General features: G+C 66.8%; 42 protein-coding genes, 4 pseudogenes and 1 riboswitch (1 of these 47 cut by a window edge). Of the genes and pseudogenes, 28 read left to right on the plus strand and 18 right to left on the minus strand.

From position 1 onward, the window contains the following. Positions 1–136: pseudogene (locus CDN38_RS30570) on the plus strand (hypothetical protein); the annotation flags it as partial. 198 nt (positions 137–334) lie between these two features. Here the strand turns inward: CDN38_RS30570 and CDN38_RS08030 are convergent. Next, a complete protein-coding gene (locus CDN38_RS08030; protein WP_099318890.1) occupies positions 335–517 on the minus strand; it encodes a hypothetical protein in 183 nt (60 codons plus the stop codon). 1 nt (position 518) lies between these two features. Between CDN38_RS08030 and CDN38_RS29360 the strand changes: the two genes are divergently transcribed. Then, positions 519–683, plus strand: a complete 165-nt coding sequence (locus tag CDN38_RS29360; RefSeq protein WP_180276303.1) for a hypothetical protein — start codon at positions 519–521, stop codon at positions 681–683. A 21-nt stretch (positions 684–704) separates the two neighbouring features. Here the strand turns inward: CDN38_RS29360 and CDN38_RS28895 are convergent, their stop codons facing one another. From CDN38_RS28895 to CDN38_RS08040, 4 genes and pseudogenes are all read right to left on the minus strand, one after another. After that, positions 705–1,535 (minus strand): GH12 family glycosyl hydrolase domain-containing protein, encoded by an 831-nt coding sequence (locus CDN38_RS28895; RefSeq protein WP_233027167.1) that lies wholly within the window; start codon positions 1,533–1,535, stop codon positions 705–707. Further along, a pseudogene (locus CDN38_RS29965) lies at positions 1,515–2,195 on the minus strand (cellulose-binding domain-containing protein); the annotation flags it as partial. The gene CDN38_RS28895 and the pseudogene CDN38_RS29965, both read right to left, overlap by 21 nt. Further along, positions 2,196–3,227: pseudogene (locus tag CDN38_RS31735) on the minus strand (PE domain-containing protein); the annotation flags it as partial. It lies immediately after the preceding pseudogene. Between the two features lie 146 nt (positions 3,228–3,373). Further along, positions 3,374–3,808: a cytidine deaminase gene (locus CDN38_RS08040; protein ID WP_075511009.1), complete on the minus strand. Its 435-nt coding sequence runs from the start codon at positions 3,806–3,808 to the stop codon at positions 3,374–3,376. Between the two features lie 313 nt (positions 3,809–4,121). On the opposite strand from CDN38_RS08040, the gene sdhC reads away from it, so the two are divergent. The 11 genes from sdhC (at position 4,122) to CDN38_RS08090 (ending at position 15,572) form a co-directional block, all read left to right on the plus strand. Continuing rightward, a complete protein-coding gene (gene sdhC / locus CDN38_RS08045) occupies positions 4,122–4,460 on the plus strand; it encodes a succinate dehydrogenase, cytochrome b556 subunit (RefSeq protein WP_036410073.1) in 339 nt (112 codons plus the stop codon). Continuing rightward, positions 4,457–4,936, plus strand: coding sequence for a succinate dehydrogenase hydrophobic membrane anchor subunit (locus CDN38_RS08050; protein ID WP_075511008.1), 480 nt, complete (start codon positions 4,457–4,459; stop codon positions 4,934–4,936). The genes sdhC and CDN38_RS08050 overlap by 4 nt, the downstream gene beginning before the upstream one ends. 10 nt (positions 4,937–4,946) lie before the next feature. Further along, entirely contained in the window at positions 4,947–6,701 is a 1,755-nt protein-coding gene (sdhA, locus tag CDN38_RS08055; protein WP_075511007.1) for a succinate dehydrogenase flavoprotein subunit, read from the plus strand. A 17-nt stretch (positions 6,702–6,718) separates the two neighbouring features. After that, entirely contained in the window at positions 6,719–7,528 is an 810-nt protein-coding gene (locus CDN38_RS08060) for a succinate dehydrogenase iron-sulfur subunit (protein ID WP_075511040.1), read from the plus strand. A gap of 22 nt (positions 7,529–7,550) precedes the next feature. Beyond that, a complete protein-coding gene (locus CDN38_RS08065) occupies positions 7,551–9,143 on the plus strand; it encodes an AAA family ATPase (RefSeq protein WP_201258284.1) in 1,593 nt (530 codons plus the stop codon). Beyond that, positions 9,130–10,062, plus strand: a complete 933-nt coding sequence (locus tag CDN38_RS08070; RefSeq protein WP_075511006.1) for a hypothetical protein — start codon at positions 9,130–9,132, stop codon at positions 10,060–10,062. The genes CDN38_RS08065 and CDN38_RS08070 overlap by 14 nt, the downstream gene beginning before the upstream one ends. After that, complete coding sequence (locus CDN38_RS08075) at positions 10,059–11,792, plus strand: hypothetical protein (RefSeq protein WP_075511005.1); 1,734 nt, start codon at positions 10,059–10,061, stop codon at positions 11,790–11,792. The genes CDN38_RS08070 and CDN38_RS08075 overlap by 4 nt, the downstream gene beginning before the upstream one ends. 41 nt (positions 11,793–11,833) lie before the next feature. Further along, a complete protein-coding gene (locus tag CDN38_RS08080) occupies positions 11,834–12,388 on the plus strand; it encodes a hypothetical protein (RefSeq protein WP_204903240.1) in 555 nt (184 codons plus the stop codon). A gap of 3 nt (positions 12,389–12,391) precedes the next feature. Then, on the plus strand, positions 12,392–13,747 hold the full coding sequence (locus CDN38_RS28910) for a phenylacetate--CoA ligase family protein (protein WP_142361252.1): 1,356 nt from the start codon (positions 12,392–12,394) through the stop codon (positions 13,745–13,747). Then, positions 13,744–14,631 (plus strand): radical SAM protein, encoded by an 888-nt coding sequence (locus CDN38_RS28915; RefSeq protein WP_075511002.1) that lies wholly within the window; start codon positions 13,744–13,746, stop codon positions 14,629–14,631. Before CDN38_RS28910 ends, CDN38_RS28915 begins: the two co-directional genes overlap by 4 nt. A 68-nt stretch (positions 14,632–14,699) precedes the next feature. Beyond that, on the plus strand, positions 14,700–15,572 hold the full coding sequence (locus CDN38_RS08090; protein WP_075511001.1) for a hypothetical protein: 873 nt from the start codon (positions 14,700–14,702) through the stop codon (positions 15,570–15,572). 81 nt (positions 15,573–15,653) lie between these two features. Here CDN38_RS08090 and CDN38_RS08095 read toward each other — a convergent pair whose 3' ends face one another. Then, positions 15,654–16,094: a condensation domain-containing protein gene (locus CDN38_RS08095; RefSeq protein WP_075511000.1), complete on the minus strand. Its 441-nt coding sequence runs from the start codon at positions 16,092–16,094 to the stop codon at positions 15,654–15,656. Between the two features lie 33 nt (positions 16,095–16,127). Between CDN38_RS08095 and CDN38_RS08100 the strand changes: the two are divergent. Continuing rightward, positions 16,128–16,769 (plus strand): annotated as a pseudogene (locus CDN38_RS08100) (carboxymuconolactone decarboxylase family protein); the annotation flags it as partial. Here CDN38_RS08100 and CDN38_RS08105 read toward each other — a convergent pair. Beyond that, positions 16,732–17,652, minus strand: coding sequence for a sigma-70 family RNA polymerase sigma factor (locus CDN38_RS08105; RefSeq protein WP_075510998.1), 921 nt, complete (start codon positions 17,650–17,652; stop codon positions 16,732–16,734). The pseudogene CDN38_RS08100 and the gene CDN38_RS08105 overlap by 38 nt on opposite strands. Positions 17,653–17,683: 31 nt before the next feature. Between CDN38_RS08105 and CDN38_RS08110 the strand changes: the two genes are divergently transcribed. Continuing rightward, entirely contained in the window at positions 17,684–19,009 is a 1,326-nt protein-coding gene (locus CDN38_RS08110; RefSeq protein ID WP_075510997.1) for an aspartate aminotransferase family protein, read from the plus strand. On the opposite strand, the gene CDN38_RS08115 is transcribed toward CDN38_RS08110, so the two are convergent. Both CDN38_RS08115 and CDN38_RS08120 read right to left on the minus strand, forming a co-directional pair. After that, positions 19,006–21,240 carry a VIT domain-containing protein gene (locus CDN38_RS08115; RefSeq protein ID WP_099318891.1) on the minus strand — a complete coding sequence of 745 codons (2,235 nt, stop codon included), beginning with the start codon at positions 21,238–21,240 and terminating at the stop codon, positions 19,006–19,008. The genes CDN38_RS08110 and CDN38_RS08115 overlap by 4 nt on opposite strands. Beyond that, positions 21,237–21,818, minus strand: a complete 582-nt coding sequence (locus CDN38_RS08120) for a helix-turn-helix domain-containing protein (RefSeq protein ID WP_082277156.1) — start codon at positions 21,816–21,818, stop codon at positions 21,237–21,239. Before CDN38_RS08120 ends, CDN38_RS08115 begins: the two co-directional genes overlap by 4 nt. A 120-nt stretch (positions 21,819–21,938) precedes the next feature. On the opposite strand from CDN38_RS08120, the gene dacB1 reads away from it, so the two are divergent. The 5 genes from dacB1 (at position 21,939) to CDN38_RS08145 (ending at position 27,496) form a co-directional block, all read left to right on the plus strand. Continuing rightward, positions 21,939–23,165: a D-alanyl-D-alanine carboxypeptidase DacB1 gene (gene dacB1, locus CDN38_RS08125; protein ID WP_075510995.1), complete on the plus strand. Its 1,227-nt coding sequence runs from the start codon at positions 21,939–21,941 to the stop codon at positions 23,163–23,165. Positions 23,166–23,175: 10 nt separating this feature from the next. Further along, positions 23,176–23,502 (plus strand): PH domain-containing protein, encoded by a 327-nt coding sequence (locus CDN38_RS08130; protein WP_075510994.1) that lies wholly within the window; start codon positions 23,176–23,178, stop codon positions 23,500–23,502. A gap of 7 nt (positions 23,503–23,509) precedes the next feature. Next, positions 23,510–24,871: a sugar porter family MFS transporter gene (locus CDN38_RS08135; RefSeq protein ID WP_075510993.1), complete on the plus strand. Its 1,362-nt coding sequence runs from the start codon at positions 23,510–23,512 to the stop codon at positions 24,869–24,871. Further along, positions 24,868–26,007: an N-acetylglucosamine-6-phosphate deacetylase gene (gene nagA, locus CDN38_RS08140; RefSeq protein WP_099318892.1), complete on the plus strand. Its 1,140-nt coding sequence runs from the start codon at positions 24,868–24,870 to the stop codon at positions 26,005–26,007. Before CDN38_RS08135 ends, nagA begins: the two co-directional genes overlap by 4 nt. A gap of 286 nt (positions 26,008–26,293) precedes the next feature. Continuing rightward, positions 26,294–27,496, plus strand: a complete 1,203-nt coding sequence (locus tag CDN38_RS08145) for a PPE family protein (RefSeq protein ID WP_075510991.1) — start codon at positions 26,294–26,296, stop codon at positions 27,494–27,496. An 8-nt stretch (positions 27,497–27,504) separates the two neighbouring features. On the opposite strand, the gene yhjD is transcribed toward CDN38_RS08145, so the two are convergent. After that, positions 27,505–28,539, minus strand: coding sequence for an inner membrane protein YhjD (gene yhjD / locus CDN38_RS08150; RefSeq protein ID WP_075510990.1), 1,035 nt, complete (start codon positions 28,537–28,539; stop codon positions 27,505–27,507). 3 nt (positions 28,540–28,542) lie between these two features. Beyond that, entirely contained in the window at positions 28,543–29,574 is a 1,032-nt protein-coding gene (gene trpS / locus CDN38_RS08155; RefSeq protein ID WP_075510989.1) for a tryptophan--tRNA ligase, read from the minus strand. 85 nt (positions 29,575–29,659) lie between these two features. Here trpS and ephH point away from each other — a divergent pair, with 85 nt between their 5' ends. Next, entirely contained in the window at positions 29,660–30,502 is an 843-nt protein-coding gene (ephH, locus tag CDN38_RS08160) for an epoxide hydrolase EphH (protein ID WP_180276304.1), read from the plus strand. A 44-nt stretch (positions 30,503–30,546) separates the two neighbouring features. Here the strand turns inward: ephH and CDN38_RS08165 are convergent, their stop codons facing one another. Then, entirely contained in the window at positions 30,547–31,776 is a 1,230-nt protein-coding gene (locus CDN38_RS08165) for an NADP-dependent isocitrate dehydrogenase (protein WP_075510988.1), read from the minus strand. Between the two features lie 144 nt (positions 31,777–31,920). Then, a riboswitch (SAM riboswitch) is annotated at positions 31,921–32,040 on the plus strand. 41 nt (positions 32,041–32,081) lie between these two features. Here CDN38_RS08165 and CDN38_RS08170 point away from each other — a divergent pair. From CDN38_RS08170 to CDN38_RS08180, 3 genes are read left to right on the plus strand one after another with little or no spacing between them, the layout of a single operon-like run. Further along, entirely contained in the window at positions 32,082–33,440 is a 1,359-nt protein-coding gene (locus CDN38_RS08170; protein ID WP_075510987.1) for a bifunctional o-acetylhomoserine/o-acetylserine sulfhydrylase, read from the plus strand. An 11-nt stretch (positions 33,441–33,451) separates the two neighbouring features. Continuing rightward, entirely contained in the window at positions 33,452–34,591 is a 1,140-nt protein-coding gene (gene metX, locus CDN38_RS08175) for a homoserine O-acetyltransferase MetX (RefSeq protein WP_075510986.1), read from the plus strand. Next, the gene (locus tag CDN38_RS08180) at positions 34,588–35,319 is read left to right on the plus strand and encodes a class I SAM-dependent methyltransferase (RefSeq protein ID WP_075511036.1); all 732 of its coding nucleotides are present in this window, start codon (positions 34,588–34,590) and stop codon (positions 35,317–35,319) included. The genes metX and CDN38_RS08180 overlap by 4 nt, the downstream gene beginning before the upstream one ends. On the opposite strand, the gene CDN38_RS32925 is transcribed toward CDN38_RS08180, so the two are convergent. Next, the gene (locus tag CDN38_RS32925) at positions 35,244–35,690 is read right to left on the minus strand and encodes a hypothetical protein (RefSeq protein ID WP_099318893.1); all 447 of its coding nucleotides are present in this window, start codon (positions 35,688–35,690) and stop codon (positions 35,244–35,246) included. The two genes, CDN38_RS08180 and CDN38_RS32925, sit on opposite strands and share 76 nt — an antisense overlap. Between CDN38_RS32925 and CDN38_RS32930 the strand changes: the two genes are divergently transcribed. Then, a complete protein-coding gene (locus tag CDN38_RS32930; protein WP_408633004.1) occupies positions 35,677–35,817 on the plus strand; it encodes a hypothetical protein in 141 nt (46 codons plus the stop codon). The genes CDN38_RS32925 and CDN38_RS32930 overlap by 14 nt on opposite strands. A gap of 165 nt (positions 35,818–35,982) precedes the next feature. On the opposite strand, the gene CDN38_RS08195 is transcribed toward CDN38_RS32930, so the two are convergent. The 3 genes from CDN38_RS08195 to CDN38_RS08205 form a co-directional block, all read right to left on the minus strand. Next, positions 35,983–43,692: a type I polyketide synthase gene (locus CDN38_RS08195; protein ID WP_180276305.1), complete on the minus strand. Its 7,710-nt coding sequence runs from the start codon at positions 43,690–43,692 to the stop codon at positions 35,983–35,985. Positions 43,693–43,701: 9 nt separating this feature from the next. Next, a complete protein-coding gene (locus tag CDN38_RS08200) occupies positions 43,702–52,251 on the minus strand; it encodes a type I polyketide synthase (RefSeq protein WP_099318894.1) in 8,550 nt (2,849 codons plus the stop codon). A 306-nt stretch (positions 52,252–52,557) separates the two neighbouring features. After that, positions 52,558–53,997 (minus strand): FAD-dependent oxidoreductase, encoded by a 1,440-nt coding sequence (locus CDN38_RS08205; RefSeq protein ID WP_075510983.1) that lies wholly within the window; start codon positions 53,995–53,997, stop codon positions 52,558–52,560. A 209-nt stretch (positions 53,998–54,206) separates the two neighbouring features. Between CDN38_RS08205 and CDN38_RS08210 the strand changes: the two genes are divergently transcribed. Then, a complete protein-coding gene (locus tag CDN38_RS08210; protein ID WP_075510982.1) occupies positions 54,207–54,599 on the plus strand; it encodes a DUF732 domain-containing protein in 393 nt (130 codons plus the stop codon). Positions 54,600–54,606: 7 nt separating this feature from the next. Here CDN38_RS08210 and CDN38_RS08215 read toward each other — a convergent pair whose 3' ends face one another. Further along, the gene (locus tag CDN38_RS08215; protein WP_075510981.1) at positions 54,607–54,900 is read right to left on the minus strand and encodes a DUF3017 domain-containing protein; all 294 of its coding nucleotides are present in this window, start codon (positions 54,898–54,900) and stop codon (positions 54,607–54,609) included. Continuing rightward, positions 54,897–55,748, minus strand: a complete 852-nt coding sequence (locus tag CDN38_RS08220) for a bifunctional methylenetetrahydrofolate dehydrogenase/methenyltetrahydrofolate cyclohydrolase (RefSeq protein ID WP_075510980.1) — start codon at positions 55,746–55,748, stop codon at positions 54,897–54,899. The genes CDN38_RS08215 and CDN38_RS08220 overlap by 4 nt, the downstream gene beginning before the upstream one ends. 39 nt (positions 55,749–55,787) lie before the next feature. Between CDN38_RS08220 and CDN38_RS08225 the strand changes: the two genes are divergently transcribed. Both CDN38_RS08225 and CDN38_RS08230 read left to right on the plus strand, forming a co-directional pair. Next, a complete protein-coding gene (locus tag CDN38_RS08225) occupies positions 55,788–56,972 on the plus strand; it encodes an NADH:flavin oxidoreductase (protein WP_075510979.1) in 1,185 nt (394 codons plus the stop codon). A gap of 93 nt (positions 56,973–57,065) precedes the next feature. Then, positions 57,066–57,671: the beginning of an ATP-binding cassette domain-containing protein gene (locus tag CDN38_RS08230; protein WP_075510978.1), read on the plus strand. It continues 2,013 nt past the right edge of the window; only the first 606 of its 2,619 coding nucleotides appear in the window; its start codon is at positions 57,066–57,068; its stop codon lies off the right edge, out of view.

Below are 57,671 nucleotides of genomic sequence, written 5' to 3' on the forward strand. Positions count from 1 at the left end.
GCTGAGCGCAGGATCGCTGGCACGTCCGCCGACCCTTCCCCCGCCCGCTGTCGCAGCCTATCCCGGGCCCACCGGCGAGCGCGCCGACTGGTGGTGGTACGACCCCTTCCAACCCCAACCACCACCAACCAACTGAGTTGGCTGCCGGCCCGGTCATTGCAAGTACCGGATCGGAGCTTAAACGGGTTGGCGCATCAAGAAACTCGTTCACACCGCCCGGCGATCAGCACCCGCGGTCACAGCGCGTGCTAATTCGAGCCAAGTCTGCCGAAACGCTGGCCGGCTGACACGAAAATTGGGTGACCACAACGGGTGACCCGGCTGGGTGAGGTCTTTAGGCGGATTCGGTGAGTGGTTCCAGCGTGACTCGGTAGCCCAGGGATTCGAGTTGGTGGATCGCCCGGGTTTTGGTGCGGGCGGGCTGGTGGGCGGTGTAGTAGTTGGCGCCGGGGTCACGGTAGAAGTCACCGTTGTGAGGTTCCCCCCAAACCGTAGAGGCATCGACAATGAGGAGCACGATGCCAGAGAAGCGGATGAAGTACGACCGGGAGTTCCGTGAGGGGGCTGTCCGGCTGCTAACCACCCGCCGTACCATCAAAAGCCTGCTGGCCTGGTCGCACTGGCGACGACGACACCAATACCGAGCCCAGCTATCCCACTACCAGCGACAGGAAAACCAATGATCACGAACTACGGCTGGAGTATTAAACGCCGTTGACGAGGGCGGAGAACGAATCCACTCCCGCGCCGACGCTGCCGCTCCAGGGCTCGAAGCCGGCTTGGATACTGGTGAGGTACCACGAGTCGGTGACTGGCTCCAGGGTTTGGGTGTTGTCGATGAACTCCATCACATCGAAGTTGTTCCAGGAGGTGATCGGTGTGGTCGCGACGTAGGACACCACATTGTTCTGGCCGTTACTGCCCTTCCACACCTGGAAGTTCTGCCCGTCAATGGTGGCGTTGCCCACCACTGAGCCGACCGGCTGGATGGGGCCCTGATGATTGAACCAGATCATCACTTCCTGCTGGTTGACGCCGGTCGTGATGGGCGTGGGATTCAGCCAGATGTCATAGGAAGCGTTATAGATACCGGTGCTGGGATAGGTGTAGTTGATGCTGCTGGTCGCAGTCTGGATCTGGCCCAACTGAATCGGCAGGTTGGTGCCGGGAGAACCGGTGCCGTAGTGCCAGCCGTCGTATATCGAGGGGTATCCGAGCGGTGCGCCGTTGGTGGGAGCCGAGCCGTTTTCGGTGGCGATGGAAAACCCGGTGGGGGTGACGTTGATCGACTGTCCGCCCGGGTTGTTCCATGCATTGTTTTGCACCACATAGGCATTCTGGATCGTCGTCGTACCGTATTGGGACGTGATCAGCGTGCCGCCGGTGCTGCCCCCGGTGCCGGTGCCGCCGGTCCCCGTGCCACCTGTGCCGGTGCCGCCAGTCCCAGTACCGCCAGTCCCAGTGCCGCCGGTGCCGCCGGTCCCGGTGCCGCCGGTGCCCGTGCCGCCGGTGCCGGTGACTGGCTGTCCGTTCACCAGCAAATTCGTGGGCGGCGAGTAGGAACCGGTCTGCGCCGCCTGGAACCCGACAGTGACCGAGTTGCCGGGCGCGATCGTGGCGTCATAGCTCAGCGGGGTCACGGTGTAGTGGGTGCCGGACTGAGCAACCTGTCCGTTCCACAGATTCGTGATGGATTCGTTTGCGGGCAAGTCGAATTGGAGTTGCCAGTCGGTCACCGGGGCGGTGCCCGTATTGGTGATCGTGTAGTCGGCGACGAAGCCGTTATTCCACTGCGACGTCGGCGCGTATGTCGCCGTGATCCCGCCGCCGGCGCCGGTTCCGCCGGAACCGGTTCCGCCGGTGCCGGTGCCGCCAGTGCTGCCGGTGCCGGTGCCGCCAGTGCTGCCGGTACCGGTGCCGCCAGTGCTTCCGGTGCCAGTGCCACCGGTCGTGGTACCACCGGTACCCGTGCCGCCCGTGCTTCCGGTGCCAGTGCCACCGGTCGTGGTACCACCGGTACCCGTGCCGCCCGTGCTTCCGGTGCCAGTGCCACCGGTCGTGGTACCACCGGTACCCGTGCCGCCCGTGCTTCCGGTGCCAGTGCCACCGGTCGTGGTACCACCGGTACCCGTGCCGCCGGTACTCGTACCGGTGCCGGTGCCACCGGTGTCACCGCCGACGGGTTGTCCGTTCACCAGCAAATGTGTCGGCGGCGAGTAGGCGCCGTCTTGCGCGGCTTGGAATCCGACAGTGACCGAACTGCCGGGTTCGATCGTCCCGTTGTAGCTGGCGGGGGTGACGGTGTAGTGCGTACCGGACTGGGACACCTGCCCATTCCACAGGTTCGTGACGGATTCGTTTGTCGGCAAGTCGAATTGAAGCTGCCAGTTGGTCAGCGGCGTCGTACCCGTATTGGTGATCGTGTAATTCGCGGTGAAGCCGCTATTCCACTGCGCCGTCGGAGTGTACGTCGCTGTCACCCCGGTGCCTGCGGTACTGGCGGCGGTCGTCGCAGTGGACGTCGTCGTCGCGGCCGCAGTCGCCAGGGCGGTGGTTGCACTGACCGTGCTCGTCGGGGCGGCGGTAGTCGGGTTGACCGCCGCGGTGCCGCTGGTAGGGGTGTCGGTCAGGGCTGGGGCGGCGGCTGCAGCCGTCGTGGTGGTGGTGCCACTACCCGAGGTCGTCGTGTTGGCGGAACTCGGGCTGGTCGCCGCGGAGCCGGTGCCACCGGTGCCGATCGGCGTGGCGCTCCCGTCGCGACCGTAGCCAGCCGCCGTCCCGCCACCAGTCCCCGATGGGGGACTGCCGCTGGTGGTGCTTGCCACGGCCGAGCCGCCGTGCCCGCCGGCGCCGGTTGCCACCGACTGACCACCGTTGCCGGCGGTCGGTGCGCCGAGCATTCCGAGCAGCCCTTGCAGGACATTGCGTAGCGGCGCGATGTTGGCCGCCTCGGCGCTCAAATACGACCTCGCACTTGCGGTCAAGGCATTGACGAACTGGTCATGAAACGCTGACGCGTGGGCGCTCAGTGTTTGATATTCCCGGGCATGCGAGCTGAACAGCCCCGCGATGGCCGCCGACACTTCGTCGGCGCCCGCCGCCAGCAGCCCTGTTGTCGGCCCCGCTGCCGCGGAATTCGCGGCGCTCAGGGTCGAGCCAATGCCGGTGATATCCCTCGCCGCCGCCGTCAGCGCCTCAGGTACGGCAGTCACATATGACATATTCATTCGATCACAACCTTATTACGAACCAATCACTGCCCTATCACGGGCGACCCTAATAAGGTTGATCACGGTTTGATCACGGTCTTATCACTGCTTCATTAATTTGCCATGAGATCTTTAAACTTCCAGCCCGTCAAATTCGAGCGGGGTCACGACAATTCGTGATGGGGCTCATCCGCTGGACCGGCCGCCGGACCGGCCGCCAGATCCGCATGGAAAGGCTCCGGCAGTAGTTCGCCGACCCGACGCGGTCCGTCCGGATGGTCGACCAACAGCTCAGGGCCGCCATGTTCGAGTAACAACTGACGACACCGCCCGCACGGCATCAATGCCGACCCGGCGCCGTCCACACATGCCAATGCGACCAGCCGACCGCCGCCAGTCGCATGCAAAGCGCACACCACTCCGCATTCGGCGCACAGGCCCAGGCCGTAGGAGACATTCTCCACGTTGCAGCCGGTGACGACGCGGCCGTCGTCAACCAGCGCGGCCGCACCGACCGGGAACCGTGAATACGGCGCATACGCACCGGCAGAAACCTGAATTGCCTTGTCGCGCAGCATATCCCAATCGATATCAGGCATTCGCAACCCCGCTCGACGATGGGCCGACCTCGGTAAGCCACCTTAACCCCGACGAGACGAGCCGGGTCGGCGACAAAGGGCCACGCGACACATGATTGCGATCGGACTGTCGGTACCGCCCGCGGACCTGGTCAAGTTAAGCTCGATTGCCCGGCTAGAGCTGTTTGATGACGGTTTTGAAGGCGGTGAGGACGGTCTGAGTACAAAGGCGACAACCGCGGACCCGGCAGTGCCCAAGAAGGAACCCAACCCTGCGTCGGGATCATCACGCAAACGGCGGCCACCGCGCACCCTGTACCGCGGCGACCCCGGCATGTGGTCGTGGGTGCTGCATCGCATCACCGGCGCGACGATCTTCTTCTTCCTATTCGTCCACGTCTTGGACACCGCGCTGGTGCGGGTCAGCCCCCAGGCGTACAACTCGGTGATCGACACCTATAAGACGCCGGTCGTCGGCCTGATGGAATTCGGGCTGGTGGTTGCGGTCTCCTACCACGCACTCAACGGAATCCGGATCATCTTGATCGACTTCTGGTCGCAGGGGCCGCGTTATCAGCGGCTGATGTTGGGCGTCGTCGGGATCGTATGGTTGCTGATCCTGGTGCCCGCGGCGGTGGTGCTGGGCATCCACATGTGGGAGCACTTCCGATGAGCACCCCCGGCGTTCAACTCAACCCTCAAACCGGCAACAGCCGGCGCGCGCCCGTGCTGCAACGCTCCCATGACCGGCCCGCCAGCCTGGACAATCCGCGGTCGCCGCGCCGCCGCGCCGGTATGCCCAACTTCGAGAAATTCGCCTGGCTGTTCATGCGGTTCTCCGGGGTGGTGCTGGTGTTCCTGGCCCTGGGTCACCTGTTCATCGGTCTGATGTGGGACAACGGGGTCTATCGCATCGACTTCAACTACGTGGCGCAGCGCTGGAACTCACCGTTCTGGCAAACCTGGGACCTGCTGCTGTTGTGGCTGGCGCAGTTGCACGGCGGCAACGGCCTGCGCGTCATCATCGACGACTACAGCCGCAAGGATTCCACCCGGTTCTGGCTCAATTCGCTACTGGCGGTGTCGATGACATTCACGCTGGTGCTGGGCAGCTACGTGTTGCTGACCTTCGACGCGAACATCTCCTGAAAGGCGAGCGGTGATTCACCAACACCGATACGACGTGGTGATCGTCGGCGCCGGCGGTGCCGGCATGCGCGCTGCGGTAGAGGCCGGCCCGCGGGTGCGCACCGCCGTGTTGACCAAGCTCTACCCCACCCGCAGCCACACCGGCGCCGCCCAGGGCGGCATGTGCGCCGCGCTGGCCAACGTCGAAGACGACAACTGGGAATGGCACACCTTCGACACCGTCAAGGGCGGCGACTACCTGGCCGACCAGGACGCCGTGGAGATCATGTGCAAGGAAGCCATCGACGCGGTACTGGACCTGGAGAAAATGGGGATGCCATTCAACCGCACCCCCGAAGGCCGCATCGACCAGCGCCGCTTCGGCGGGCACACCCGCGACCACGGCAAGGCTCCGGTACGCCGGGCGTGCTACGCCGCCGACCGCACCGGCCACATGATCCTGCAGACCCTCTACCAGAACTGTGTCAAGCACGACGTGGAGTTCTTCAACGAGTTCTACGTACTCGACCTGGCGCTCACCCACACACCCAGCGGTCCGGTGGCCACCGGCGTGGTGGCCTACGAGCTGGCGACGGGCGACATCCACGTCTTCCACGCCAAGGCCGTCGTGATCGCGACCGGCGGCTCCGGCCGAATGTACAAGACCACCTCCAACGCGCTCACCCTCACCGGCGACGGCATCGGCATCGTCTTCCGTAAGGGACTTCCGTTGGAGGACATGGAGTTTCACCAGTTTCACCCGACCGGACTGGCCGGCCTGGGCATCCTGATCTCCGAGGCGGTGCGCGGCGAGGGCGGCCGGCTGCTCAACGCCGACGGCGAGCGCTTCATGGAGCGCTACGCCCCCACCATCGTGGACCTGGCTCCCCGCGACATCGTCGCCCGTTCGATGGTGCTGGAAGTCCTGGAAGGCCGCGGTGCGGGGCCCAACAAAGACTACGTCTACATCGACGTGCGCCACCTGGGTGCGGACGTGCTGGAAGCCAAGCTGCCCGACATCACCGAGTTCGCCCGCACCTACCTGGGCGTGGACCCGGTGCACGAGCTGGTCCCGGTCTACCCCACCTGCCACTACGTGATGGGCGGCATCCCCACCACGGTCACCGGGCAGGTGCTGCGGGACAACACCCACACCGTCGCGGGCCTGTACGCGGCCGGCGAGTGCGCATGCGTGTCGGTGCACGGCGCCAACCGGCTGGGCACCAACTCACTGCTCGACATCAACGTGTTCGGTCGCCGGGCCGGCATCGCCGCGGCCAACTACGCGCGCGGTCACGACTTCGTCGAGATGCCACCGAACCCGGATGCCATGGTCGTGGGCTGGGTGAACGACATCCTGTCCGAACACGGCAACGAACGGGTCGCCGACATCCGCGGCGCGCTGCAGCGCACGATGGACAACAACGCCGCGGTGTTCCGCACCGAGGAAACCCTGAAGCAGGCGCTCACCGACATCCACGCACTCAAGGAGCGCTACTCCCGAATCAGCGTGCACGACAAGGGAAAACGCTTCAATAGCGACCTGCTGGAAGCCATCGAGCTGGGCTTCTTGCTGGAGCTGGCCGAAGTTACCGTGGTCGGCGCATTGAATCGCAAGGAGTCCCGCGGCGGGCATGCCCGCGAGGACTACCCCAACCGCGACGACGTCAACTACATGCGCCACACCATGGCCTACAAGGACGGCACCGACCTGCTCAGCGACATCCGGCTGGACTTCAAACCCGTCGTGCAGACCCGCTACGAACCCAAGGAACGGAAGTACTGATGGCCGAAGGCGACGCTATGGGATCAGCAAAGGTAGCCGAGACCGAACCGGTGCCGGACCTGCCGGAGAGACCGCTGCCGCCCGTTCCCGAGGGCGCGGTGATGGTGACCGTCAAGATCGCCCGGTTCAACCCGGATGACCCGGAGCGGTACACCGAAACCGGTGGCTGGCAAAGCTTTCGGGTGCCCTGCCTGCCCAGCGACCGGCTGATCAACCTGCTCATCTACATCAAGGGTTACCTCGACGGAACGCTGACCTTCCGGCGATCATGCGGGCACGGGGTCTGCGGCTCGGACGCCATGCGGATCAACGGCGTCAACCGGCTGGCCTGCAAGGTGCTGATGCGTGACCTACTGCCCAAGAAACCCGGTAAGCAACTGACCATCACGGTCGAACCGATACGCGGGCTGCCGGTGGAAAAGGACCTGGTGGTCGACATGGAGCCGTTCTTCGACGCCTACCGCGCGGTCAAACCGTATCTGATCACCAGCGGCAATCCGCCCACCCGCGAACGCATTCAGAGCCAGACCGACCGCGCCCGCTACGACGACACCACCAAGTGCATCCTGTGCGCGGCCTGCACCACCAGCTGCCCGGTGTTCTGGAACGAGGGCAGCTACTTCGGCCCGGCGGCAATCGTGAACGCACACCGCTTCATCTTCGACAGCCGCGACGAGGCCGCCGCCGAACGCCTCGACATCCTCAACGAGGTCGACGGGGTGTGGCGCTGCCGCACCACGTTCAACTGCACCGACGCCTGCCCGCGCGGTATCGAGGTGACCAAGGCGATCCAGGAGGTCAAGCGGGCGCTGATGTTCTCGCGCTGAGCAACCCGAGAAGACAACCAACGTGGCCCTGATCGATCGGCGAAAACTTCGCCATGTACCCGAGGCGCCCACCAACCCCGCGGCCGACCATCGCGGTGCGCCCGTCTTCGATGTCGCCGACCTCTACCGGGGTCCGATCAGTACGGGCGACGAGCATGCCGGCGAGGTCGCGCTCGATGAAAAGCTGCGTCAGGCCTACTTCTGGATTGTCAACCAGGCGATCATCAGCCCGCATTACGACATCGACTACTTCCACGGCGCTCACCAGAGTTTCCGATTCGGCGACTCCCAGACCCAGGTCGATCTGCCCAGCGGCCAGTCCTACAGCAGCTTCGTCCTGATCCCTCTGCTCAACTTCGCGGTCCGGCGGCGGTGCCTGCTCGTCGGCGGGCCGGGCCGCGGCAAGACGGCCAGTGCGGTATTGATGGGTGTCTTGGCGGGCTACTCGGTTACCGAAATCCGCCGCGGAATGCAGCATGGTCATCCGGAGATGACGGTGGCGGACCTGCTGGGCAGCCCGCTGCCCGCCGACCTGATCAAAGCCGCCAGCCCGCAGGACATTCGGATCGCCTGGCGGGCTTGGCTGCAGATGCGCGTCCGAATTGTCGACGAGTACAACCGGATTCCAACTCGCACCCAGTCGGCACTGCTGACGCTGATGGGCGACAACTACGCCGAGATGTTCGACCAGGTGCTGGAGTGTCCCGAGGCCGCCTGGTATCTGACCGCCAATGACGACGCGGGCGGCGGCACCTATCACGTGATCGAAGCGCTGCGCGATCGCATCGACGTGGTGGTGGCGGCGCTGAACTTCAACCCGCGCTTCCTCACCCATCTGCTGGACCGGATCGAGGCCGGCTTTCGTCCGGACGAAGTCGTACCCGAACAGCTGGTGTTCAGCGCCGCGGAGCTGGATCGGCTCTATGCGGAGGTCCTCGCCGTCGAGATTCCTTTCGAAGTGCGACGGCGGATCGAGTTCTTTGTCAGCCAGTTCGAGTTCCTCGATGCCGCGGCGTGCACCCTGGAGTACAAGACAAAGGACACCGCACGGCTGGCCGGGCTCGATCCGCACCTGCTGGCCCTGGACGACACCGGCCGCGATCGCCTCGCCGACCTGGGCGCGCAAACCCATAACGGGCTGTCGGTGAGGTCGCTGCAGACCATTTTGGTATTTGCAAAAGCGTTGGCGTACTTCCGCGGAACTCGCATCGTCGTGATCGAGGACGTTCGGCACATCCTGCCGTTCGTCCTGGTGAACCGGCTGGTCCAGGATCGCGACGCGCCGTTTTTCGAGGTGGCGGGCAACGCCGCCTACCGAGCCGACCGCGTCGGCTGGATCCGGCGCCTGTTCGAGCTGTCCTGCGCGCAATACGACCAGCAGGGACTCGACGCCGACGATCCGGTGGTCGATCTGTTCGCCGAGTTCGAGCTGGGCCTCGACGGCATCACCGAGCGCCAGGTGCGTGACCGACTGGTCCGCATCGAGCGCACCTTGAGCGGCTGGTCGACCGGACGAAAGCTGTACGGCACCGTCTACGACGACATCATCGCGCTGAAGTACCTGCACCAGCGCTACACCAACTATCTCGCATGGCTGACCCATGACCCTGGTTGACGGCCCGATGGCCGCCGCGCTGGCCCAGCATCGGGACCGCTGCAACGCGATCGTCGCCAACGCGCGCCGAACCTACGTCGACTTCGACACCACCATCCTGGAGAACCACATTAGGGGCCCGCTGCGCGACCTCGTCGACTCATGCGACCGGATCTCGCCCGGCTCCGGTGCGCGCGTGCTGGCGGCGGTATTCGACTCCGTTGTCGAGCTCGTCGGCCAGCACCGCCTTGGCGGCGGCTCCCACGACCCGCTGCTGGCCGCGCTGCCGGGGTTGGCGCGGATCCTGCTCGACGAACCGCGCAAGGTCTTCGGTTCACTCGCCAATGCCGTTGTCCACCTGCACCACTGCGGGCTGTCCGTCGGCGAGTGGCTCACCCGCGTGACCACCGCAGCGGCCGGCGGTAACCCGACGATGACCATGCGTGCCGGGCAGGTGGCGGCCTGGCTGCTTGGCCTCAGCCAGTACCGCGACAGCGCCCTGGGCGTCGCGGTGACGCTCAGTGATGCCGCATTCAGCGCCGCAGTCGGCGTCGACGGAGTGACGGCAACCGACACCCTGCAACGGATGCGGGACAACCGGTGGTGGCGACCCGGCCGAAGCCCCACCGGCGCTCCGTCCGTCGCCCACCGGGTGGGGGCTTTCCGAGGGTTCGGAGGTCAGTTCTTGAGTCCGCCGCGGGTCGGGGTCCGGGCCGGCCACATCGTGGTCTGCTCCGGAGCGGACGCCTGGTTGCTGCACGCCGATGCCTGGGGTGCCACGCTGACCCGCACCGAACCGCAGGGCATCGATTTTTCCTCGGCCACAAAGGCTTTCGTTCCCTCGGGGGTGCGCCCGGTCAGTGTCGCCGCTACCGCGGACATCACCGCGCTCACGGTGCCCACCAGCTATCAGGTGCTGGTCGTGGAGCCCGGCCGATGACGACCGTCGCCACCGCGGCCGACGCCCGCCTCGAATGGCACCGACGCTGGTCCGAGGCCCTGGCGTTGTGGAGCCGGTTCACCCGGCTGCGTGAGCCGCAGTTGTGCACGACGACCGAGCAGGCGAACGCGTCGGGCCTCGACGGCAGCTTCGCCATGATCCGGCTGACCGACCAGCTGGTGGTGATCGACCTACAGCAGGTGATCGAGCGGAACCTGGTTGACCTGCCGCTGGAGATCATGGGTCACGAGATCGGCCACCACATCCTGTGTCCGTCCAACCTCACCGACCAAGCGCGGATGCTGGCCCGCATGCGCTGGGCGCTGCCGGGGGTGGAAGGCGCCGCACCGGCCGTGGCCAACCTCTACGCCGACCTGCACATCAACGACCGGCTGCAACGCGGCTCCGGCCTGCGCATGGACGAGGTGTATCGCCGGCTGAAAGCGCATGCCCCCGAGGGACCGATCAGCGACTTGTGGCGCCTCTACCAGCGCATCTACGAGATCTTGTGGGCATTGCGCCGCGGCGACCTGACCCCCGGTCCGCTGCCCGACCGGATCGAAGGCGACGCCCAGCTGGGAAGTCGGCTGGTGCGTGCCTACCGTTCGGACTGGCTCGACGGGGCAGCCGGGTTCGCCGCTCTATGCCTGCCGTATCTGGCCCAAGACCCTGACGCCCGCCGCGTTCTGGCCGGCTGGGACGACTCGCTGAACACGGCCGGGGGTGTGGTACCGCCCGGGCTCACCGACATGGACGCCGGCGAACGGACCGAGCCACTGCATCCCGCCAACGACCCGCGGGTCACCGAGGGCGCCGAACCTGTTGCAGCGCAGCCGCTCTCAGAAGTTCCGTCGGCCGCGCCGCCGGTCCAGGCTCGCGAGCCCTTCCAGTACGGCGAACTGCTGCGCGCGCTGGGTCTGAGGCTGAGCGACCATGACGTCGCGGTCCGCTACTACCGGGAGGCGGCCCAGCGCCACCTCATCCCGTTCCCGTCGAGGCCGGCACCTAGCACCGGAGACCTGGTGCCGGAAGGCCTTTCGCCGTGGACGGTGGGGGAACCGATGGCCGACATCGATTGGCTGCACTCGGTCATTCGCAGCCCGCTCGTCGTACCGGGAGTCACCACCGTCAAGCGAGTAATGGCCCCCGAGGAAGCCCTGCCGCCGCGCCCGCAACCACTGGACCTCGACCTCTACATCGACTCGTCGGGCTCCATCGTCAACCCGCAACGACAGCTGTCCTTCCTGGCGCTGGCCGCAGCGATCATTGCGCTGTCGTGTCTGCGCTGCGGTGGCCGTGTCCAGGCCACCCTGTGGAGCGCGGCGCGGCGGTTCGAAACCACAGCCGGTTTCATCACCGACACCGAACGCGTCTTGCGGATCGTCACCGGCTACCTCGGCGGCGGCACCGCCTTTCCGATCCATGTGCTGCGTGACACCTACGCTGCTCGCACCGAACGGGACCGGCCGGTGCATGTGCTGGTGATCTCCGATGACGGCGTGACGACGATGTTCAACCGGGACGAACACGGCAACGACGGCGCGGTGATCGCCCGGGAATCGTTGGCTCGGGCGCGCGGCGGCGGCACCATGGTGCTCAACCTGTACCGGTGGCCCGACGATTTGAGTCCGGCCGTCGACATGGGCTGGGACGTGGTTTCGATCCGCGGCTGGGCAGAGTTGCTGGGTTTCGCCCGCCGTTTCGCGCACCAGGCGTACCGGGGCGGGTGAGCCATTTGTCCACGCCTTCAGTTGCCACGCTGGTTCATCGGTTGGCCGACTGTCCGGACGACTTCTTGGCGCCGCCATTGATCGGTGACCGCGGAGTAGTCGCCGTCGCCGCGGTGGTCGGCGACACCCTGGCCTCATTGGGCGCCGCCCTACCCGACGACTGGGTGGCCGGCCTCACCCCCGGCCACACCCCCGGCCACACCGACGCGGCGACGGAAAACTGGCTGCGAGCCTGTCTGGTGTCCTGCTGGCTGGCCACCGACGAATCGGCACGATCTGTGTTGTCCGGGGCCGCTTTTCTGGGGTTCTTGGGTGAGGAGCTGTGGGCAATGGCCGTCTTGGTGCGCGCCGAACTGCTGGTGCGCGATCCCGACCGGCGTGAAGAACTCGCCCGTTTGGTGTTCCGCCGAGCGGGGGTGGTGCCCGCCGGCGAAACCGTTGAACAAGCAGCTGACCGGCTGTCCACCCTGGACTCGGCGACGCGGGCGCGCGTCGAGGCCGAGGCCCGAGCCGCCGAAGCGCGGGCCAAGGAAGTACGCGCCGCCCTGGCCCGCAAGCGTGCCGCGGAAGCCGCGGCCCGAGCATCAAGGGAATAGCCCATGCCACGATTCACGCCCATGGGCTCCGGCGTCGTTCCCTTCGAGGAACGCCATCCGCTCATTTCCGCCACCGGGCGGCAAACCCTTGATGCGCTGCTCGAAGCACCCGACGCGCCGTTGTGGAACCATCACTGCGGCGACCGCCTGAACCGCGAGGCGCTCGACCGAGTCAACGCCTACGCGACGTCCGTGGTCCTCGATCCCCCGCGCTGGCGTCCCGATCACCGACCGCCGTGGCTGGCCGGCTACCTTGCCCGCGCCCGGCAGGTCGTGCCGCGCTACCGCCAAACCGACGCCGCGTCACCGGCTTTCACCACCGGACGGGCGAACCTGGCCCGCGGCTGGTGGGAACTGGTTCCCGACGACGCCGATCTCGACGACCTCATCTGGTTCCCGACGTCGGGATCGGGACATCCGGCAGTCGTGGTGCCCACGCACCCGGTCTCGGTTTCCTGCTACTACCCCTTGCTGCTGCAGGCCGCCCGCTGGCATGGCGTCACCGTGCAGTTCCGGGCCGACCGCGCCGACTGGATGACCCTGGTGAGCCAGCGACACGGCGGCTTCATCGTGCCGTCCTGGTCGTCATTTCTCGGCTGTGCGACCGCCAAGGTGAACCTCGAGGATGCGGGCTGGCCGGATCCCCTAGCCCGGCGCCGTTTCTTGGAGCACCACGATCCCCAGGTGATCACCGGCGACCCGGTCTCACTGAGCCAGCTCGCCGGGCTGGACGTGGACCTGCATCCCACGGTGCTGATCTCCACCGCGTTACACCTCAGCGCCGCGACCAGGCAACGAGTTGCCCAGCGCTTCGGATGCCCGGTCATCGACGTGTACTCCACCACCGAATCGGGCCCGGTCGCCGCCAGCCGTCCCGGACGCGGCATGGCCTTGCTGCAACCACGGCTGTTCGTGGAGGTGCTCGACGATGCCGGCATGCCTTGTGCGCCAGGAGCTTTGGGGCAAATCGCGCTCACCGGCGGGATGAATCCATTCCTGCCGCTGCTGCGCTACCGCACCGGGGACAGCGCCCGGCTGGTGTGGTCGGGCGACCAGCCGGTCATCGAAGACCTGATTGGCCGCACCCCGGTGATGTTGAGCCGCGCGGACGGCACCCAAGCGAACTCGTTCGACGTCACCCAGCTTTTCCAGGAGCTGCCGCTGCGTCGCTGGGCGGTCCGTCAACACGCCGACACGTCGATCACCGTGCAACGGGAGCTGGAGGTCGGCGCCACAGACACTGCCGACGACCTCATCGTCGCAGCGCTGCGCCGCGCACTCGGCCCCGTCCCGGTAGCCGTCGAGCCGCTGACGGCACCCGACAAGGTCACTCCGTTCAGCACCGCGGGGCCACGATGAGCTGGGCCGACTGTTCCTTCCTGACCTGCTCGGTGCTGCCGGTACGGATGGCCTGCCAGTGCAGCTGCCCGTTCTGCTTTTCGCGCTCGTCGATTTCCGCGCTGGAAGCTGCGCCGGCCCGCTGGTCGGATGAGGAGCTGCGGAGCTACTTCCGGTGGTCGGCGAGCAGGGGTGCCAGCCGGATGGTGGTCACCGGAGGCGGCGAGCCGCTGCTGCGCCCTGATGAGTGCGTGCGAGCCATTCGGTTGGCCGCCGACGTTTTCGACGAGATCGCGCTGTTCACCAACGGTGCCCGACTGAGTTCGCCCGTCGCCGCCGAGTTGCGCTCCGCGGGCCTAACGTACCTGTGTTGGTCCCGCCACGCCGTGGACGACGCCGGGAACCGGGCGATCATGGGCGACGCCGCGCCCACCGCCGAAGCGGTGTTGGCGGCCACGCAGGGCGCGGGATTGCCGGTTCGAGCAACCTGCGTGATGAGTACCGCCGGTGTCATCGACCCCGACCAGGTCTGGGCGTACATCGGGGCGTTCACGGCACTGGGGGTCACTGAATTCACGTTCAAGCACACGTATGTGGCGTCGGCGCGGTCGCTGCTTTCCTCGTCTGCCGCCAACCAGTGGTGCCGGGAGCATCAGGTCCACGCTGATCCGTTCGCCGGTCGTGGCCACGTCGTCGGGGGCCTGCCATGGGGTCCCACAATCCGTCGCATTGGGAAGGTGCAGGTATGTCATTACTACGAACCGACACCGGAGTGGGAGCTGCGGCATCGGCTGGCCCGCTCGTCCAACCTGCTGGCGGACGGCCGGGTGTACGCGTCGCTGGAAGACCGGGCCAGCCTGCTGTACCGGCTGGGCTGCTCACCGATGCGGGCTGCGAGCCGTTAGTCGACGCGGACCTGCTCGCGGGTGCCATCCGGCCGGATCAGGTCGAGTCGCTGCGCCCGCTGCTACCCGTGGGTTCTCGCATCGCGGCCGAGGCATACCGGAGCGCCGTTGCGCAGCTGGGCGCCGACGACCTGTCCAACCATTACCGCGACGGCCAAGACTGGCTGCGTTATGTCTTCGCACCCGCCCTGATTGACCGGGTGCAACGACTCAGCGAAGGCGAATGGGATTTGACCGGCTGGCAGCTTTTTGCGGCCGGAAGCGACGTCGACCTCATCACCCACATCACCGAGGCGGTGGCGGCCGCGGGTCAGGTTGTGATCTACCCGGGCGACTGGTACGGCTTCATGGTCGGCGCTACCCATGACCACGCCGTCCGGTTCGACGCCGCGGGATCAGCAGATCTGGCCTGCTTGTGCGTGCCGTCGGTGCGCAACGGTCACCTGACCGACGAGATGGTCGCGTTCCTGGCCCGCTCGCCGGCGCGGCTACTCAACATCAACCTGTTTCCGACGCTGGCCGCCGCAGACCGCGCGGAGATCGCCCGGGCGCTGCGGCCGCTGCTTCCCGGCGCGCTGTTGTCGATCAGTTTCAGCCGCGGGTTCGGCCTGACCGCCTCGCAGCTGGGCGTGCTGCTCGTCCCGCCGGGCCACCCGTTGGCAACCAGATACCGGCGGCAGTGGGACTGGTTCTCGTACTTCTACAACGCCCTGGCCGCTCGGGCCTTCATGGCCGTTGACATGGCAGCGCTGGCCGAGGTCGACGCCGCGCGGCGGGACTGGGTGGCCGATTGGCTGTCGCAACGTCAGTTACCCGCCGTGGCGTCGGGCAGCTACTACGTACGCAGCTTCCGTCCAGATGGACCCGTCGCCGACCACCTTCGGCCGTTGTTCCGGCAGGGGGTGTTGCGCTGTTGCCTCAAGCCGACGATCACTGGGTGACAGCATCTTCGGGCGCCAACTCGCCGCCCTGATTACCCGTGACCGTCCTGCACGGGGTCGACGGAATGCGGCGCCGCAGGACTATGTCCAACCGCACCGAAGCCGCACCTCGTCGACCACGGTGTGCCAGGACGGGCGGTCCATGCACAAGTGGCTGGCGCTGAGCACCAGCCGTTCCGGAGTCCCGGGCAGCAGCGACACGGCGAACAACCGGCCGGTACGCATATCGAAGGAAGCGCGTTGCCTGGCGACGACGTCGGCGACGGTAACCCCGGGAGGTTCCACTGCCCAGCCCCAGCCGCCGCCCGGACGAGCCGCCCAGCGGTCGAAGAACGGTTCGAACACGGTGCCCAGGGCGGGGTTGGCCGCGAAGACCTCCTCGACCGCGGCGCGCACCCGCCCCTGGTCCACGCGCGAATCGGCAACCAGCACGGCGGTATGCATCAGCGGCTCGATGTCCTCGATCCCGGGCAGCTCAGCGATATACGAGTAGGACGACACGACCACAGACTCGGACGCCATCCTCGGCGAATCCTTGGCGGATCCTTGGAGCCGTCACACTTTGGCGACCCGTCTCGTCTGATGGGTATGACACAGAAAACCCGCATCGAGCCCCTGCCTCCTCAGCGCGCCGGCCTGCTGGTCCGCGCCATGTACCGAGTCGCCAAGCGCCGCTTCGGCGAGGTGCCCGAGCCGCTGGCCGTCACTGCGCATCATCGGCGCCTGCTGCTCGCCAGCGCCGTGCACGAGTTGATGGTCCAACGCGCGTCGCAAACACTGCCGGCCAGCGTGCGTGAGCTGGCGGTGTTGTGGACCGCGCGCCAGGTCGGCTGCTCATGGTGTGTGGACTTCGGCACCATGCTGCAGCGCCTGGACGGCCTCGACATCGAAAGGCTCACGGAGATAGACGATTACGCGACATCTCCGGCGTTCAGCGACGACGAGCGTGCCGCCATCGCCTACGCTCAGGCGATGACCACCGATCCCCATACCGTCACCGACGAGCAGGTGGCCGACCTACGGGCCCGCTTCGGCGATGCCGGCGTGATCGAGCTGACCTATCAAATCGGCTTGGAGAACATGCGTGCCCGGGTGAATGCCGCGCTGGGGATGACCGAGCAGGGCTTCAGTTCCGGTGACGCGTGCCGGGTTCCCTGGGCTACCGAGCCGAGCCGGGCCGCAACGGAGAGCCGGTGAACTTGTCGGGGTTGGCGATATCCCATATCGCACAGACCTTTCCGTCGCGAACCGTCATCGCGGTGATCCGCGGCGCCATGTCCCGATGGCCGTCGGCACCGGCGAAACCCGTTGTGTAGGCGCCGAGTTCGCCGTTGACCAGCGCCAGCTGATTCGCGGTGAAGAACGCCGGGCCGTAGCGACGGGCCAGGCCGAACATGAACCGAACCACCTTGTCGGCGCCGTGGATGACCTGGACGGCGGTGGGGGCCTTGCCATTCGAGTCGCCGGTAAAAGTCACGTCGGGATGCAGCAGCGACACCACGGTGTCCAGGTCGCCGGCGGCCATGGCGGCCATCAACTTGCCGACGACCTCGTTGTGGGCGGGATCGGATTGTGGCGGGCGGTCCGCTGCGTCCCTCGCTACAGCCTTGCGGGCCCGCGACGCCAGTTGCCGGGCGGCGGCCTCGCTGGTCCCCAGCACCTCGGCGATGTCGCCGAACGGCACCGAAAACCCGTCGTGCAGCACGAACGCGACCCGCTGGTCAGGTGACAGCCGCTCCAGCACCACCATCGCGGCGAACCGGGCATCTTCGGCGGCCACCACGGCGGCCAGCGGGTCGGCGCCGCCAAATCCCGTTACGACGGGTTCGGGCAGCCAGTTGCCGGTGTAGGTCTCCCTGCGGTGCGCCGCCGACCGCAACCGGTCCAGACCGAGCCGACTCACCACCGTGGTCAGCCACGCGCGTAAGTCGTCGATCGCTCCGTCGTAGCTGTCCCAGCGCAGCCAGGCTTCCTGGACGATGTCCTCGGCGTCGGTCACGGTTCCGGTGAGCCGGTAGGCGACCGACATGAGATGGGGTCGCAGTGCCTCGAATTGGGTGACCTGCGTGGTCGCGACCATAGCCCGAGGGTAGCGCTACGCTCGCGAACAAATGACGAGCAACCTCTGGTTACATTTCGCCCGCCACGGCGCGGGGATCACACCGCCGATCATCACCCGCGGCGACGGCGTCACCATCTATGACGACCGCGGCAAAAGCTACCTCGACGCGCTGTCCGGGCTGTTCGTGGTGCAGGTCGGTCACGGCCGCACCGAGCTCGCCGAGGCCGCCGCCCGGCAAGCCGGCACGCTGTCGTACTTCCCGCTGTGGGGTTATGCCACCCCGACGGCGATCGAGCTCGCCGAGCGGCTGGCTCGCTACGCGCCCGGCGACCTGAACCGGGTATTCTTCACCAGCGGCGGCACCGAGGCCGTCGAAACGGCCTGGAAGGTGGCCAAGCAGTACTTCAAGCTCACCGGCAAACCCGGGAAACACAAGGTCATTTCGCGCTCGATCGCCTACCACGGCACCACGCAGGGCGCGCTGGCCATCACCGGCCTGCCGGCCTACAAGGCGCCGTTCGAGCCGGTGACACCCGGCGGATTCCGGGTGCCCAACACCAACTTCTACCGCGCGGCGGGGCCATTTGACACCGACCTCGCCGCGTTCGGGCAGTGGGCCGCCGACCGGATCGCCGAGGCGATCGAATTCGAGGGCCCGGACACCGTCGCCGCGGTGTTCCTGGAGCCGGTGCAGAACGCCGGCGGTTCCATCCCGCCGCCGCCGGGCTATTTCCAGCGGGTCCGCGAGATCTGCGACGAGTACGACGTGTTGCTGGTCTCCGACGAGGTGATCTGCGCGTTCGGCCGGATCGGGTCGATGTTCGCCTGTGACAACTTCGGCTATGTGCCCGACATGATCACCTGCGCCAAGGGCCTGACGTCGGGCTACTCGCCGCTGGGCGCGATGATCGCCACCGACCGGGTGTTCGAGCCGTTCAACGACGGCACGACGATGTTCGCGCACGGCTACACCTTCGGCGGTCATCCGGTGTCGACGGCCGTCGCGCTGGCCAACCTCGACATCTTCGAACGCGAGAGCCTCACCGACCGCGTCAAGCAGCATTCGCCGTTACTGCGCGCCACCCTCGAGAAGCTCTACGACCTGCCGATCGTCGGCGATGTGCGTGGCGAGGGCTTCTTCTTCAGCATCGAACTGGTCAAAGACCAGGCGACCAAGCAGACCTTCACCGGCGACGAACGCCGATCGCTGCTGAGCCGGGTGTCCGCGGCGCTGTTCGAGGCCGGGCTGTATTGCCGCACCGACGACCGCGGCGATCCGGTGATCCAGCTGGCGCCGCCACTGGTCAGCGGTCAAGCCGAATTCGACACCATCGAATCCGTCCTGCGCGCCGTGCTCGGCGAGATGCGCTTTTAGACCCAGAAGCGTCGCTTGGGAAGCAGCTTTTTGACGGCCCCGGCGGCCTCGAGCACCTGCTGCGCCCCCTCTTCGGTCGGGCTGCACAGATACCTGGTCAGCGTGTCGCACAGCGTCGTGAGCGCCGCCGTCAACGCGGGATCGGTCGCCGCGTCGCGATGAAGAATCAGCTCCGCGCAGACCTCGTCGAGTCCGGAGTCGTCGCCGCCAGCCAGTCCCTTCTCCAGCAACTTGAGCAGTTCCTTGAGGGCGCGTTTACGGGGAGCGGGTGCACCGGAAAGCGGTACGGCGTCCTTCATCGCGGTGACACCGCGCACCGCGGCCGCCGCCGGGGCCGGCAGTAATCCCACGGCCGATGCCACCCATCCCGACGGCAGCTCGACGGGCTGCACGACCTCGGTGAGCGGGCCGGCCTCGGTGTGTTCGGGATCGATGGCGACGAACGCGGTGAACCTCGACAGCACCCCAAACCGGATCGAATGCGCGACCAGCCGCTCGGCCAGCTCGTCGGAGTCGCGGCCCGACACGTAGTCGTCTTCCAGGTCGCGCACCACCGATCGTGCCCAAATCGTCTGCACTGCAACAGCTTCCGGTGACACCCGGGCGGGTAGCGCCGCCCGGAACGGGCCGTCGGGTGCGTCAGCCTCGACGCGCAGCGTTGCTTCGGCAACCGGGCCGCGATAGCGCCCGGAGATCACGCAGGGCACCCCGGCGAAGGCGTCGGGCACCCGGCTGGGCGTGACACTGCCGTCGACGATCTCGATACCGTCGGCGCGCACCCGCACCGAGGTCAGCGCCGGACGCCCGATGGTGCGGGCCAGCCTGGACATCGCCTCGTCCAGGCGCGCCTCGGATTCCACCAGCTCGGCCCGCCCGCGGCCCAGCCGGGCCAGCCGCTCCAGGAAGCCGGCGTTGACCGCCCGGTCGATGCCCACGCAGTAGAGGCGAGTTCGTCCGATCGAGGGCGCCAACAACCGCAGCAGGTGGTCCTCCCCACTGATCTGGCCATCGGTCACCAGCACCACGCTGGCCTGCCGGTCCTCCCCCGAGCCGGCCAGCATCTGCACGGCCTGGCGCAGCGGCTCGGCCATCTCCGTGCCGCCTCGGCTGCGCAACGAGCCCAGCCAGGACGCCGCGGCGAACCGGTTCTGATCCGAGCCCGAGAGCAACCCCGGCGCCATCTCCGGCGGTGTGCCGATCCGATCGTCGAAGGCCAGCACGCAGAACCGGTCGACGGTGTCGAGCATGTCCACAATGCGCCCCGCCGCTCGCCGGGCGGCGACCATCTTCCAGCCGCCCATCGACCCCGAGCGATCCAGCACCACCACGACATCGCGCGCGGCGCTGGACGGCTGCGCGGGCGGCACCACGGTGACCGACCAGGTGCCTTCCTCACCGTCGGCATCCGGGACCAGCAGCGCCGACGACGACAGCTCGCCGCGGTCGACACGGAACCGCAGCACGAAATCACGGTCGGCGCGGGCGCCCGGCTCCACCCCCAGCCGGGTCAGCCCGTCGGCGGAGGCTTCCAGAACGGTAGTCGGAAGCGAGGACCGCAAGTCCGAGATAGGCAGGCCGGCGCCGTCGACGGTCACCGAGACCTGCACGTCGGGCCGCTCGTCGGCCTCCGCAAGCTGCGGTGGGGTCACCCGCGACGCGTCGGGCACCGCGTCGGTGTCGCGCGCCCAACCCGGACCGGTCTGGTCACCGGGCAGCGGGGTTCCGGTGGTGTATCGCGGGGCGACCACGAGCGGGAAACGGAAGGTGGCCTCGCCGTCCTCGAACGCCAGCGGACCGGTCAGCCGCATCTCGATGGTGGCTTCCTCGCCTGGCCCGAGATTGCCCACCCGCACCGAGAAGACGTCGGAGCGGTCCTCCTCGACGATCGCGGCGCGCTGCCCGGCGGCCAGGGCCTGCTCGTAGTCGGTGCGGGCTTGGGCGCGCTCCTTGAGCACCCCGACCACCCGCCGCCCGGCCAGGTCGGCGACGAAATCGGTGACGCCCGCGCGGGCCGGCAACGGGAACACGTAGGTCGCTTCGATGGTCGTCTCACCGGTGTTGGCGAAACGTTGCCGCACGGTCGACGTCGCGGTCATCCCGACGACCACGGTGTCCACGCTGATCGCCTTCAGCGGCAGCCGCCGCCCATCCGCCGAGCTGAGCTCGCCGCACGTCGGCCTGCCCGCCGGTCCGGGTGCGACGGTGATCAGGGGCAGCAATTTCGTACTCATGGGGCGTCCTTTCGGGTTTCGACTCGGGTAGCGGCGAGCAGATCCAGCAACGGCGCGGCGGCCTGCCGCAAGGTGTCCAGCGCCGGCAGCGGGCCGTCGATCAGCACCGTGACGGTGTCGGAGAGCCGGACGGCGTGAATGTCGGTGACGGCCGGGCCGGCGGCCGGCGCCGGGGCGCTCTGGGGCACGGCGCGCCAGAAGCGGCCGGCCGCCCGCGATGGTTCCGCGGCGGCCTCGGGATCCCCGAGGTCAGCCGGTATGACACCGGCCGGGATGGCGGCCAGCGACGCCAGCTCCGCCGGCGACATCGCGGCCAACCGGTCGCAGATCTCCTCCAGCGACAGACCCTTGCCCTGCAGCCGCTTGATGGCGACCAAGCGCAGCAGGTGAGTACGCCCATAGGTCAGCGCGCGGCCCCGGGTCCCGGGCCGTGGCAGCAAACCCCGGGCCGTGTAGTACCGGATCATCCGTTCCGCCGGCACCGCCTTGGCCTGGCGGTTTTCCGGCGCGGCGCCCGACGCCCGCACCGCCGTGGCGGCCAGCGCGGCGAATTCGGACAACGTGAGAAGCGACGGCATTCTATTTGACAGTGTCATATAGCTACTCGACACTGTCAAATGCTAATTTTTAACTTCCGCCTCACCAGTCACAGCGCGGCTCCCGGCGATCCGGCCGCCGATCGCCTAATCTGCACACCGATGTACCTGTTACGCGCAGCATCGTGCCTGGTCGCAGCCGCATTCCTGGCAGCGGGACCGGCCGCTGTGCCGACCGCACACGCCGAACCCAACGCGGCGGCCAACGGCGCCGGAAATTGCCCGTACAAGGTGTCCACCCCGCCGGCGGTGGACTCCTCGGAAGTCCCGACGGCCGGTGACCCGCCGCTGCCACTGGCGGTGCCCCCGACACCGGTCGGCGGCAACGCCCTGGCCGGCTGCGGCATCATCACCGCACCGGATACCCCAGCGATACCGGGCGACGTTTCCGCCGAGGCGTGGCTGGTGGCCGATCTGGACAGCGGCGCCGTCATCGCCGCCCGCGATCCGCACGGCCGGCACCGCCCGGCCAGCATCATCAAGGTGCTGGTGGCGATGGCCGCGATCAACGAACTCAACCTCAACAAGTCGGTCGCCGGGACCGATGACGACGCGGCCGCCGAGGGCACCAAGGTCGGCGTCGACGCCGGCGGCAGCTATACCGTCAACCAGCTGCTGCACGGCCTGCTGATGCATTCGGGCAACGACGCCGCGCACGCGTTGGCCCGCCAACTCGGCGGCATGCAGATGGCGCTGGAAAAGATCAACGTGCTGGCCGCCAAGCTGGGCGGGCGCGACACCCGGGTGGCGACGCCGTCCGGCCTCGACGGGCCGGGCATGAGCACCTCGGCCTACGACATCGGGCTGTTCTATCGGTACGCCTGGCGCAACCCCACCTTCGCCGACATCGTCGCCACCCGCAGCTACGACTTCCCCGGCCACGGCGACCATCCCGGCTACGAGCTGGAAAACGACAATCAGCTGCTCTACCACTACCCGGGTGCGCTGGGCGGCAAGACCGGTTACACCGACGACGCCGGCCAGACCTTCGTCGGAGCCGCCAACCGCAACGGTCGCCGCCTGATGGCGGTGCTGCTGCACGGAACCCGCCAGCCGATCGCGCCGTGGGAACAAGCCGCCCACCTGCTGGACTACGGCTTCAGCACCCCGCAGGGCACCCAGATCGGTTCGCTGATCGAGCCCGACCCGGCACTGGCGTCCGGGAGGGACAGACCGGGCGAACACCAGCCCGATGCCGCCCGGGCGGCTGGCCTCATGTCCCCGGCCGACGCTTTGCCGGTCCGGGTGGGGGTGGCGGTGATCGGCGCCGTCGTCGTGTTCGGATTGATCATGGTCGCAAGGTCGATGAACAGCCGCGCTCAGCACTAGACTTTGCGAGATGACCGCCCTTTACGAGGACCCGGGCCTCACCCTGGACGACGATGGAATCACCATCCGCCGCTATTACTTCCCGTTTGCTGGCTCGAAGCGGATCGCCTACCGAGACATCAAGGGCATCAAGACCGAACAGATGCGTTGGGCGTCCGGCAAGGGCCGGTTCTGGGGCGCGACCGACCCGCGCTATTGGTTCCCGCTGGACGTCAAACGGGGCAGCAAGAACACCCTGCTGATCCTCGATGTGGGCAGCCGGGTCAAACCGTGCATCACCCCCGAGGACCCCGACCGCGTCATCGAGTTACTCAAGGCCCGGGTGTCGGCGAGCTGAGCTGTCCGTGCAGCGGGGAATACAGGTCGGGCTCACCGCGGCCAGCGTCGGCCTCATCTACGGCTACGACCTGTCCAGCATCGCCGGCGCGCTGCTGTTCGTCACCGAGGAGTTCGGTCTCACCACCCGCCAGCAGGAGCTGCTGACCACGACGGTGGTGATCGGCCAGATCATCGGGGCGCTCGGGGCCGGCGTGCTGGCCAACGCTATCGGGCGCAACAAGTCGACGGTGCTGCTCACCGCCGGCTTCGCGGTGTTCGCGCTGCTCGGCGCGTCGGCCGTGTCCTTTCCGATGCTGCTGGTGGCCCGCCTGTTGCTGGGGGTGACCATCGGCGTGGCGGTGGTGGTGGTTCCGGTGTACGTGGCCGAATCCGCGCCGGCGGCGGTGCGCGGGTCATTGCTGACCACGTATCAGGTGGCGATTCTCAGCGGCATCATCCTGGGCTACCTGGTGGGTTACCTGCTGGCCGGCGCGCATGGCTGGCGGTGGATCCTGGGGCTCGCGGCGGTACCGGCCACGCTGCTGCTGCCGTTCTTGGCGCGGCTGCCCGACACCGCTCGCTGGTACCTGCTCAAGGGCCGAGTCGACGAGGCACGAACGGCGCTGCTGCGCATCGAATCCGAGGCCACCGTCGATACCCAGCTGGCCGACATGGCCGCCGCTCTCGGCGAAGGCAGCGGACGGATTTCCGAGATGCTGCGACCGCCGTATCGGCGCGCCACCTTGTTCGTGGTCAGCCTCGGCTTTCTGGTCCAGATCACCGGGATCAACGCGATCATCTATTACAGCCCACGGATCTTTGCGGCCATGGGTTTCACGGGTGATTTCGCGTTGTTGGGACTGCCGGCGCTGGTGCAGCTGGCCGGATTGTCGGCGGTCTTCGTCTCGCTGTTTTCCGTCGACCGGTGGGGACGGCGCCCGATCCTGCTGTCAGGCATCGCGATGATGATCGCCGCAGACGGCGTACTGGTCGTGACATTCGCCCACGGCGCCGGCAGCGGACTGATCGGCGGATTCGGCGGGGTGCTGCTGTTCATCGTCGGCTTCAACTTCGGATTCGGCTCGCTGGTCTGGGTGTACGCCGGCGAAAGCTTCCCCGCCCGGCTGCGGTCGATGGGGTCGAGCGCGATGCTCACCTCGACGCTGACGGCCAACGCGATCGTTGCCGGCTTCTTTCTCACCATGCTGCATTGGCTCGGCGGCGCAGCCGTTTTCGCGCTCTTCGGGGCGCTCACCGTGATCGCCTTCGTGGTGGTGCTCGGATATGCGCCGGAGACCAAGGGCCGCGAGCTCGAGGAGATCCAGCGTTACTGGGAGAACGGCGGCCACTGGCCTACCGAACCTTCCCAGGCCCCGGGGCCTCAGTGAGCCTGGTCTGTGCCGGCACCGCGGTCATCGACGGCCGAGTGTGCCGGCCGGGCTGGGTGCACACCGCGGGCCGCACGATTTCGAGCTGCGGTGCCGGCCGGCCAGCGCAGCCGGCCGACGTCGTTTTCCCTGACGCCGTTGTGGTGCCCGGTTTCGTCGACATGCACGTGCACGGCGGCGGCGGCGCGTCCTGCACCGACGGGCATATTGCCTGGGCGGCCGGCTTTCACCGGCGGCACGGCACCACGACCATGCTGGCCAGTCTGGTCACCGCCGGGCCAGCGGAGCTGCTCGAGGCGGTGGCTCGGGCCGCCGACGCCACCCGGTCGGGCGCCGTCGCCGGGATCCATCTGGAGGGGCCGTGGTTGAGCCCGGCTCGCTGCGGCGCACACGACCCCACGCGGATGCGCGCCCCGGACCCGGCCGAGATCGACGCAGTGTTGGCCGCCGCCGACGGCGCCATTCGCATGGTGACGCTGGCCCCCGAGCTGCCCGGTGCGGACCAGGCGATCCGCCGCTTGCTGGACGCGAATGTGGTTGTGGCCATAGGTCATTCGGACGCGACGTACGAACAGGCCCGGCATGCCGTGGGGCTCGGGGCGACGGTGGGCACTCATCTGTTCAATGCGATGCCGCCGCTGGACCATCGCGCGCCCGGGCCGGCGCTGGCATTGCTGGAGGACCCTCGGGTGACGGTCGAACTGATCGCCGACGGTGTCCACGTCCACCCCGCGGTGGTGCGGACGGTGATCGCGGCCATCGGACCCAACCGGGTGGCCCTGATCACCGACGCGATGGCCGCCGCCGGATCCGGCGACGGGGCATACCGGCTGGGCTCGGTGCCGATCGACGTCGCGGCCGGCGTGGCTCGGGTGCGCGGCACGTCGACGATCGCCGGCAGCACGGCCACCATGGATCAGCTGTTTCGCAGCGTGGCCGGACCCGATCCCGACGACGACACGCTGGCCGCCGCGGTGCAGCTGACCTCGGCCACTCCGGCCCGGGCGCTCGGGTTGGCGGACATCGGCAGCCTGCGGGCCGGCTGTGCCGCCGATCTCGTTGTCCTGGACCGCGATCTGTGGGTGGTAGCGGTGATGCGCAACGGGACGTGGCAGACGCAGCCCGGGGAAACGTGAGAGCCCTCGCCGCGACCTCAGCAGACCTTAAGCCGACCTAAGCAACCGTAGCGTTTCTCAATAATTGACAAGAGTTGTATCGGGTGAGTTTGATATTCCCGAACTCGTGAGCCAGGCCCCGGTGCAGTGGTCGACCACGACCTTGCCGTGCAGGTAGGCCGAATGCAAGTAAAACGCCAGCAAAAGGAGTGCCGGTAGTGACGCTGCGCGTAGTACCTCACCGGTCCGGGGTCGGTGATGCCGCGGCCGAGACCCAACTGATCTCGGGCGCATCAGGCGGCTCGGTATGACGGCGCCGGTCTGGATTGCCTCCCCGCCGGAGGTGCATTCGGCGTTGCTGAGTTCGGGTCCGGGCCCCGCTCCGCTGCTGGCGGCCGCTGCGGCGTGGACCTCGCTGAGCACCGAATATGCCTCTGTCGCAGAAGAACTCACCGCAGCACTGGCCGCGGTGCAGGCCGCGGCGTGGCAAGGCCCGAGCGCCGAGCGCTATGTGGCCGCGCATCTGCCTTATGTGGCCTGGTTGACCCAGGCCAGTGCGGACAGCGCGGCGTTGGCCACCCAGCACGAGGCTGCGGCGACCGCCTATGCCGGCGCGCTGGCGGCGATGCCGACGCTGGCGGAATTGGCCGCCAACCACCTCACCCACGGGGTGCTGGTGGCGACGAATTTCTTTGGGATCAACACCATCCCGATCGCGCTCAATGAAGCCGACTATGTGCGGATGTGGATCCAGGCCGCCACCACGATGGGCGTCTACGAGGCCGCTGCGGGTGCGGCGGTGGCAGCGGCGCCCCGGACCGCACCGGCGCCGGTACTGCTCAGCGCCGGAGTCGGCGCGGCCAGCGCCCTCCCCGCCGCCGTGGCGGTGGGAGAACTTCCGATCATCATCGTGATCTTGATACAGATCGTTCTGATATTGCTCGAGATCCTGTTTGCCGTGGTCGCGTACACGATCGTGATCGCACTGATCACGCCGCTGCTGATCCTCACCTACGCGATCGTCTTCGCGATCTTGGGGCTCATCTTTGGCCCGCCGTTGCTGGTGATCGCAACACCTTTCGTGCTGGCCGGCGCGTTGATCGCGGTGCCGACGTCGTTGTCGACCGCGTTGCCGATCGGCATTGGCGTGGGCAGCCAGCTGGCAGTGGACACCGAGCCGGTCGATGACGACCTCAAGACGGCGGACCCGGTGCTGGTTGCCGCGGTGGGCGGTGGGTCTGCTCCGGTGAGGCTGCCGGCAGGTGATGCGCCGGCGCCGGCGGTCCGGCCCGTCGCTGCGGTGGCGCCGACTCCCGCGGCCACACCGGCGTCGGCGCTGGCTTCCGACCGGGGTGCCGGGACGTGGGGATTTGCCGGGACCGCCGGCAAGGAGACCGTCGCGCAGCCATCGGGGTTGGCAGTGCTGCATGGTGAGGGACTCGCCGCCGGTCCGCGGATGCCGATGCTGCCGAGCGGCTGGGGCGCCGATCTGGTCGCCGCGGTGAGTTAACGGCGCTACTACCGTCGCCGGCGCAGTAGTCGCGAAAACGTCAGCGCCCCAAGCGCTCCGGTGGCCACCGCGGCCAGAGTCTGCCGTGCCGACAGGCCCTCGTCGACCTGTATGCGCGGCCGGATGATCGCGGGGCCCGGCGGATCGACATGTTTGGCACGCGGGTCGTCCTCGGTTTCGGTGGCCGCCCACGCGGTGGCGAACAGCACCAGGTACGCAGTGACATAGGCGAACACCATCAAACCCAGCACCGGCCCGAACGTCGCGCCCGCCGGGCTGCGCAGGACCATCCGCAGGTAGATCGACCCCACCTGCTTGAACAGCTCGAACCCGACCGCCGCCATCAAACCGGCCCGCATCGAGGTGACGAAGCGTCCCGACTGCCGCGGCAGCCGCGCGATCATCCAGGTGAACAACAGCCACGACACCACCACCGACAGCACTACCGAGATCGCCCTGAAGATCCAATCCAGCACCGAAAACTCCGGGATTCCAAGCCATTTCAAAGCCGTCGCCATCGGCCGCAGGTAACTGAACGCGGTGAGTGCGATGGTTGCCATGGTCACCACGAACGTCCCGACCATCGCCGCCAGGTCAGAGAGCTTGTTGCGCACGTAATTCCCCAACTCGACGGGATGTGCCCACATCTCGCTCAGCGCCACCCGCAGATGTGACATCCACCCCAGCCCCGCCCACGCCGCGGTGGCCAGACCGATCACGCCGACCGACGCCCGCGCATCGATCGCCGAGTTCATCAAGTCGATCAGCTGCTGACCAAAGGCCCCCGGAACCAGGGCCCGGATCCGGTCATAGGTCATGTTCAGCAGTTTGTCGTTGCGCGACAGGGTGAACCCGACGACGGCGAAACCGACCATCAGCAACGGGAACAACGCGAAGATCGTGTAATACGTCAGGCCGGCCGCGTAGAAGCCGCCGCGGCGCTCGCTGAACCGCGTGTAGGCGCGCATCGCATGGTCGAACCACCCATACCGGGCCCGCAGCCGATCCAGGACTCCAGGCTCGGCCGGCTCAGTCGTGGTCAAGCGCTACCCCCGTTGTGGAAGAAACCCCAGCCGATCGTAGACCCGTTGCACGGTCTTGCTGGCGACGTCGTGAGCGCGCTCGGCCCCGGCCTGCAGTACGGACTCGAGTTCGGCCACGTCCGCGGTCAGCTCGTCGACCCGGGCCTTGATCGGGCTGACGTAGGCGACGACGGCCTCTGCGGTGTCCTTCTTCAGGTCGCCGTAGCCGCGTCCGGCATAGCCGTCGACGAGAGTGTCGATGCCGACCCCGGTGACCGCCGACTGGATGCTGAGCAGATTCGACACACCCGGTTTGGCGTCCGGGTCGTAGCGAATGTCGCGTTCGCTGTCGGTCACGGCCGAGCGAATCTTCTTGGCGGACACCGCCGGGTCGTCGAGCAGGCTGATCAGCCCGGCGTCGGTGCTGGCCGACTTGCTCATCTTCGAAGTCGGGTCCTGCAGGTCGTAGATCTTGGCGGTGATCTTGGGAATGAGCACATCGGGAACCACGAAGGTGTCCGGGAAGCGGCTGTTGAACCGCTGCGCGACGTCGCGTGCCAGCTCCAGGTGCTGGCGCTGGTCCTCCCCCACCGGCACCAGGTCGCTGTCGTAGGCCAGCACGTCGGCGGCCTGCAAGACCGGGTAGGTGAACAGGCCGACGGTGGTGGACTCGGCGCCTTGGCGACTCGACTTGTCTTTGAACTGAGTCATCCGCGAGGCCTGACCGAAACCGGTGAAACACCCCAGCACCCAGGCCAACTGGCTATGGGCGGGGACGTGACTCTGCACGAAGATGGTGGCGCGCGCGGAATCGATGCCCAGCGCCAGGTACTGCGCGGCGGTGATCAGGGTCCGGCGGCGCAGCGCTTCTGGATCCTGCGGCAGGGTGATCGCGTGCAGGTCGACCACGCAGAAGAATGCGTCCCAGTTATCTTGCAAGTCGTCCTGCAGCGCAACCCACTGGGTGACGGCGCCCAGGGCGTTGCCGAGGTGAAGCGAATCGGAGGTTGGCTGCACGCCGGAGAAAATCCGGCGGGATCCGGTGGGGGTGCTCATGATGCCCCTGATCTTGTCACGCGGGCAGCGGGGTGATTCGCAGACGCTTGCGATACCGGCGGTACCAACTTGTAATGTCGGAAATATGACGACCCGTACACCGATCCACCTGGGTTCCGGCGAGCCGGTGCTGCTGCTGCACCCGTTTCTGCTGTCCCAGGCGGTATGGGAGAAGGTGGCCCGGCGGCTGGCCGACACCGGCCGTTACGAGGTTTTCGCCCCGACCATGGCCAGCCACAACGGCGGGCCCCGTGCCGGTACCTGGTTTCTGTCTTCGGCGGTGCTAGCCGATCACGTCGAGCGCCAGATGGACGAACTGGGCTGGGATACCGCGCACATCGTCGGCAACTCGCTGGGCGGCTGGGTGGCATTCGAGCTGGAGCGGCGCGGGCGGGCACGCAGCGTCACCGGCATCGCCCCCGCCGGCGGTTGGCACCGCTGGAGCCCGGCCAAGTTCGAGGTGATCGCCAAGTTCATCCTGGGTATCCCGCTGCTGGTGTCCGCCTGGATGTTCCGGCAGCGGGTGCTGCGGCTGCCGTTCAGCCGCCGGCTGGCCACCTATGCGATCAGCGCGTCACCGGACGGGGTCACCGACGCCGAACTGCACGGCATCATCAACGACGTGGCGCACTGCCCGGCCTACTTCCAGCTGCTGGTCAAGGCGCTGCTCATGCACGGCTTGCGGGAATTGGCCGAGAACGCCGTCCCGGCGCATCTGGTGATCTGCGGTAAGGACCGGATCATCCCCTCACCCCGCTATACCCGGCACTTCACCACCCACCTGCCCGACGACCACCGTGTCACCGTGATCAAGAACGTGGGCCACGTTCCGATGTACGAGGCGCCGGACCGCATCACCGAGGTGGTCAGCAGCTTCATCGAGGAATGCTGCCCGCACATCCGGGCCGTCGACCCGCCGGCGAGCTAACCAGCCAGGTTCCCGTCGAGTGTGCGGCTTCCACGGTGAGCGCACTAGCCAACCAGCCTTTTCTCCAGGTTCTCGGCGATCGCGTCGAGAAACTCCTCGCTGTTGAGCCAGCCCTGCTCCGGGCCGATCAGGATGGCCAGATCCTTGGTCATCTTGCCGCTCTCCACCGTCTTGATGACCACGTCTTCCAGCGTCTGGGCGAATTCGACGACCGCGGGGGTGTCGTCCAGCTTGCCGCGATGCGCCAGCCCGCGGGTCCAAGCGAAGATCGAGGCGATCGGATTGGTCGAGGTGGGCTGCCCGGCCTGGTACTGCCGGTAATGGCGGGTGACCGTGCCGTGAGCGGCCTCGGCCTCGACCGTCTTGCCGTCAGCCGTCATCAGCACCGACGTCATCAGCCCCAGCGAGCCGTAGCCCTGCGCGACGGTATCGGACTGGACGTCGCCGTCGTAGTTCTTGCACGCCCAGACGTAGCCACCCTCCCACTTCAGGCACGCGGCAACCATGTCGTCGATCAGGCGGTGCTCGTAGGTCAGGCCTTCGGCTTCGAACTTGTCTTTGAATTCGGTTTCGTAGATCCGCTGGAACTCGTCTTTGAACATGCCGTCGTAGGCCTTGAGGATGGTGTTCTTGGTCGACAGATAGACCGGCCATTTGGCGTTCAGGCCATAGGAGAACGACGCGCGGGCGAAATCCTGGATGGATTTGCGGAAGTTGTACATTCCCATCACGACCCCGCCGTCTTCGGGAATGGACACGAGTTCATGGATGATCGGCTGACCGCCGTCGGCGGGAGTGAACGTCAGGGTGACGGTGCCGGGCTTTTCCACCTTGAAATTCGTCGCGCGGTATTGATCGCCAAAAGCGTGCCGGCCGATGACAATTGGTTTGGTCCAGCCCGGAACCAGCCGCGGCACATTCGAGATCACGATCGGCTCGCGGAAGATGGTGCCGCCCAAGATGTTCCGTATCGTCCCGTTGGGTGACAGCCACATCTTCTTCAGGTTGAATTCCTGGACGCGCGCCTCGTCGGGGGTGATGGTCGCGCATTTGACGCCCACACCGTGGCGCTTGATGGCATAGGCCGCGTCGATAGTCACCTGGTCGTTCGTTTGGTCACGGTGCTCGATGCCCAGGTCGTAATACTCCAGGTTGATGTCGAGGTGCGGCAGGATCAGCTTGTCCTTGATCAGCTTCCAGATGACGCGGGTCATCTCGTCACCGTCGAGCTCTACCAACGGGCCTTTGACCTTGATCTTGGCTTCACTGGACATGCGGGCCCGAATCCTCCAGCCTGGTGAGCTTTGGGTGAGCGGTTGCTCTTTCTGGCCACGTTACTAGCAGGGTTCACCCGCCCAACCGGGCCGGAGTTGGTCACAGTTGGCATGAAGCTGCCGCCGTACGGTAGGCTTCGAATCGGTCATGAGCGCCAGCGTCAAGCCCCGGCTTGCTGGCCGGCAACCCTCCAACCGCGGTGGGGTGCCCCGGGTGATGACCCGGTTGAGTAGCCACAATCGGCTACACGGCAAGCGCGGGTCCGCCATGACGGGCCCCCTGAGCTGACAGGGAGTTATGTCATATGAGCGCCGAAAACACCAGCACCGACGGCGATCCGGCCGCACACTGGTCGTTCGAAACCAAGCAGATTCACGCTGGCCAGCAGCCCGACTCCGCGACCAACGCGCGGGCGCTGCCGATCTACCAGACCACCTCGTACACCTTCGAAAACACCGCACACGCTGCGGCTTTATTCGGGCTCGAGGTGCCCGGCAACATCTACACGCGAATCGGCAACCCGACCACCGATGTGGTCGAGCAGCGCATCGCGGCCCTCGAGGGCGGGGTGGCCGCGTTGTTCCTGTCCTCCGGTCAGGCCGCGGAGACCTTCGCCATCCTGAACCTGGCAGGCGCGGGTGATCACATCGTGTCCAGCCCGCGGCTGTACGGGGGCACCTACAACCTGTTCCACTATTCGCTGGGGAAGCTGGGCATCGAGGTCAGCTTCGTCGAGGATCCCGACGATCTGGACTCCTGGCAGGCCGCCGTCCGGCCGAACACCAAGGCCTTTTTCGCGGAGACCATCTCCAACCCGCAGATCGACATCCTGGACACCCCGGGGGTGGCCGAGGTCGCCCACCGCAACGGCGTACCGCTGATCGTCGACAACACCATCGCCACGCCCTACCTGATCCAGCCGTTCACCCAGGGCGCCGACATCGTGGTGCACTCGGCCACCAAGTACCTGGGCGGACACGGGGCCGCGATCGCGGGTGTGATCGTCGACGGCGGAAAGTTCGACTGGACGCAGGGCCGCTTCCCTGGATTCACCACACCCGACCCCAGTTACCACGGCGTGGTGTTCGCCGAATTGGGACCACCGGCGTTCGCGCTCAAGGCCCGGGTGCAGCTGCTGCGCGATCTGGGTTCGGCGGCCTCGCCGTTCAACGCGTTTTTGGTGGCACAGGGTCTGGAGACGCTGAGTCTGCGGATCGAGCGGCACGTCGCGAATGCCCAACGCGTGGCCGAGTTCCTGGACGCCCGCGACGACGTGCTGTCGGTCAATTACGCGGGGCTGCCCAGTTCGCCGTGGCATGAGCGGGCAAAGAAGCTGGCGCCCAAGGGAACCGGTGCTGTCCTATCCTTCGAGCTGGCCGGTGGCATCGAGGCCGGCAAGGCGTTCGTCAACGCGCTGAAACTGCACAGCCACGTCGCCAACATCGGCGACGTCCGCTCGCTGGTGATCCACCCTGCATCCACCACCCACGCCCAACTGAGCCCGGCCGAGCAGCTGGCCACCGGCGTCAGCCCGGGATTGGTGCGGTTGGCCGTCGGGATCGAGGGTATCGACGACATCCTGGCCGACCTCGAGCTCGGCTTCGCCGCGGCCCGAAAATTCAGCGAGTTCAGCGGCGAGTCGCAGGCCGTGGCAGCCTTCTGAGGGGCTCTGACGTGACGATCTCCGAGGTGCCCACCCAGACGCTGCCCGCCGAAGGTGAGATCGGCTTGGTCGACATCGGCTCGCTGCGCCTGGAAAGCGGTGCGGTGATCGACGACGTCTGCATCGCCGTACAGCGTTGGGGCAAGCTGTCACCCACCCGCGACAACGTCGTGGTGGTGCTGCACGCGCTCACCGGTGATTCACACATCACCGGGCCCGCCGGACCGGGGCACCCCACCCCCGGCTGGTGGGATGGGGTCGCCGGGCCGGGCGCGCCGATCGACACCGACCGCTGGTGCGCGGTGGCCACCAATGTGCTGGGCGGTTGCCGCGGCTCCACCGGGCCCAGTTCCCGTGCCCGCGACGGAAAGCCTTGGGGCTCAAGGTTTCCGACGATCACGGTCCGCGACCAGGTGCAGGCCGATATGGCCGCACTGGCCGCGATGGGCATCACCCAGGTAGCCGCCGTGGTCGGCGGGTCCATGGGCGGGGCCCGCGCGCTGGAATGGATTGTCGGCCACCCCGACCGGGTACGCTCGGCGCTGCTGCTGGCGGTCGGCGCACGCGCCACCGCGGACCAGATCGGCACGCAGACAACCCAGATCGAGGCCATCAAGGCCGACCCGAATTGGCAGGGCGGCGACTACCACGACACGGACCGCAAGCCCGAGGCGGGGCTGAAGATCGCCCGGCGCGTTGCGCACCTGACCTACCGCGGCGAGACCGAACTCGACAACCGGTTCGCCAACCGCGGCCAGGACGGCGAAGATCCCGCTGACGGCGGGCGCTACGCGGTGCAGAGCTACCTGGAACACCAGGGGAGCAAGCTGTTGTCCCGATTCGACGCCGGCAGCTATGTGGTGTTGACCGAGACCCTCAACAGCCACGATGTCGGCCGCGGACGCGCCGGCGTCGCCGCGGCGCTGCGCGGCTGTCCGGTGCCCGTCGTCGTCGGTGGTATCACCTCCGACCGGCTCTATCCGCTGCGCTTGCAGCAGGAGCTGGCCGAGTTGCTGCCCGGCTGCGCCGGCCTACGAGTTGTCGACTCGGTATGCGGGCACGACGGGTTCCTGATCGAAATGGAAGCCGTGGGCGAATTGATCCGCCAGACATTGCAATTGGCCGACGATCAAGGCCTGCGCCCATGGTGACCCGGTCCAGCCAGGACCCGTCGCTGTCATTCGGTTCGGCGGCAGCTGCCTACGAGCGGGGACGCCCCTCTTATCCACCCGAAGCCATCGACTGGCTGCTGCCGGCCGGCGCCCGCGACGTTCTTGACCTGGGTGCCGGCACCGGCAAACTGACCACCCGGCTGGTCGAGCGCGGGCTCGACGTGGTGGCCGTCGACCCGATTCCGGAAATGCTTGAAGTGCTTCGTGCCTCCCTACCGGAGACGCTGGCGCTGCTGGGCACGGCGGAAGAGATTCCGTTGGCGCACAACAGCGTTGACGCGGTGCTGGTGGCTCAGGCCTGGCATTGGGTGGATCCCGCGCGCGCCATCCCCGAGGTCGCGCGGGTGCTACGGCCCGGCGGGCGGCTGGGTTTGGTGTGGAACACCCGCGACGAGCGCCTCGGCTGGGTCCGCGAGCTGGGCCAGATCATCGGGCGCGACGGCGATCCCACGCGTGACAAAGCGACGCTGCCCGAACCCTTCATCGACGTGGAACGTTTCCAGGTCGAGTGGACGAATTACCTTACACCGCAGGCATTGATCGACCTGGTGGCGTCTCGCAGCTACTGCATCACCTCACCGGCGAAGGTGCGCACCAAGACACTGGGCCAGGTCCGTCAGTTGTTGGCCACTCACCCGGCGCTGGCGAATTCCGCCGGTTTGGCGCTGCCGTACGTCACGGTGTGCGTACGGGCGACGTTGTCCTGACGTCGAGACTTGAAACGGCCGCGTTCGCGCTGCCCGTGCGCGTCGAATGTGACGCTGCCGTCACACGCGGGCTCGAACGTGACGTTGCAGTCACGCTCGGGTGTTACGGCCCGGTGCCCTGGTAGAAGAAGCCGGAGAGTTGCCGGCCTACGTTCGACATACCCGAACTGATTGAGGTCGATGATGCTGGTGTTGTACAAACCCGAGAGGCCGGCGCCGCTGTTCAGCACGCCCGACAGCACCGTGCGGCGGTCAATCAGATCTGGCTCGAGATCGCGATGCTCGCCGCCGACCTGATCACAGCGCGCCCAGCGCCTCGCCCTGTCCGGCGCGCTGCGTGTCGCCGAACCGAAACGGTTGCGGCTGGCCATCTTCGGCGTCGCCGGCCGAGTCATCCGCACAGCGCGCCGCCGCATCTTGCGCATCCCGTCCACCTGGCCATGGGCCGAGGAGATCACCAGCGCCCACCAACGACTGGCCGCGCTCGCACCACCCTGACCCGGCCACTGCCCGTCCCGCGACACTGCACATCCCCGAATCCCCAAGAGCACCAGGAGTGTCCGCACAACCACGCCGAGCGGCCAACCACGCACGCTGATATCACCGCTGCGCGACGGCCCCAACCGATCCACGATGGTTAGCCACGCTCATGAAAGGTCGAGGCTAGCAATCGATGTCTGCATTCAGATCGAACTCGGCAAACGTACGCGAAACAATCTCCCGCAGTTCATCTTTGGTATTCGAGCGCCCGACAATATACGCAGAAATTAGGATACGCATCTGCCCGCGACTCCGCCCCGAACCCAGAAGCAGTCGTCCGCCCGTGCCCTCGAGTTCATTTTGCGTGACATCACGCTCAACCAGTCTCATGTGCGTCGCGTCGGCATCGGTTCCGTCGGGCCGGTTCGCGGCCGGGGGCAGGTCACCGACATTGGAGCAAGTGACCGGAAGGCTGGGACCACCCGCTGCCATCCCGACGAGTCTCCTGGCCACCCACTTTGGTGTCATCGCTGCCAGTGGGAGCGGTGCCAAGAACTCGCTCTCGGTATCGTCCATCGCTTCGAGGACTGCTCGGGTGATCTTGTCGTGCATTTCCCTGAGGTCCGTAGCCGCGTGCTCTGGGTCGACCGGGACGTCAACGGCCGTCAGCGCATTGCCACGGGTGTCACCTTCGGTCCGAAGTGACACCACAAAGCGTAGGGTGACTGTTCCGTCGTCCTGAACACGCCCAACCCGCACCGCAAGTCTGCAGGCAACCCCCGCCACAAGCGAGTTACTGTTCGCACCAAGTCTTTTAGCACACAAATTCCATTCCGTCAGGTCTATGCATGCAGTTACGGCAGGTACCTCTACTAGCTGGTTGCCGCCAGTCGTCCGCGGAGAAGGCGGTGCCGCTTTGATCGATGACCGGAACTCCTCGCGATCGCGCCGGAGCCTTCGAACCACGCAACCCAAAGAGTGCATTACGTCGGGCAGTTCCTTGACGGTTTGCCGGAGATCCTCACGCAATGCCTGCGTGAGGGGCCGCGATCCTGCGGGCTGATAACCCAGATCATGCGTCCTGCCCTCGACCGCATCGACGACCGCCTGACCGAAAGCGATCGCGTCGACGACCGCATGCGAAGCCACCAGACTTACCGCGGTCCCGCCGTCCTCGAGCGGAAGCACCCCGAGATGCCAGCCCGGGCCCCACTCCGGATCAACGGGTAGGCGCGCCCGCTCGTCGGCCCATGCGCCCACATCGGCGCGCCGCCGCGGTGTTGCTTCGAAATCAATCTCCGCCGACGTCGGAGACAAGACCCAGTAATCACGCGCGAACGGTAATGGAGACCGTTCGATCCTGCGTCCTAACAATCCACGTCCGAGATTACGGTAAAAACGTCGCAACCCATTGACATCGACGGCACGGTCGTAAATCCACGTCACCTGGATCAGCGAGACGTGGCCTGCTCGCGTCCCGAGAAACGCAGCTTGATCAAGATATGCGAGCCGATTGTCCACCGGCTCGGCGCCACGCGCGCCGACCGGAGCCGGCGCATCGGCACGCGCAGCGGTGACACCTAGCAGGTCGGCCAGGTGGGCGGCGAGCATGGCAGGGCTGGGGTGGTCGAAGATGGTGGTGGCCGGCAACGCTAGTCCGGTTTGGGCCGACAGGGCGTTGCGCAGTTCTAGCGCACTGAGCGAGTCGATCCCAAGGTCTTTGAAGGACTGCTCAGGATCCATAGCTGCCGGGTCCGGGTGGGCCAATACAGCTGCGGTGGCGGTGATGACCACGTTGGCCAGGACGGTGCGTTGTTGCTCGGGGGCCATCCCGGCTAGCCGGGCACTGAGCCCCCGTGAGTCGGCTGCGGCGGCTTGACGCCGGGTGGTGATCAGCGCGGACAGGATCGGAGGCAGGCTGTTGTCACGGGCTAGCGCCGCCAGCGCCCGAGTGCTGAGCGGGGCTGGGATCAGGTTGGGGTGCTGCTGGGAAAGGGCGGCATCGAACAGGGCCAAACCCTGGCTGGTGGTGATCGGAACCATCCCGCTGCGGGTAAGGCGGGTTAGATCGCGCGTGTCGAGGTGGCCGGTCATCCCCGAGGACGTCTGCCAATACCCCCAGGCCAGACTGGTCGCCGCCGGCTGCTGGCGGGCTAGGGCGTCTAGGACGGCGTTGGCGGCCGCATAGTTAGCCTGTCCCGGCGCGCCCAGGACACCGGCTGCCGAGGAGAACAACACAAACGCGGCCAGCTCGGTGTCGGCGGTTAGCTGGTGTAGATACCAGGCACTATCGGCTTTGGCAGCTAGCACGTTGTCGAGCTGTTGTGGGGTCAGTTCGCTGGTCACCGCGTCATCAAGCACGCCGGCAGCGTGGATGACCGCGGTCAACGGGTGCTCGGCGGGAATCGAGTCAATCAGGGCTGCCAGCTCGGTCGGATTGGCACAGTCGCAGGCGCTGATCGTGACATGCGCACCCAAACTGTTCAGACGCCCGGCAAGCTCGACCGCTTCGGGCGTGCCGGAGCCGCGTCGTGAAGTCAACAACAATCGGCGCACACCGTAGCCGGTGACCATATGTTCGGCGAACAGCCCGCCGAGCGTGCCGGTGCCCCCGGTGATCAACACCGTGCCCGCCGGATCGAGCACCGCGGGCGGGGTGAGCACGATTTTCCCCGTGTGGCGGCCCTGACTCATGTCCCGGAATGCTTGGGGGGCGCGCAGCAGCCCGTAGCTTGTCACCGGCAGGGGCTGGGTCACCCCGGCATCGATCGACTCGCTCACCACGGCCCAGGTGTGACGCAGCTGTTCGGGGGTGGCCACGCTCAGGTCATAGACGTGGTAGCTGACGTGGGGATGAGTCTGTGCGACGTCGGCGGCGACCCTGATGTCGGTTTTTCCGATCTCTACAAAGCGCCCGCCCGGGGCCAGTAGCTGCAGCGATGCGTCCACAAATTCGCCACGAAGACTATTCAGCACCACGTCCATCCCGCGCCCGCCACTGGCTGCCACAAAGGTGTCATGGAAATCCAGGGTGCGGGAGGAAGCGATGTGATCCTCGGGTATGCCCAGCCCACGCAGGATGTGGTGCTTAGCGGGATGGGCGGTGGCGAACACCTCAGCACCCAGGTGCTGCGCAACGCGGATGGCGGCCTGGCCGACCCCGCCGGCACCGGAGTGGATGAGCACCCGCTCTCCCGCCGAGAGATGCGCGACATCGATCAGAGAGTTGTAGGCGGTCACATACGCGGCCGGGACCGAAGCCGCTTGCGCGTAGGACCATCCCGGCGGGACGGCCACCACGCGGCGGTGATCTGTGGTGGCGGTGGAGGAGAACGCGTTGTTGGGGAACAGCCCCATCACTGCATCCCCCGGTGCAAAATCTGTGACGTCGTCTGCTGTGTCGATGACGATCCCGGCCGCTTCCACACCAAGGCCTTCATCTCTGATCGCCGCCAACGCGACCACCACGTCACGGAAATTCAAGCCTGCAGCGCGGATCTGCACCCGGATCTGTCCCGGCTTCAGTGCTGTCGGTGCGGGGGCGGGGGCCAGGGTCAGGTCAGCCAAATCCCCGCTGCCGGTGGTGACCAGCTGCCAGTGCGGTGTTGCGGGCGGGGTCAACGCCCGCGCCGGGGTCAGCCGGGGAATGTGAGCGACACCGTCACGCAAAGCCAGCTGCGGCTCACCGCTGGTACTGGTGAAGGTAGCCAGCATGTGCAGCAGGGTGTCAGTGCTGGTGGCGGCGTGGTCGGTATCGACCAAACGGATGCGGCCGGGATACTCGTTTTGGGTGCTATGGATCAGCCCCCACACCGCGGCCTGCGCCAGGTCCGGCGCCCGATCATAAGCGCTGATCGTCACCGCGCGACAGGTCAGAACCACCAACACCGAGTCGGTCGTGTCGGGGCGGGCCAACCAGACCTGCAGCCCGGCCAACACCCGTCGGGTCAGCACATGAATGCTCGACACGGCATCGCCGTCATTGCCACGCAGACCCGGCGGGGCCAATGACCAGATCACCACCGGCGGGCATGGCCGCACGGCATCCAAATCGGTGCGCACGGAACCGTTGCGCAGGCCAGTCGATAGGGCATCGAGATCTTCGGCAACTACCACCCACGCCGGCGGCTCGGCCACTGCGCGGGCACCGTGGTCGGTGGGCAGGGGCGGCCAGGCCAGCTCCCACAAACCCGGAACGGACGGCGCCGCTGCCGTAGGTGGTGTGAGAATCGCCGTGGGGGGCAGTGCCCGCACCACAACAGTGTCGATGCTGATTACCGGCACGCCAGCAGGATCGCTGGCGTGCAGGGCGAAGGTGTCGGTGCCGGTGCGGGTCAGCCACACCTGCAGCCGGGTGGCCGCGGTCGCATACAGCGTGACCCCGCCCAACACGAACGGAAGGCGCACCACCGCCGGCTCAGAGTCCGCCCCCATGCCGAGGGCGGCGGCTATTGGTTGCAGCGCGGCATCCAGCAAAGCTGGGTGGATCCCGTAACCGGTGATATCGGTTCCGGCGGGCAGGGCCACTTCAGCGTAGATGTGGTCGGGGTCGGCCGGCTCGTAGCTGATCCCACGTACCGAGCAAAACGGGGAATCATAGTGCAGACCGCATTCGGCCAGCTGCTGATAGAAACCCTCAACGTCGATAGCCGTTGCCGGCACCGCCGGGATGGGAGGTTCACTGGTGGGTGTTTGCTCGGGGCACAGGATTCCGCTGGCGTGCAACACCCAACCCGGCTCAGCCCGATGATCGGTGCTGGTGCGGGCATGGACGTTAAACGAGCGTCGCCCACTTCCATCGGCGCCGGCCACGCTGATCTGGACATCGGTCGGGGTGTTTTCGGCAAGCACGAGAGGGGTGTGCAACACCAACTCATCAATTACCGGACACCCGACGTAATCCCCGACGCCCAACACCACATCGACAAACCCGGTCGCGGGCAACACCACCGCCTCACCGACTCGATGGGCAGCAAGCCAACTCTGCGAACCGAGAACCAACCGACCAGTGGCTATGAATTCGTCTCGGTCCGCCATTGGGGTGATTGCCCCCAATAACGGATGCTGGGGTTGATCCAGCCCAAGACCGGCAGCGTCACCGCTCGATCGTGGGGTCAGCCAATACCGATGGTGTTGGAAGGGATACGTCGGTAGCTCGACCGGGCGGGCGAGGGGATACAGCATCGACCAGTCCGGGCTACGACCATGAACCTGCAGCCGGGCCAGGGTAATAGTCAACGCGTCTAGGTCAGGACGCTCGCGATGCAGAGTGGGAATGACTGCCGAGCCAGAACGCCCATCAGTGCCGGCCAGGGTGTCGGCGATCGCCGGGGCCAGCACCGGGTGCGGTGATACTTCCACAAACACCTGGTCAGCAGCAGCCAGCAGATGTTTGATGTTGTCGTAAAACCGGACCGGTTGACGCAAATTGGCATACCAGTAGTCGGCGGTCATGGTGGTGGTGTCCAACGGCTGGTCCGACATGACGCCGTGCACGGTGGAATACAGGGCGATCCGCCCCGGTTTCGGGGTCAGCCCGGCCAGCTCGTCAAGTAGGCGCTCACGTGCTGGTTCGACCTGACTGCAGTGTGAGGCGTAATCGACGGGGATGGATCGGATCTGGATGTTGTCGCCCTCGCAAGCCGCGACGAACCGCTCCATCGCGGCGGGGTCACCACTGACGATGGTGTGGGTGGGTCCGTTGACCGCAACTACCGTCAGCGCATCGCCATGAGGCCGCAGCCGCGCAGCCACTTCGTCAGCGGCCAGCAACACCGATGCCATCGCACCAGCCCCGGATAGATCCGCTAGGGCGCCGCTGCGCAGCGCTACGATTTTGGCGGCTTGCTCAAGGGTGAACACCCCGGCGACATAGGCGGCCGCAATCTCACCTTGGGAATGTCCGATCACCGTATCCGGTTCGATCCCGTAGCTGATCAGCGTGCGGGCCAACGACACCATGACCGCGAACAACACCGGCTGGACCACGTCGACCCGATCCAGGGAGGGGGCGCCGGGCTCACCACGAATCACGGCACGCACCGACCAGCCCGTCCAGGCACCCAAGGCCCGATCACACTCATCAAGCGCGGAAGAAAAAGCGTGGTGCCGGCTATAGAGCTCCGCGGCCATACCGGGGTACTGGGCGCCTTGGCCGGGGAACACGAACACGGTTTTTCCCGCAAACGTCGCGCGGTGGTGGTGCTGGATCAGTTGCGGGTGCGGTTGATCAGCGGCCAATGCTTCCAGTGCTGCCAACAGCTCAGCCCGGGGATCGGGGCTGCCGGCCGGCACCGTCGCGACGGCCCGGTGCGGGTGGTGTGTTCGGGTGCAGGCCAGGCTGTAGGCCACATCGGTGAGATCAAGGTCGGGGTGGGCGACCAGGTGTTGGCGGAGCCGGTCGGCCTGCGCGGGCAACGCCGCGGGGGTGCGCGCCGAAACCGGCCACAGTCGCACTACGGGCAGCCCAAGCTCACCACCATGAACGGTTGGCTCAGCCGGTTCGACCGCCGGGGCCGGGGCCTGCCGCAAAATCACATGCGCGTTGGTGCCGCTGATCCCAAACGACGACACCGCCGCGGTGCGGGGATGATCGGTGACCGGCCAGGGCACCGGCTCGGTCAGGAGGCGAACAGTGCCGGCCGACCAGTCGACGTGCGGACTGGGACGATCGACGTTGAGCGTCGGAGGCAAACTCTCATGGTTGAGAGCCTCGATCATCTTGATCATTCCGGCCACACCGGCAGCGGCCTGGGTATGACCGATGTTGGACTTGATCGATCCCAACCACAGCGGGTGCGCTGCCCCCCGCGCAGCACCGTAAGTGGCGATCAGGGCGCCGGCCTCGATCGGATCACCCAACGTGGTGCCGGTGCCATGAGCCTCCACCACATCAACCTCGTCAAGCCCGATACCGGCATTGGCCACAGCGTGGGTGATGACCCGCTGCTGAGCGGGCCCGTTGGGGGCCGTCAACCCATTAGAGGCACCATCCTGGTTGATCGCCGACCCCGCGATGACCGCCAACACCGGATGATTGTTGCGCTGGGCATCACTGAGCCGTTCCAGCACCAGCACCGCCGCCCCTTCGCCCCAGCCCGTCCCATCAGCATTGGCCGCAAACGCCTTACACCGCCCATCGGCGGCCAGCCCACGCTGCCGGGCGAACTCGGTGAACACCGTCGGTGTGGTCATCACCGTCACACCACCGGCCAGGGCCAGAGTCGACTCGCCATTGCGCAGCGACTGACACGCCAAATGCGCGGCCACCAACGACGACGAACACGCCGTGTCAACGGTGATAGCCGGACCCTGCAAACCCAACGCATACGCCACCCGCCCGGAAGCCACACTGGGCGACATCCCGGTCATGGCGTAGCCCTCCACGCCATCAGAACCGCTCCCGCCATACTGCTGAGACCACGCCCCAACGAACACCCCAGTCTCCGAACCCGCCAACCCGCCCGGATCAATTCGGCTGGTTTCCAACGCTTCCCAACACACCTCCAGCAGCAGCCGCTGCTGCGGATCCATCGTCTGGGCCTCCCGCCCCGAGATCCCAAAAAACTCGGCGTCAAACCCGCTCACATCGGACAAAAACGCCCCCGCCCGCGTGTAGGTCTTACCCACCGCATCAGGATCAGGATCGAACAAATCCCCCAGATCCCAACCACGATCGACCGGAAACTCCCCCATCGCATCGGTGCCACCGGCCACCAGATCCCACAACGCCGCCGCCGAATCCACCCCCCCAGGAAACCGACACGCCATCCCCACCACGGCGACCGGCTCATCGACACGCGCAAGCAGAGCACGATTCTGTTGCTTCAGCCGCTCGATTTGTATTAATGAATCACGAAGTGCTTCGATTATTTCGCTGTTTTCAATAGTCATTTTAAAAATCTATTCGTGGTTTGTCTTGTTGCCTCGAGCAATGTCCATAAGTTCGCTCAGGCTCATGCTTGCGATAGCCTCTGCTTTGCTGTCCGGACCTGACGATTGCATATCGTTGGCAATATTGCGGAGCATTGGTAGAATCCCTGCCTCCGTAAGCCGCTTTTCTGGAATTATCGAGATGAGACGCTGAATTTCGCTGTCCGGTACATTCCTAGTTCGGGTGACGTCATCGTTTCCGGTTAACTGTTGGCGAAGGTGTCTGGCCAGGGCCGCCGGGGTGGGGTGGTCGAAAATCAGGGTTGCCGGCAGGGTGAGGCCGGTCTGTTGGCCGAGGGCGTTGCGTAGTTCTAGGGCGGTCAGTGAGTCGATACCGAGGTCTTTGAAGGGACGGTCGGGATCGAGAGTGGCTGGGTCGGGATGAGCCAAGACGGTGGCGGTGGCGGTGGTCACCAGCGCAATGAAAGCCTGCAGTTGCTGTTCAGGAGTTTGAGTGGCTAGCCGAGCCTGAAGACTCTCGGCACTGGCCGCGCTGGCGCGCGGGCGGCTGGTGGTAAGCGCCGACAGGATCGGGGGCAGGGCGTTTTGGTGCGCTAGACGAGCCAGCACACGCGCGGGGAAGGGGCTAACGACTACGGCGGGAAGCTGCTGGGGCAGCGCGGCATCGAACAAGGCCAGGCCCCGCTCGGTGCTGATGGGGGTAAAACTGTTGCGAGTGAGGCGGGCCTGGTCGGCGGCAGTAAGGTGAGCCGTCATGCCGGTTGGGGTTTGCCAGTAGCCCCAGGCCAAGCTGGTGGCGCAGCGGTGATGCCGGTGACGCTGCTGGGCCAGCGCGTCGAGGAAGGCGTTGGCGGCCGCGTAGTTGGCCTGCCCGGGACTGCCCAGTATTCCCGCGGCAGAGGAGAACAACACAAACGCGGCCAGGTCGCGGTCGCGGGTGAGTTGGTCGAGATACCAGGCGGCATCGGCCTTGGCGGTCAAGACCGCGTCTAGTTGATCGCCGGTCATTTCGGCCACAACAGCGTCTTCAAGGACGCCGGCGGCGTGGATGACGGCGGTCAACGGATGCTGGGCGGGAATGCCCTCTAACAGCGCGGCCAGGTCGGCGGCGTCACTGGTGTCACAGGCGGTGATCGTGACCTGGGCGCCTAGCCGGGTCAGGCGCTCCTCAAGTTCAGCTGCACCGGAAGCGGCCGGGCCGCTGCGAGACACCAGCAGCAGATGCTCAATACCGTAATCGCTGATCAGATGTTCGGCGAAGGTCGCGCCCAGCATCCCGGTACCACCGGTAATCAGCACGGTGCCTGCGGGATCAAACTTCGCAGGAGGGATTAGCACGATCTTTCCGGTGTGCATTCCTTGGCTCATGTCGCGGAAGGCTTGGGGGGCGTTGAGAAGGCCATAGCTGGTGCTAGGCAGGGGCGTCAGGATGCCTGCGGCAAGCAACTCAGGTAGGGCGGTCCATGCCGGCTGGAGGGATTCCGGTGGTACGCCGGCCAGGTCCAGGGCCTGATAGTCGACTCCGGGGTGGGCGGCAACGACGTCGCGTGCCTGGCGGATATCGGTCTTGCCGAGTTCGATGAAACTACCCCCGCGCGGCAGCAGCTTCAGCGAAGCGTCGACGAAATCTCCGCTCAGGCTGTTGAGCACGACGTCCATGCCCTGCCCATCGGTGGCGTTGCGGAAGGTGTCGACGAAGTCCAGCGTGCGCGACGAGGCGATGCGCCCAGGGGCGACCCCCAGGTCGGTGAGCACGTGATGTTTGTTCGGGTGGGCGGTGGCGAAAATCTCGGCACCGAGGTGGCGCGCGATCCCGATGGCTGCCTGACCGACACCTCCAGCGGCGGCGTGGATGAGCACCCGCTGCCCAGCCGATAGCCCGGCGATCTCGACCAAGGCGATATAGGCGGTCAAATACGCCACCGGCACGGACGCGGCCTGGGTAAACGACCACCCGGCCGGAATGGGTACCACCATGCGCTCATCGGTGATCGCGGTGGGCGCGAACGCGTTCTGGGGGAACAAGCCCATCACTGCATCACCCGGGCTCAGCGATGCCACATCGGCAGCGGTTTCGATGACCACCCCGGCGGCTTCGGCGCCGAGCCCTTCATCGGCGATGGCTCCGAAAGCGACCGCCACGTCGTGGAAATCGAGCCCAGCGGCCCGGACCTGAATGCGGATCTGTCCCGGGCCCAGTGTTGCGGGAGGGCTGGTGGGGATCACGGTCAGGTGGGTTAGGTCATCTTTGCCGGTAGTGGCCAACTGCCAGTCGGGAGTATCCGGCGGGGTCAGGGCCGAGGTGCGGACCAGGCGGGGGATGCGGGCAACACCGTTGCGCAGGGCCAGCTGCGGCTCGCTGGCCGGCCGCGTCGAGGCCATAGCCAGCAGGGTGTCTTCGGTGGCGGCGGTGGTGTCGGTGTCGATCACAGTGATGCGGTGGGGATGCTCGTTTTGAGCGGTGTGTATCAGCGCCCAGACCGCAGCATGCGCCAGATCGGGGGCACGGTCATAAGCGCTGACACTGACTGCGTGACGCGTGATGATCACCAGGTGGGTGCCCAGGGCGTCGGGGCGGGCCAGCCAGTCCTGTAGTTGGGCCAAAACGTGGCGGGTCAGGGCGTGCACTCGCCGCAGCGGATCGGCCTCCCCTCCCGCCTCGTCGTCAGGTCGCGGCAGCGGCCAGATCACCAGCTCCGGGCAAGGGGTCAAGGTGGCCAGGTCGGTGTGGATCGTGCCGTTGGACATGCTGGCCGGCAGGCGCTCGGGCGAATCGGTGCATACCGCCCACGCTGGTGGTTGAACTCCAGACGACCGGGGCAGGTCGGGGGCCAACGGCCAGGTCAGCTCGAACAAGCTGTCGGACAGCCCGGCTATCGAGGTCGGCCGGCCGATCTGGTCGGAGATGGCGCGCAATGTCAACGAGCTGATCGTGATCACGGGTGCGCCGGTGGGGTCGGTGGCGCGCAGCTCAAACGTGTCGTCGCCAGTACGTGTCAGCTGGATAAGCAGCCGGGTGGCCGCCGTGGCGTACAGGGCGATCCCGTTGAATGCGTACGGAAGCCGCAGCGCCGAGTCGGCCGCACCGGTGCGGTCCAGCACGGCGGCCAGCGGGTGCAGGGCGGCGTCTAGCAGGGCGGGGTGGATTCCGTAGCCGGTGATGTCGGTGTCGGCGGGGAGTGCGACCTCGGCATAGACGATGTCGGGTCGGGCGGGGTCGGTGCCAATGCCCCGCAGCGACCGGAATGGGCCGCTATAGCGGTAACCCTGCTGGGCCAGCCCGTCGTAGAAGTCGTCCTGGTCGAGGGCCTGCGCACCCGGTGCCGGCGTGAGGGGGGCGGCGGCGACGGGCTGATCGGCGCTTAGCGCGCCGCTGGCGCGCAACGTCCAAGAGGCGGCATGCTGGCCACCGGTGCGCGAGTGCACGCTGAACGGGCGCCGCCCTTGCTGATCGGGCGGATGCACGAGAATCTGCAGATCGGTCGGCGCTTGTTCCGACAGCGTCAGGGCGGTATGCAGGACCAGCTCATCGATCAGCGGGCAGCCGGCCAACTCACCGGCGTGAAGGATCACCTCGATGAACCCCGTCGCCGGGAATACCACGGTGTCGTTGACCCGGTGGCCGACCAGCCACCCCTGGGTGCCGGGTGATAGTCGCCCGCTGACCACGACCTCATCTTGGCCGGCAAGTTCGGCGACCGCTCCCAGCAAGGGATGCTCGGCACGGTCCAGGCCAAACCCGCAAGCGTCGCCGGTCGAAGTGGGGGTCAGCCAGTGGCGGCGGTGCTCGAAGGGATAGGTGGGCAGCTCGACGGTGCGCGCGTCGGGATACAGGGCCGACCACGACGGGCTATGGCCGTGATTGTGCAGCTGGGCCAGCGCGGTAGCCAGGCTGTCTTGGTCGGGCCGATCCCGGTGCAACGTGGTGATCACCGCCGACTGGGTTCGCCCTGCAGCCTGGGCCAAGGTGTCGGTAATCGCCGGCGCCAATACCGGATGCGGGGACAGCTCCACAAACGTGCACTCACCGGCGGCCAAACGCTCGACCACACGGTCATGGAACCGGACCGGCTCACGCAGGTTGCGATACCAGTAGTCGGCGTTCATGGTGGTGGTGTCCAGAGGATCGGCCGAAAGTGCCTGTCCCACCGTGGAATACAGCGGTATGTGCGCGGGCGCCGGGGTCAGGCCGGCCAGCTCGGCCAGCAGGCGCTCACGTGCTGGTTCGACTTGCGCGGAGTGCGAGGCGTAATCAACCGCGATCTGCCGGATGTGGATCCCGTCACGATCGCAGGCTGCGGTGAACTGCTCCAGCGCGGCGGGATCGCCGCTGATGATGGTGTGTGACGGGCCGTTGACCGCGGCGATGCTCAACGCCTCACTCCAAGGCTGCAGGCGTGCGAGCAGTTGCTCGGCATCGAGCAGGACCGACGCCATACCACCGGCACCACGCAGAGCGCTCAGCGCTTGGCTGCGCAATGCCACAACTTTGGCGGCCTCAGACAAGGGAAGCACCCCGGCGATATACGCCGCGGCAATCTCTCCCTGGGAGTGACCGATCACGGCGTCGGCAACAATGCCATAGCTCCCCAACACCTCGGCCAACGAAACCATCATTGTGAACAGCACCGGCTGGACGACGTCGACTCGGTCCAGCGCCGGAGCCGCCGGGTCCTGCAGTAGGACGTCGCGCGCCGACCAGTCCGTAAATGGGCGCAGCGCGTCGTCGCAGTCGTCGACGGTGTCGGCGAAGAGGCGGTGGTTTTCGTAGAGCTCGCGACCCATCCCCGGGTACTGGGCGCCTTGGCCGGGGAACACGAACACGGTTTTTCCCGCAACCGTCGCGCGGTGGTGGTGCTGGATCAGTTGCGGGTGCGGTTGATCAGCGGCCAATGCTTCCAGTGCTGCCAACAGCTCAGCCCGGGGATCGGGGCTGCCGGCCGGCACCGTCGCGACGGCCCGGTGCGGGTGGTGTGTTCGGGTGCAGGCCAGGCTGTAGGCCACATCGGTGAGATCAAGGTCGGGGTGGGCGACCAGGTGTTGGCGGAGCCGGTCGGCCTGCGCGGGCAACGCCGCGGGGGTGCGCGCCGAAACCGGCCACAGTCGCACTACGGGCAGCCCAAGCTCACCACCATGAACGGTTGGCTCAGCCGGTTCGACCGCCGGGGCCGGGGCCTGCCGCAAAATCACATGCGCGTTGGTGCCGCTGATCCCAAACGACGACACCGCCGCGGTGCGGGGATGATCGGTGACCGGCCAGGGCACCGGCTCGGTCAGGAGGCGAACAGTGCCGGCCGACCAGTCGACGTGCGGACTGGGACGATCGACGTTGAGCGTCGGAGGCAAACTCTCATGGTTGAGAGCCTCGATCATCTTGATCATTCCGGCCACACCGGCAGCGGCCTGGGTATGACCGATGTTGGACTTGATCGATCCCAACCACAGCGGGTGCGCTGCCCCCCGCGCAGCACCGTAAGTGGCGATCAGGGCGCCGGCCTCGATCGGATCACCCAACGTGGTGCCGGTGCCATGAGCCTCCACCACATCAACCTCGTCAAGCCCGATACCGGCATTGGCCACAGCGTGGGTGATGACCCGCTGCTGAGCGGGCCCGTTGGGGGCCGTCAACCCATTAGAGGCACCATCCTGGTTGATCGCCGACCCCGCGATGACCGCCAACACCGGATGATTGTTGCGCTGGGCATCACTGAGCCGTTCCAGCACCAGCACCGCCGCCCCTTCGCCCCAGCCCGTCCCATCAGCGTTGGCCGCAAACGCCTTACACCGCCCATCGGCGGCCAGCCCACGCTGCCGGGCGAACTCGGTGAACACCGTCGGTGTGGTCATCACCGTCACACCACCGGCCAGGGCCAGAGTCGACTCGCCATTGCGCAGCGACTGACACGCCAAATGCGCGGCCACCAACGACGACGAACACGCCGTGTCAACGGTGATAGCCGGACCCTGCAAACCCAACGCATACGCCACCCGCCCGGAAGCCACACTGGGCGACATCCCGGTCATGGCGTAGCCCTCCACGCCATCAGAACCGCTCCCGCCATACTGCTGAGACCACGCCCCAACGAACACCCCAGTCTCCGAACCCGCCAACCCGCCCGGATCAATTCGGCTGGTTTCCAACGCCTCCCAACACACCTCCAGCAGCAGCCGCTGCTGCGGATCCATGGTTTGAGCCTCCCGCGCCGAGATCCCAAAAAACTCCGCGTCAAACCCGCTCACATCGGCCAGAAACGCCCCCGCCCGCGTGTAGGTCTTACCCACCGCATCAGGATCAGGATCGAACAAATCCCCCAGATCCCAACCACGATCAGCCGGAAACTCCCCCATCGCATCGACGCCACCAGCCACCAGATCCCACAACGCCGCCGCCGAATCCACCCCCCCAGGGAACCGACACGCCATCCCCACCACCGCAACCGGCTCATCTGTTTGCACCCGCGACCCGACCTGCGGACCCGCCGCGACCGATCCGCTCAGTAATCGGCCCAAGTGGGTGGCCAACTGGTGCGGGGTGGGATAGTCGAAGGCCAGGGTGGGTGCCAATGCCAGCTCGGTTTCGGTGTTGAGCCGGTCGAGCAACTCCGTAGCTTTCACCGAGTCAAACCCCAGGTCCTGAAACGGGCACTCGGGGTCGATGTCGTCCGGGCTGGGATGTCCCAACACCGTTGCCGCCTGCGAGCACACCACCCCCACCAACAGGTCATGTTGCTGCTGGCGCAGCGTGCGCAGGCGCTGGGCCCACCCTGAGTCGGCCCCGGCGCCCGCACCGGTGTCCTCGACGGCGCGCCGCTTTGGCCGGCGGAGCCGCGCGTCCAAGCGCCTGAACTCATCCTGCTGATACAGCTTGAGACAATCCCGTCGCCTGACCTTGCCGCTTGTGGTGAGGGGAATCGAATGAGGAGGCACCAAAACGAGATCCGCCACACTCAGACCGTGCGTCCTCGCTATCGCTGCGGTGATTTCCCGCCTGATGGCGGTCAACCGCTGTATCTCCGCCTCGCTGGAGTCGCCGGGCTTGAGCTCGACGATGGCGACCAGCTTCTCAGGGCCGTCATCGTCCGAAACCGCTACGGCCACGCAGCGGCCTCGGGTGATCTCCTGGATCGTCGCCTCGATGTCGTCGGGAGCGTAGTTGCGCCCGTAGACGATCAGGAGATCCTTGATCCGGCCGATGATGAACAGCTCGTCGTCGGAGAAAACGCCCAAATCTCCGGTTCTCAGCCAAGGCCCTTCGGGTGTGCCGGGCGACGGACCGACAAGCGTTGCGCCGAAGGTGCGTTCGGTCTCGTGAGGTTTCTGCCAATAGCCTGCCGCGACGTTGTCGCCATACACCCAGATCTCACCGACGGTTTCCGCCCGACACTCGGTACTGGTCTCGGGATCGACGATCCGCACCGTCGGTGACTTCGGCATGCCGTAACTGACCAGCGGTATGCCGTCTCCGCTTCCGCACCGCTTCGCGTGTCCGGCGGTCAGTTCCTCGGAGTCGAAACAGACGGTGAGCGGTGGTTGATCGGCTTCGCGGGTCGCGACGTACAGCGTGGCTTCCGCGAGCCCGTACGAGGGCCGTAACACCTCCGGGCGAAGATTGAAGCGGGCGAACCGCTCAGCGAAGCGCTGCAGCGTCGCGGGGTTTACGCGTTCGGCACCGTTGAGGATGTTACGCACGCCCCCGAGATCGAGTCCGGCTAGGTCGTCATCTGATGTTTTTCGTGTTGCCAATTCGAAAGCAATGTTCGGCCCGGCCGAAAATGCGTGACTGTTGGTAGCCAGCAATTGCATCCACCGCGCTGGTCGCTGCAAGAACGACGGCGGACTCGTCAGCACAGTTCGGAATCCCCCAAAAATCGGGAAGGCAATTCCTAGGATCAAACCCATGTCGTGAAAGAGCGGCACCCACGACACCACAGTGGTGTCCGGCGGGGCAATCCCCTCTTCGTAGTAGGCGGACATGAGTTGTTCGCAATTAACCTTAATGTTTCGGTGGGAGACCACGACGCCCGCTGGCGTGCGGGTGGACCCAGAGGTGTACTGCAAATGCGCAACGCTTGGCGGACTATCGATCTCGGGGGCGAGCGGTTGCCGAGAATCAGGGTCCAGCAAGTCAACCTCGATGAGCGATGGCGCGGACTCGCCAGGCTCCGGCTTGGCGTACTCCGCGATGTTGCCAGCGACAGCCGATGTCGTGAGAATCGCCGAAGGCGAGGCGTCGCGCAGGACGGCACTAACACGCTCATCGCTGGCTTCACCCAGCGGCATCGACAGCGGAACCGCTATCTGACCGGCCTGTAGTGCGCCCAGAAACGCAACGACGTACTCCAGTCCTTGCGGCGCCAAGATCACCGCGCGGTCACCGGTTGACCCGCAGGCTTTGAGCTCCCGTGCGACGTTCAGTGTCCGCCGATACAGCTGCGACCACGTCAGGGTTTCCGCAACGCCCGCCCAGTCCTGCTCGTAATCGACAAACGTGAACGCTGTCTCGTCGGGCCGCAGACTGGCCAGCTCCTGCAGCACAGCGGGAATCGAGTACTCACGCACGGCTAAACGATAGGGGACGATAGACAGTCCGTCAGGCGAACCATGGGGAACTGTATTCAAATCTGGCGACCGGCGAGCGCCGTCGGACAAGAGGCTGGTTTCGACATTCGCGACCGGCAACGTCGACGGCAACTCCAGCTACCACGGCCTGCCCATCGGGGGCATGATGCGTCAAGTCAAGGTGCCCGCGAACGCTGGAACCCGTGCATCGGAGGCCGGAGTGCCACAGTCCGGTGAGCTACCCAGCGAAGCGATGCCGTCGAACACAGCGTCGAACACAACAGGCTGAACGTAGCGGGCTACCCGTTAGAAGTTGAGACCCGAGTACATCAACCGGTTCGGGTCGTAGCGTTGCCGGATCTCGGTGAGCCGCGACAGGTTTGGCCCGAAGTATCGCGACGGCGCGGTGTTGGGTTCCAAGTAATTGACGTACGCGCCGACCGAGAACTGTTGCACCGCTTGATGTGCGGTGCTCAGCCACTTGTTGGCGGCGGCGACTTGCCCGCTGTTGGGCGTCTCGACGTACCACTGCGCGACGGCGGACTGCCGGCGCCACGGAAAGGCCGAGCCGGCCGGATCGATGTCGCCGACCGCGCCACTGAGCGTGTCCACGATCACCGACGCCCGCCCGGAGGCCGGCGGCCACTTCCCCAGCGCCGCGACAATCGCCTGTGCCGCAGCCGAATTCACCGTGCCGATGACGTCGGATCCGGCCACGAAGGCGCGTGGTGAACTCGTAGAGCTGCCGCCGGCCAGGTACATCACCAGGTCCATATGACTCAGCGTCTTGTGCTCGACCCCGGTGGGCTGCACACCCACCGCGGATTTGATCGCATCGGCCACGCCGGGACCCGACCCCGCCGGGCACGTCGCCAGCACATGGCAATTGGCCTGCGACCCGCCGACCGACATGTCGACCAGACCCCAGGTGTTGCGGTCGGCTGCCGCCAGCCAGGTCTGCCAGCCGCTCAGCACCCGGGCCGCCGACGACGGGGTGAAGTCGACGCGCACCACGTCGGAGTCGGCGGTCGGGAAGGTCGCAAACGTCATCGAGGTCGTCACCCCGAAGTTGCCACCCCCGCCGCCCCGCAGCGCCCAGAACAGGTCGGGGTGATCATCGGCGGACGCGGTGACCGTTTGCCCGCTGGGCAACACCACCGTCGCTGACGTGAGCGCATCACAGGTCAGGCCGGCGTGGCGGGAATCGGCGCCCATTCCACCGCCGAGTGTCAGGCCGCCCACGCCGACGGTCGGGCAGCTGCCGGTGGGAATCGCGCGGCCGGCGCCAGCCAGCGCCTGCTGCGCCGCATACAGCTCGGTCCCGGCCGGCATCGTGACGTTTCCAGTGGCACTGTCGAAATTCACGCCGCCGGTCAGGCCGCGTAGATCGATCACCATGGCGCCGGCCACGGCCGACGCGCCAATGTAGGAATGCCCACCGCCGCGCGGAGCGATCTTGAGCTTGTTGGCGGCCGCGAACGCGACGGCCTTCTCGACGTCGGCCTGCGAGGTGACCGTGACCACCGCCGCCGGGTTCGAGCCATTGTAGAGCGAGTTGAATATCTGCTTGCCGGCGGCAAACGAGCCGCCATCCGGCAGCAGCACCCGGCCACCGATCGAGGAAGCCAGACCTGCCCAACCGCTGCCGGGATCCGCGCCGGCACGCAGCGGCCCGAACAGTGCTGATGTCGCCAACGCTCCCACCGCGCCGCGAAGGAACGTTTGCCGAGAGATCATGGGCGGCATTGTCAGCCGGCGCGGCCGCGAACCCGGCCGCGGCGCGACGTGTCGCGCCGCAGTGTGACCCGATCGTGTCGTTAGGCACGTGCCGACAGTCGACGGCAAACCTTTACGCGGCCGTGTTCGAAACGTGACAGCCATGCACCAAGGTTCGTTGAAGTCGCATGAGTGTATCCGGATGGCCCGGTGCGCTCCGAAATGAATGGGGAGCAGACATGAAAGCCTGGCGTCATCAGCCACTCACCATCCGCCTGCTGGCGGGGTCCGCGGTGCTGTTCACCGCGGCCGCGGCATTTGCGGCGCCGGCTCAGGCCGGGCCGATCGACGACGCCTTCATCGGCGCGCTCAGCCAGGCCGGCGTCAACTACGGCGACGCCGGGAACGCCGTGGCTTTGGGCCAGTCCGTGTGCTCGACACTGTCCCGGCCGGGCGGGTCGTTCAACTCGGCGGCAGCGACCGTCGTCGCCGCGGGCACCGGCATGCCCAAGCCGATGGCGCAAATTTTCACCAGCATCGCCATTTCGACGTATTGCCCGCAGGCGATGACGGACATGGCAACCGGCAACCTGCCGGGTTTGCCCCAGATACCGGGGATGCCCGCGTTCTAGCTAGGGCTCAGCCCGTGCCCAGCGGGTCGATCGTTGACGCGATATAGACCATCGCGGCCCCCACCCCCGCCATGGTCGTGAAGTCCGTTCCCTTGCTGCGCACCACCAGCAGACCGGCCATCTCGTCGGACAGCACCAGCCGCAGCGCGGCCGCCACACCCACGCCGATCCCGATCAGTAACGCACCTCGGCGCCAGAAGTTCGCCCCCACCAGCACGAACGCCACCACGAAAATCAGCCCGACGAGCAGGATCGGCCACTGCGCGCGAAACGTGTGCGCCAGGGTGGCCCGCGCCGTCATCGCTGCTCGGCCAGCTCGACGACGTTGGTCAACAGGAACGCCCGGGTCAGCGGCCCGACGCCACCGGGATTCGGCGACACGTGACCGGCGACCTCCCACACGTCGGGGTGTACGTCGCCGACCAGCCCGCCCGCGGTGCGGCTGACTCCGACGTCGACCACCGTGGCGCCGGGGCGCACCATGTCCGCGGTCAGCATGTGCGGCACCCCGACGGCCGCCACGATGATGTCGGCTTGCCTGGTCAAGGCCGCCAAGTCGCGGGTTCCGGTGTGGCACAAGGTCACCGTGGCGTTCTCGGAGCGGCGGGTGAGCAGCAGCCCCAGCGGGCGGCCCACCGTCACACCGCGGCCGATGACGACGACGTGCGCCCCGGCGAGCTCGACGTCGTAGCGGCGCAGCAGGTGCACGATGCCGCGCGGCGTGCAGGGCAGCGGCGCCGGGGTGTTGAGGACCAGCCTGCCGAGGTTGGTCGGGTGCAGCCCGTCGGCGTCCTTGGCCGGGTCGACGCGCTCCAGCGCCGCGTTCTCGTCCAGATGTTTGGGCAGCGGCAGCTGCACGATGTAGCCGGTGCAGTCGGGGTTGGCGTTCAGTTCGTCGATGGTCTCGTTGAGCGTGGCGGTGCTGATGTCGGCGGGCAGGTCACGGCGGATCGAGGTGATGCCGACCTTGGCGCAGTCGGCGTGCTTACCCCGCACATAGGCCTGCGATCCGGGGTCCTCGCCGACCAGGATGGTGCCCAACCCGGGGGGGCGATCCGAGCCGGAAGCAGTCAGTGCCGCCACCCGCCGCTTCAAGTCCACGAAGATCTCGTCGCGGGTGGCCTTGCCGTCCAGCGTGATTGCGCCCACGGCAGACAGTGTGGCACGTCCGCCGCGTACGCTCCTGACATGGCCGATGCCCCCGACGTGTTCAGCCCGGCCCAGCTGGGCCCACTGACGCTGCGCAACCGCGTCATCAAGGCCGCGACGTTCGAGGCGCGCACACCCGATGCGCTGGTGACCGACGATCTGATCGAGTACCACCGGCTGCCGGCGGCGGGCGGGGTCGGCATGACGACGGTCGCGTATTGCGCGGTCTCGCCCGGCGGCCGCACCAGTGGCGACGGGATGTGGATGCGTCCGGAGGCGGTGCCGGGGCTGCGCCGGCTCGCCGAGGCCGTCCACGCCGAGGGCGCGGCGGTCAGTGCCCAGATCGGCCATGCCGGCCCGGTGGCCGACGCCCGGTCCAACCAGGCAACCGCGCTGGCTCCGGTGCGGTTCTTCAATCCGCTCGCGATGCGGTTTGCCAAGAAGGCGACCCGCGACGACATCGCCGACGTGACGGCCGCGCACGCCAACGCCGCCCGTCTTGCCGTCGACGCCGGCTTCGACGCCGTCGAAATCCATTTGGGCCACAACTATCTGGCGAGCTCGTTTCTGTCGCCACTGATCAACCGGCGCGACGACGAGTTCGGCGGGTCACTGCAGAACCGGGCCAAGGTGGCCCGCGGATTGGTGCTGGCCGTTCGCCGCGCCGTCGGACAACAGATCGCGGTGACCGCCAAGCTCAACATGGCCGACGGCATCCGCGGCGGCATCACCATCGAGGAAGCGCTGACCACCGCGAAGTGGCTGCAAGACGACGGCGGACTGGACGCGCTGGAGCTCACCGCCGGCAGTTCGCTGGTCAACCCGATGTACTTGTTCCGCGGCGACGCGCCGGTCAAGGAATTCGCCGGCGCCTTCAAGCCGCCGCTGCGCTGGGGCATCCGGATGACCGGCCACAAGTTTTTCCGCGAATACCCCTACCGCGATGCTTATCTGTTGCGCGACGCTCGGCTGTTTCGCGCCGAGTTGTCGATGCCACTGATTTTGTTGGGCGGAATCACCAACCGGGAGACGATGGACCTGGCGATGGCCGAGGGATTCGAGTTCGTTGCGATGGCCCGGGCGCTGCTGGCCGAGCCCGACCTGGTCAATCGGATCGCCGCCGAAGGACAGCAGGCTCGTTCGGCGTGCACACATTGCAATCTGTGCATGCCCACGATCTACAGCCGTACCCGGTGCGTGGTCACCGGTGCGCCGGACCGCTGACGATGCCCGCCGCGCAGTATAAGGCGGAGTTACCCGCGGCTGCGGAACGTTTGCTGTGTAGGAGAAAGATGTACGGGAGTTACAGTTGAAACGATGCCTCAATCTGCCCCGCCCGCGCTGACTGTTCGCTACGACGGGTCGGAACGCACCTTCGCCGCCGGCCATGACGTGGTAATCGGCCGTGACTTGCGCGCCGACCTGCGTATCACGCATCCGTTGATCTCCCGGGCACATCTGCTGCTGCGGTTTGACCAGGGCCGGTGGCTGGCGATCGACAACAATTCGCTGAACGGGACCTTCTGCAACGGCCGGCGGGTGCCGATGGTCGACATCCACGACGGCCAGAGCGTCAACATCGGAAATCCCGACGGGCCGTTGCTGACCTTCGAGGTCGGCCGGCACCTGGGGATGGTCGGACGGCCGCCGCAAACCGAGTCGATGCGCCTGGCCGCCCAGTCGTCACCGTGGCCGCCGCCGACCCAGGCTTCCGGTCAGCCGGGGCCGCCGCCGGCCGGACGCCAGTCGAATTGGACCGCGCCACCGTCGGCTCGACCGCATCCCGGCCCGCCGCCCCCGTCGAAATCGGGGCAACCGATGTACCCCAGCAGTTCGTCTTCACGGCAATCCGGGTTTGCCCCGGGGCCGCTGCGGCAGCCGTCGAACTATGCATCGGTCGCGCCTCGCCCCGCGCCACCCACG

It is taken from the genome of Mycobacterium ostraviense (assembly GCF_002705925.1).
GTDB lineage: Bacteria > Actinomycetota > Actinomycetes > Mycobacteriales > Mycobacteriaceae > Mycobacterium > Mycobacterium ostraviense.

Bases quoted from the DNA above. Each gene is read 5' to 3' on its own strand.
- CDN38_RS32925 (WP_099318893.1), bottom strand. From the start codon at position 35,690: ATGGCCAGCCGCAACCGTTTCGGTTCGGCGACACGCAGCGCGCCGGAC.
- CDN38_RS08130 (WP_075510994.1), top strand. From the start codon at position 23,176: ATGACCGCCCTTTACGAGGACCCGGGCCTCACCCTGGACGACGATGGA.
- CDN38_RS08145 (WP_075510991.1), top strand. From the start codon at position 26,294: ATGACGGCGCCGGTCTGGATTGCCTCCCCGCCGGAGGTGCATTCGGCG.
- dacB1 (WP_075510995.1), top strand. From the start codon at position 21,939: ATGTACCTGTTACGCGCAGCATCGTGCCTGGTCGCAGCCGCATTCCTG.
- CDN38_RS08060 (WP_075511040.1), top strand. From the start codon at position 6,719: ATGGGATCAGCAAAGGTAGCCGAGACCGAACCGGTGCCGGACCTGCCG.
- trpS (WP_075510989.1), bottom strand. From the start codon at position 29,574: ATGAGCACCCCCACCGGATCCCGCCGGATTTTCTCCGGCGTGCAGCCA.
- CDN38_RS28910 (WP_142361252.1), top strand. From the start codon at position 12,392: ATGCCACGATTCACGCCCATGGGCTCCGGCGTCGTTCCCTTCGAGGAA.
- CDN38_RS08225 (WP_075510979.1), top strand. From the start codon at position 55,788: ATGGCCGATGCCCCCGACGTGTTCAGCCCGGCCCAGCTGGGCCCACTG.
- CDN38_RS08195 (WP_180276305.1), bottom strand. From the start codon at position 43,692: ATGACTATTGAAAACAGCGAAATAATCGAAGCACTTCGTGATTCATTA.
- CDN38_RS08215 (WP_075510981.1), bottom strand. From the start codon at position 54,900: ATGACGGCGCGGGCCACCCTGGCGCACACGTTTCGCGCGCAGTGGCCG.
- CDN38_RS08115 (WP_099318891.1), bottom strand. From the start codon at position 21,240: ATGAGTACGAAATTGCTGCCCCTGATCACCGTCGCACCCGGACCGGCG.
- CDN38_RS08205 (WP_075510983.1), bottom strand. From the start codon at position 53,997: ATGCCGCCCATGATCTCTCGGCAAACGTTCCTTCGCGGCGCGGTGGGA.
- CDN38_RS08210 (WP_075510982.1), top strand. From the start codon at position 54,207: ATGAAAGCCTGGCGTCATCAGCCACTCACCATCCGCCTGCTGGCGGGG.
- ephH (WP_180276304.1), top strand. From the start codon at position 29,660: ATGACGACCCGTACACCGATCCACCTGGGTTCCGGCGAGCCGGTGCTG.
- CDN38_RS08075 (WP_075511005.1), top strand. From the start codon at position 10,059: ATGACGACCGTCGCCACCGCGGCCGACGCCCGCCTCGAATGGCACCGA.
- CDN38_RS08050 (WP_075511008.1), top strand. From the start codon at position 4,457: ATGAGCACCCCCGGCGTTCAACTCAACCCTCAAACCGGCAACAGCCGG.
- CDN38_RS08170 (WP_075510987.1), top strand. From the start codon at position 32,082: ATGAGCGCCGAAAACACCAGCACCGACGGCGATCCGGCCGCACACTGG.
- CDN38_RS29360 (WP_180276303.1), top strand. From the start codon at position 519: ATGCCAGAGAAGCGGATGAAGTACGACCGGGAGTTCCGTGAGGGGGCT.
- CDN38_RS08095 (WP_075511000.1), bottom strand. From the start codon at position 16,094: ATGGCGTCCGAGTCTGTGGTCGTGTCGTCCTACTCGTATATCGCTGAG.
- sdhC (WP_036410073.1), top strand. From the start codon at position 4,122: ATGTGGTCGTGGGTGCTGCATCGCATCACCGGCGCGACGATCTTCTTC.
- CDN38_RS08120 (WP_082277156.1), bottom strand. From the start codon at position 21,818: ATGCCGTCGCTTCTCACGTTGTCCGAATTCGCCGCGCTGGCCGCCACG.
- CDN38_RS28915 (WP_075511002.1), top strand. From the start codon at position 13,744: ATGAGCTGGGCCGACTGTTCCTTCCTGACCTGCTCGGTGCTGCCGGTA.
- CDN38_RS08070 (WP_075511006.1), top strand. From the start codon at position 9,130: ATGACCCTGGTTGACGGCCCGATGGCCGCCGCGCTGGCCCAGCATCGG.
- CDN38_RS08040 (WP_075511009.1), bottom strand. From the start codon at position 3,808: ATGCCTGATATCGATTGGGATATGCTGCGCGACAAGGCAATTCAGGTT.
- CDN38_RS08165 (WP_075510988.1), bottom strand. From the start codon at position 31,776: ATGTCCAGTGAAGCCAAGATCAAGGTCAAAGGCCCGTTGGTAGAGCTC.
- CDN38_RS08105 (WP_075510998.1), bottom strand. From the start codon at position 17,652: ATGGTCGCGACCACGCAGGTCACCCAATTCGAGGCACTGCGACCCCAT.
- CDN38_RS08110 (WP_075510997.1), top strand. From the start codon at position 17,684: ATGACGAGCAACCTCTGGTTACATTTCGCCCGCCACGGCGCGGGGATC.